This is a genomic window from Mycobacterium asiaticum DSM 44297 (assembly GCF_000613245.1).
Lineage (GTDB): Bacteria > Actinomycetota > Actinomycetes > Mycobacteriales > Mycobacteriaceae > Mycobacterium > Mycobacterium asiaticum.
In genome coordinates this window covers 527,682-585,352 of the sequence record NZ_HG964938.1, presented here as the reverse complement: position 1 = coordinate 585,352, position 57,671 = coordinate 527,682, and the positions used below count along the sequence as shown (strand labels likewise).

50 protein-coding genes, 2 tRNA genes and 2 pseudogenes (1 of these 54 only partly in view) are annotated in these 57,671 nt (G+C 66.7%); 23 read left to right on the top strand and 31 right to left on the bottom strand.

Features of this window, described 5'->3' with window-relative positions; translation table 11 throughout:
• A protein-coding gene (gene eccD / locus BN972_RS21595) for a type VII secretion integral membrane protein EccD (RefSeq protein ID WP_036362396.1) crosses the window boundary here: on the top strand, positions 1–714 show its 3' portion. The gene continues 822 nt to the left of window position 1, outside the view; only the last 714 of its 1,536 coding nucleotides appear in the window; the start codon falls outside the window, past its left edge; its stop codon occupies positions 712–714.
• A 7-nt stretch (positions 715–721) separates the two neighbouring features.
• On the opposite strand, the gene BN972_RS21590 is transcribed toward eccD (BN972_RS21595), so the two are convergent.
• The 6 genes from BN972_RS21590 to mycP (BN972_RS21565) all read right to left on the bottom strand — a co-directional run bounded on the left by BN972_RS21590 (position 722) and on the right by mycP (BN972_RS21565) (position 8,687).
• Complete coding sequence (locus BN972_RS21590; RefSeq protein WP_036362393.1) at positions 722–1,531, bottom strand: hypothetical protein; 810 nt, start codon at positions 1,529–1,531, stop codon at positions 722–724.
• A 164-nt stretch (positions 1,532–1,695) separates the two neighbouring features.
• A complete protein-coding gene (locus BN972_RS21585; RefSeq protein WP_036362390.1) occupies positions 1,696–3,927 on the bottom strand; it encodes a hypothetical protein in 2,232 nt (743 codons plus the stop codon).
• 209 nt (positions 3,928–4,136) lie between these two features.
• Positions 4,137–4,484 carry a YbaB/EbfC family nucleoid-associated protein gene (locus tag BN972_RS21580; protein WP_036362380.1) on the bottom strand — a complete coding sequence of 116 codons (348 nt, stop codon included), beginning with the start codon at positions 4,482–4,484 and terminating at the stop codon, positions 4,137–4,139.
• The gene (gene espB, locus BN972_RS21575; protein ID WP_036362377.1) at positions 4,481–5,881 is read right to left on the bottom strand and encodes an EspB family ESX-1 secretion system-associated protein; all 1,401 of its coding nucleotides are present in this window, start codon (positions 5,879–5,881) and stop codon (positions 4,481–4,483) included. Before espB ends, BN972_RS21580 begins: the two co-directional genes overlap by 4 nt.
• 80 nt (positions 5,882–5,961) lie before the next feature.
• Positions 5,962–7,350, bottom strand: a complete 1,389-nt coding sequence (gene eccE / locus BN972_RS21570; RefSeq protein ID WP_036362374.1) for a type VII secretion protein EccE — start codon at positions 7,348–7,350, stop codon at positions 5,962–5,964.
• Positions 7,347–8,687, bottom strand: coding sequence for a type VII secretion-associated serine protease mycosin (gene mycP / locus BN972_RS21565; protein WP_036362372.1), 1,341 nt, complete (start codon positions 8,685–8,687; stop codon positions 7,347–7,349). The genes eccE (BN972_RS21570) and mycP (BN972_RS21565) overlap by 4 nt, the downstream gene beginning before the upstream one ends.
• Before the next feature lie 359 nt (positions 8,688–9,046).
• On the opposite strand from mycP (BN972_RS21565), the gene BN972_RS28460 reads away from it, so the two are divergent.
• Positions 9,047–9,568, top strand: coding sequence for a hypothetical protein (locus BN972_RS28460; protein WP_080697066.1), 522 nt, complete (start codon positions 9,047–9,049; stop codon positions 9,566–9,568).
• A gap of 115 nt (positions 9,569–9,683) precedes the next feature.
• On the opposite strand, the gene BN972_RS21560 is transcribed toward BN972_RS28460, so the two are convergent.
• The gene (locus BN972_RS21560) at positions 9,684–10,940 is read right to left on the bottom strand and encodes an HNH endonuclease signature motif containing protein (protein ID WP_036362369.1); all 1,257 of its coding nucleotides are present in this window, start codon (positions 10,938–10,940) and stop codon (positions 9,684–9,686) included.
• A gap of 221 nt (positions 10,941–11,161) precedes the next feature.
• Between BN972_RS21560 and BN972_RS21555 the strand changes: the two genes are divergently transcribed.
• Positions 11,162–12,337, top strand: coding sequence for a thiolase family protein (locus BN972_RS21555; RefSeq protein WP_036362366.1), 1,176 nt, complete (start codon positions 11,162–11,164; stop codon positions 12,335–12,337).
• 6 nt (positions 12,338–12,343) lie between these two features.
• Here the strand turns inward: BN972_RS21555 and eccA are convergent, their stop codons facing one another.
• The 11 genes from eccA to BN972_RS21505 form a co-directional block, all read right to left on the bottom strand.
• Entirely contained in the window at positions 12,344–14,131 is a 1,788-nt protein-coding gene (gene eccA / locus BN972_RS21550) for a type VII secretion AAA-ATPase EccA (protein WP_036362362.1), read from the bottom strand.
• Complete coding sequence (gene eccE / locus BN972_RS21545) at positions 14,128–15,666, bottom strand: type VII secretion protein EccE (protein ID WP_036362359.1); 1,539 nt, start codon at positions 15,664–15,666, stop codon at positions 14,128–14,130. The genes eccA and eccE (BN972_RS21545) overlap by 4 nt, the downstream gene beginning before the upstream one ends.
• A complete protein-coding gene (gene mycP / locus BN972_RS21540; protein WP_036362354.1) occupies positions 15,663–17,312 on the bottom strand; it encodes a type VII secretion-associated serine protease mycosin in 1,650 nt (549 codons plus the stop codon). Before mycP (BN972_RS21540) ends, eccE (BN972_RS21545) begins: the two co-directional genes overlap by 4 nt.
• Positions 17,309–17,941, bottom strand: coding sequence for a type VII secretion integral membrane protein EccD (gene eccD / locus BN972_RS30890; protein WP_261785925.1), 633 nt, complete (start codon positions 17,939–17,941; stop codon positions 17,309–17,311). The genes mycP (BN972_RS21540) and eccD (BN972_RS30890) overlap by 4 nt, the downstream gene beginning before the upstream one ends.
• The gene (gene eccD, locus BN972_RS30885) at positions 17,841–18,800 is read right to left on the bottom strand and encodes a type VII secretion integral membrane protein EccD (protein ID WP_261785924.1); all 960 of its coding nucleotides are present in this window, start codon (positions 18,798–18,800) and stop codon (positions 17,841–17,843) included. The genes eccD (BN972_RS30890) and eccD (BN972_RS30885) overlap by 101 nt, the downstream gene beginning before the upstream one ends.
• Complete coding sequence (locus BN972_RS21530) at positions 18,800–19,798, bottom strand: AAA family ATPase (RefSeq protein ID WP_390176234.1); 999 nt, start codon at positions 19,796–19,798, stop codon at positions 18,800–18,802. The genes eccD (BN972_RS30885) and BN972_RS21530 overlap by 1 nt, the downstream gene beginning before the upstream one ends.
• A complete protein-coding gene (locus tag BN972_RS21525; protein WP_036363637.1) occupies positions 19,780–20,610 on the bottom strand; it encodes an ESX secretion-associated protein EspG in 831 nt (276 codons plus the stop codon). Before BN972_RS21525 ends, BN972_RS21530 begins: the two co-directional genes overlap by 19 nt.
• Before the next feature lie 65 nt (positions 20,611–20,675).
• Positions 20,676–20,966: a WXG100 family type VII secretion target gene (locus BN972_RS21520; RefSeq protein WP_036362347.1), complete on the bottom strand. Its 291-nt coding sequence runs from the start codon at positions 20,964–20,966 to the stop codon at positions 20,676–20,678.
• Positions 20,967–21,033: 67 nt separating this feature from the next.
• Positions 21,034–21,360 (bottom strand): WXG100 family type VII secretion target, encoded by a 327-nt coding sequence (locus BN972_RS21515; protein WP_036362344.1) that lies wholly within the window; start codon positions 21,358–21,360, stop codon positions 21,034–21,036.
• Between the two features lie 241 nt (positions 21,361–21,601).
• The gene (locus BN972_RS21510; RefSeq protein ID WP_036362341.1) at positions 21,602–22,111 is read right to left on the bottom strand and encodes a hypothetical protein; all 510 of its coding nucleotides are present in this window, start codon (positions 22,109–22,111) and stop codon (positions 21,602–21,604) included.
• 94 nt (positions 22,112–22,205) lie between these two features.
• Positions 22,206–23,648 (bottom strand): CCA tRNA nucleotidyltransferase, encoded by a 1,443-nt coding sequence (locus tag BN972_RS21505; RefSeq protein WP_036362338.1) that lies wholly within the window; start codon positions 23,646–23,648, stop codon positions 22,206–22,208.
• Between the two features lie 209 nt (positions 23,649–23,857).
• On the opposite strand from BN972_RS21505, the pseudogene BN972_RS21500 reads away from it, so the two are divergent.
• The 8 genes and pseudogenes from BN972_RS21500 to BN972_RS21465 all read left to right on the top strand — a co-directional run bounded on the left by BN972_RS21500 (position 23,858) and on the right by BN972_RS21465 (position 34,751).
• Positions 23,858–24,627: pseudogene (locus BN972_RS21500) on the top strand (NUDIX hydrolase).
• On the top strand, positions 24,624–27,011 hold the full coding sequence (locus BN972_RS21495; RefSeq protein ID WP_036362332.1) for a hypothetical protein: 2,388 nt from the start codon (positions 24,624–24,626) through the stop codon (positions 27,009–27,011). Before BN972_RS21500 ends, BN972_RS21495 begins: the two are co-directional and overlap by 4 nt.
• The gene (gene murJ / locus BN972_RS21490; protein WP_080697061.1) at positions 27,008–30,601 is read left to right on the top strand and encodes a murein biosynthesis integral membrane protein MurJ; all 3,594 of its coding nucleotides are present in this window, start codon (positions 27,008–27,010) and stop codon (positions 30,599–30,601) included. Before BN972_RS21495 ends, murJ begins: the two co-directional genes overlap by 4 nt.
• Positions 30,602–30,653: 52 nt before the next feature.
• A complete protein-coding gene (gene sigM, locus BN972_RS21485) occupies positions 30,654–31,322 on the top strand; it encodes an RNA polymerase sigma factor SigM (protein WP_080697060.1) in 669 nt (222 codons plus the stop codon).
• A complete protein-coding gene (locus BN972_RS21480) occupies positions 31,243–31,926 on the top strand; it encodes a hypothetical protein (RefSeq protein WP_036362329.1) in 684 nt (227 codons plus the stop codon). The genes sigM and BN972_RS21480 overlap by 80 nt, the downstream gene beginning before the upstream one ends.
• Positions 31,927–32,031: 105 nt before the next feature.
• A complete protein-coding gene (trxB, locus tag BN972_RS21475; protein WP_036362326.1) occupies positions 32,032–33,027 on the top strand; it encodes a thioredoxin-disulfide reductase in 996 nt (331 codons plus the stop codon).
• The gene (gene trxA / locus BN972_RS21470; protein ID WP_036362323.1) at positions 33,024–33,374 is read left to right on the top strand and encodes a thioredoxin; all 351 of its coding nucleotides are present in this window, start codon (positions 33,024–33,026) and stop codon (positions 33,372–33,374) included. Before trxB ends, trxA begins: the two co-directional genes overlap by 4 nt.
• A 156-nt stretch (positions 33,375–33,530) precedes the next feature.
• Positions 33,531–34,751 carry an N-acetylmuramoyl-L-alanine amidase gene (locus BN972_RS21465; protein ID WP_036362320.1) on the top strand — a complete coding sequence of 407 codons (1,221 nt, stop codon included), beginning with the start codon at positions 33,531–33,533 and terminating at the stop codon, positions 34,749–34,751.
• Here BN972_RS21465 and BN972_RS21460 read toward each other — a convergent pair.
• The 9 genes from BN972_RS21460 to rpmH form a co-directional block, all read right to left on the bottom strand.
• Positions 34,748–35,503: a hypothetical protein gene (locus tag BN972_RS21460; RefSeq protein ID WP_036362317.1), complete on the bottom strand. Its 756-nt coding sequence runs from the start codon at positions 35,501–35,503 to the stop codon at positions 34,748–34,750. The genes BN972_RS21465 and BN972_RS21460 overlap by 4 nt on opposite strands.
• Before the next feature lie 297 nt (positions 35,504–35,800).
• Positions 35,801–36,784, bottom strand: a complete 984-nt coding sequence (locus BN972_RS21455) for a ParB/RepB/Spo0J family partition protein (protein WP_036362314.1) — start codon at positions 36,782–36,784, stop codon at positions 35,801–35,803.
• Between the two features lie 3 nt (positions 36,785–36,787).
• On the bottom strand, positions 36,788–37,837 hold the full coding sequence (locus BN972_RS21450; RefSeq protein ID WP_080697058.1) for a ParA family protein: 1,050 nt from the start codon (positions 37,835–37,837) through the stop codon (positions 36,788–36,790).
• Positions 37,834–38,538, bottom strand: a complete 705-nt coding sequence (gene rsmG / locus BN972_RS21445; protein WP_036362308.1) for a 16S rRNA (guanine(527)-N(7))-methyltransferase RsmG — start codon at positions 38,536–38,538, stop codon at positions 37,834–37,836. Before rsmG ends, BN972_RS21450 begins: the two co-directional genes overlap by 4 nt.
• A 92-nt stretch (positions 38,539–38,630) precedes the next feature.
• Complete coding sequence (locus BN972_RS21440; RefSeq protein ID WP_036362304.1) at positions 38,631–39,194, bottom strand: Jag family protein; 564 nt, start codon at positions 39,192–39,194, stop codon at positions 38,631–38,633.
• Between the two features lie 123 nt (positions 39,195–39,317).
• Positions 39,318–40,436, bottom strand: a complete 1,119-nt coding sequence (gene yidC / locus BN972_RS21435; protein WP_036362301.1) for a membrane protein insertase YidC — start codon at positions 40,434–40,436, stop codon at positions 39,318–39,320.
• The gene (gene yidD, locus BN972_RS28900; RefSeq protein ID WP_099051167.1) at positions 40,420–40,773 is read right to left on the bottom strand and encodes a membrane protein insertion efficiency factor YidD; all 354 of its coding nucleotides are present in this window, start codon (positions 40,771–40,773) and stop codon (positions 40,420–40,422) included. The genes yidC and yidD overlap by 17 nt, the downstream gene beginning before the upstream one ends.
• Positions 40,770–41,132, bottom strand: a complete 363-nt coding sequence (rnpA, locus tag BN972_RS21430; RefSeq protein ID WP_036362298.1) for a ribonuclease P protein component — start codon at positions 41,130–41,132, stop codon at positions 40,770–40,772. Before rnpA ends, yidD begins: the two co-directional genes overlap by 4 nt.
• Before the next feature lie 22 nt (positions 41,133–41,154).
• Entirely contained in the window at positions 41,155–41,298 is a 144-nt protein-coding gene (gene rpmH, locus BN972_RS28450) for a 50S ribosomal protein L34 (protein ID WP_019735309.1), read from the bottom strand.
• A 567-nt stretch (positions 41,299–41,865) separates the two neighbouring features.
• Here rpmH and dnaA point away from each other — a divergent pair.
• The 9 genes from dnaA to BN972_RS21385 all read left to right on the top strand — a co-directional run bounded on the left by dnaA (position 41,866) and on the right by BN972_RS21385 (position 52,914).
• Complete coding sequence (gene dnaA, locus BN972_RS21425; RefSeq protein WP_036363627.1) at positions 41,866–43,341, top strand: chromosomal replication initiator protein DnaA; 1,476 nt, start codon at positions 41,866–41,868, stop codon at positions 43,339–43,341.
• 506 nt (positions 43,342–43,847) lie between these two features.
• Positions 43,848–45,044, top strand: coding sequence for a DNA polymerase III subunit beta (gene dnaN / locus BN972_RS21420; protein WP_036362295.1), 1,197 nt, complete (start codon positions 43,848–43,850; stop codon positions 45,042–45,044).
• Positions 45,045–45,063: 19 nt separating this feature from the next.
• Positions 45,064–46,230, top strand: a complete 1,167-nt coding sequence (recF, locus tag BN972_RS21415; RefSeq protein WP_036362292.1) for a DNA replication/repair protein RecF — start codon at positions 45,064–45,066, stop codon at positions 46,228–46,230.
• A complete protein-coding gene (locus tag BN972_RS21410; protein ID WP_036362289.1) occupies positions 46,227–46,772 on the top strand; it encodes a DUF721 family protein in 546 nt (181 codons plus the stop codon). The genes recF and BN972_RS21410 overlap by 4 nt, the downstream gene beginning before the upstream one ends.
• A 234-nt stretch (positions 46,773–47,006) precedes the next feature.
• Complete coding sequence (gene gyrB, locus BN972_RS21405) at positions 47,007–49,040, top strand: DNA topoisomerase (ATP-hydrolyzing) subunit B (RefSeq protein WP_036363624.1); 2,034 nt, start codon at positions 47,007–47,009, stop codon at positions 49,038–49,040.
• A 33-nt stretch (positions 49,041–49,073) separates the two neighbouring features.
• Positions 49,074–51,584, top strand: a complete 2,511-nt coding sequence (gene gyrA, locus BN972_RS21400) for a DNA gyrase subunit A (RefSeq protein WP_036362286.1) — start codon at positions 49,074–49,076, stop codon at positions 51,582–51,584.
• Between the two features lie 89 nt (positions 51,585–51,673).
• Positions 51,674–52,540: a DUF3566 domain-containing protein gene (locus BN972_RS21395; RefSeq protein ID WP_036362282.1), complete on the top strand. Its 867-nt coding sequence runs from the start codon at positions 51,674–51,676 to the stop codon at positions 52,538–52,540.
• A gap of 67 nt (positions 52,541–52,607) precedes the next feature.
• Positions 52,608–52,681: transfer RNA gene (locus BN972_RS21390), tRNA-Ile, on the top strand.
• A 160-nt stretch (positions 52,682–52,841) separates the two neighbouring features.
• Positions 52,842–52,914 (top strand) — tRNA-Ala (locus tag BN972_RS21385).
• Between the two features lie 86 nt (positions 52,915–53,000).
• Here BN972_RS21385 and cwsA read toward each other — a convergent pair.
• Complete coding sequence (cwsA, locus tag BN972_RS21380) at positions 53,001–53,429, bottom strand: cell wall synthesis protein CwsA (RefSeq protein ID WP_036362279.1); 429 nt, start codon at positions 53,427–53,429, stop codon at positions 53,001–53,003.
• 108 nt (positions 53,430–53,537) lie between these two features.
• On the opposite strand from cwsA, the gene BN972_RS21375 reads away from it, so the two are divergent.
• Complete coding sequence (locus BN972_RS21375; RefSeq protein WP_036362276.1) at positions 53,538–54,086, top strand: peptidylprolyl isomerase; 549 nt, start codon at positions 53,538–53,540, stop codon at positions 54,084–54,086.
• Between the two features lie 118 nt (positions 54,087–54,204).
• Here the strand turns inward: BN972_RS21375 and BN972_RS21370 are convergent.
• A pseudogene (locus BN972_RS21370) lies at positions 54,205–54,637 on the bottom strand (PH domain-containing protein).
• Positions 54,638–54,805: 168 nt separating this feature from the next.
• Complete coding sequence (gene crgA, locus BN972_RS21365) at positions 54,806–55,087, bottom strand: cell division protein CrgA (RefSeq protein WP_036362273.1); 282 nt, start codon at positions 55,085–55,087, stop codon at positions 54,806–54,808.
• A gap of 103 nt (positions 55,088–55,190) precedes the next feature.
• Between crgA and BN972_RS21360 the strand changes: the two genes are divergently transcribed.
• Both BN972_RS21360 and BN972_RS21355 read left to right on the top strand, forming a co-directional pair.
• Entirely contained in the window at positions 55,191–55,934 is a 744-nt protein-coding gene (locus tag BN972_RS21360; protein WP_036362270.1) for a DUF881 domain-containing protein, read from the top strand.
• 45 nt (positions 55,935–55,979) lie between these two features.
• Positions 55,980–56,678: an aminodeoxychorismate/anthranilate synthase component II gene (locus BN972_RS21355; RefSeq protein WP_036362268.1), complete on the top strand. Its 699-nt coding sequence runs from the start codon at positions 55,980–55,982 to the stop codon at positions 56,676–56,678.
• Here BN972_RS21355 and BN972_RS21350 read toward each other — a convergent pair.
• A partial coding sequence (locus tag BN972_RS21350; RefSeq protein WP_036362265.1) for a Stk1 family PASTA domain-containing Ser/Thr kinase occupies positions 56,656–57,671 on the bottom strand: 1,016 nt, incomplete at its 5' end. The genes BN972_RS21355 and BN972_RS21350 overlap by 23 nt on opposite strands.

Genomic DNA, 57,671 nt, shown 5'->3' with positions numbered 1-57,671 from the left:
GCGACCGGCTACGGCTACCAGGAGTGGGTGCCGGCCGGGGCGATCGCGTTCGGTCTGTTCGTGGTGACCAACGCCGCCAAGCTCACCGTCGCCGTGGCGCGAATCGCGTTGCCGCCAATCCCCGTTCCGGGTGAGACCGTGGACAACGAGGAACTCCTGGACCCGGTGACCGCCGAGGACGCCACCAACGAGGAGACACCGACCTGGCAGGCGATCATCGCGTCGGTGCCGGCGTCCGCGGCCCGCCTGACCGAGCGCAGCAAGCTGGCCAAGCAGCTGCTGGTCGGGTATGTGACGGCGGGCGCCGCGATCTTGGCGGCCGGTGCCGTCGCGGTGGTGGTGCACGGGCACTTCTTCGTCCACAGCCTGGTGGTCGCCGGGTTGCTGACCGTGCTGTGCGGGTTCCGTTCACGGCTCTACGTGGATCGTTGGTGCGCGTGGTCGCTACTGGCCGCAACCGCCGCGATCCCGACGGGATTGGCCATGCGCCTTTGCCTCTGGTACCCGCACTGGGCGTGGGCGATTCTGGCCGGCTACCTGGTGCTGGTGGTGGTCGCGCTGATCATCTTCGGCGCGATGGCCCCGATCAAGCGCCTGTCGCCGGTGATGAAGCGGATCACCGAATTGGTCGACGGCGCCGTGGTCGCTTCGATCATTCCGCTGCTGTTGTGGATCACCGGTGTCTACGACATGGTGCGGAATCTGCGGTTCTAGATCCTGCTCAGATCGGCGCCGCGACGGGCCCACCCGTTGACTTGCCGCCTGCGGCGCCCTCCACCGGGGCGCTGACCAGGGTGGTCTTGCCCGCGGCGGCACCGTCGGCCTCCGCACCGTCGCCCTGCGCGCCGGCGGCGTCATCCGGGTTGTCCGGCTTGTCTTCGTCGTCCTTCTTGTCCTCGTCGGCCGGTTTGGTGTCGCTGGCGAGTTGGGCCCCGCCGCCCTGCCCGGCCTGAGATGCGGCCTGCTGGACGCTCTGGCCGACCTGCTGCCCCATCGGCGCCATTTGTTGAGCCATCGGTGCCAGCTGAACCAGTTGTGGCACGGTCGCGGCTATCCGGGGCGACAACGCCTCGGCCTGTGCCCCGACTGCGGCGCCGACCTGCGACACCGCCCCCGCCGACGCCGTGCCCGCCAGCTGTTGTGCCGCGGCCGCGGGTCCGCCCAGCATCGCCGTCCCGGCGGCGCCGCCGCCCAGGCCCGCCACCGCCCCAAGCGCGTTTGCCCCCATCGACTGGCCGTCCGCACCGAACGCGTACTGCGTCAGTGCCTGGCCCAGCGACTGGTCGGCCTTCGCGTAGATGTCGGCGGCGGCGCCCATGCTGGTCGCGGTCCTCTTCAAGGCGGCGGTGACGCCCGGCATCCCGTCGCTGACCAGTGATTCGATGGCCGGCATCGTCTCGTTGATCGCCCCCGACACCGCGTCCGAGCCGGTCGCGGCGATCGGCGAAGGCGGCGTCGGGAACACCAGCTCGGTAAGTTTGCTCGCAGCGGCAACCAGGCGGGCGGGATCGACTGCTAGCGGTTCAACCATCGCAGCATCCCTTCTCCATCGTTGCCTATCCACAAAATCTTAACCGACGTGCTACAACAGCCCGGACGCCAATTTTGGCCCGCGGCAGCCATGAGTGCGCCGTGCCGCCCGGGAGGACCGCCCCAGCGGCCGGCCGCCGTGTTTGCCATACCAGTTCCCGCCCGTCAGGTGGCCTGCGAGATCGCACTGTCCAGCAGGGCGGCGACGTGACGCCAGTACAAGAACTCCTCGACCGCCGGTCGTTGCGTCTCGGCGTCGGCCGCTTTGTAGGCCTTGTGCAGGGCGAGGTCCTGGCTATGCGCGGCGTATGCGTGAAAGGCGCGCAGGTGCGCAATCTCGCGACCGGTCGCCGTGCTCGTCATCGGCTTCATCAGCTCGAACCACAGGATGTGCCGCTCGTCGTCGGGAGCCTTGGCGTCGGCCGGGGCCGGCGGCAGCAGGTCCACCAGATGCAGGTCATCGGTCTCCGCCAACTGCGCCGCCGCGGCCGGGTCCACCACCTCGAGCCGCGGCCGTCCGACCATCTTGCCGGTGTCCGGGATGTCGTCGTCCTCCAGCAGGATCTTGGCGACGCCGGGATCGGAGTTCGCCAGTTGCTCGGCGGTGCCGATCACGGCCCGCAGCTTCAGGTCGTGGTAGGCGGCCCAAGTCTGCACGGCGACAATCGGATAGGTTGCGCTGCGGGCCTTTTCGTCGACCGGCACGTTTCGGTCGGCGCTGGCCATGAACACCTTGGCGGGCAGTTGGACGCCGTCGGGTATGTAGGCCAGCCCGTAGCTGTTTGCGACGACGATCTCGCCGTCGGTGGTGACGGCGGTGACCCAGAAGAATCCGTAGTCGTCGTTACCGGCGAGGTCTCGGGCGTTCAGCGCGGCCGCAATCCGTCTTGCCAGCCGCAGCGGATCCTTTTTGGCGCCACCGGCGCGGGATGCCGCGGCCGCCGCGTCACGCGCGGCCCGTGCGGCCGAGACCGGGATCGACGGCAGCGCCGTGACATCATCCGCGGAACCCTGCTTGTCCTTCTGGTCGTCGTCGTTCCGGTTCGGCGGAGCGGGCCGGGCCGCCGGTGCTGTGCGCGCCGATGCCGGGCGAGGCGACGCCCCGGCCGGTGCCCGTCCGGCCCCACCCAGCGGCGCCCGGCCGCCCGCGGTGCGAGCACCGGCACCCGAACCGCTGGGGGCCGCGCCCGCACTCGGACTTGCGCCGGCACCCGCCGGTCCCATTCCGGTCGAGGTGCCTCGCCCAGCCGTCGGGATTCCGGTGGCCGCCGCGGGTGCCATGGCCGGAGTTGCGTCGTCCCCGCGATGTGACGGTGCCGAGGAACCGCCCGGTTGACCGGTGTGGACGGGGGCATCCACGGCCGCGGCCGGCTTCACGTGCGCCGGTTCGGTGCCTGGTGTAGCAGGACCCGAGGGCGTGCCCGGGCTCGCAGGCGCGGCAGGCAGGTCTGGCAGCGGACCGCTGGGCGTTGGCGCCGGGCCGGGACCGGGTGTCGGCTGGCCAGGTGTCGGCGCGGGCGACGGGGCGGGCGAGGGCGCCGGGTTCACCGGGGTGACCGGCCGGGATGGCTGCTGCGGTTTCGGGTTGACCGGCGTGATCGGGGTGATGGGCGTGCCAGGCTGGCTTGGGTTGACCGGCGTCACCGGCAGCGACGGGATCGGAGTGATCGGCGTGATCGGGTTCGGGTTCACCGGATCAAACGGGGTCGGTGTGACCGGGCTGATGGGTGTGCCCGGACCCACCGGCTCGTACGGGTTGGCCGGGATCGGCTCAAACGGTGTCGGCGTCGGCCCGACCGGGGTGGGCGTGCCCGGCGTCGGAACGACAACTGTCGGGACCTCCGGAGCGGGCGGCGTCACCTGGTGGAGCAGATCCTCGAGCGCATTGTGCGGCGGCTTCCAATTCTTGGACGCCCGAACCTGTTCCGCCGTCTCGGTGACCAAACTGGTATTCGCCTGATGTGTCTCGCGGACCAGCGCCTCGATCGCCGCCTGACGCGCCTCCGCCTCGAGCTCGGTGTCGTTCTCCAGGATGATGATTTCGCGCTGGGCCCCGTCGACGTTGTTCCCGATCTCGGATTTAGCCTGGACGAGCAGGTTCCCGATGTGCTGGTGCCAGGTGATGACGGTGACGAGATAGTCCTGCAGCGTGCTCATTTCGGTCAGATTCGCGCCGAGCGCACCATTGGCCGCGTTCGCGGCACCGCCCGACCAGACACCTCCGTCGAAGATTTCGACCTGCTGGCGGCGGGTGGAGTCCATGACGTTCGTGACTTCGCGCAGTACGCGATTGTACTGCTGCGCACGGTCGTAGAACGTGTCCTCGTCGGCTTGCGGCCATCCGCCGGGTTCAAGCATCTGACCGGCGTACTCGCCCGTCGGCCTCGGAATGCCCATTGCTACTCTCCTCGTTCGGCCGGTGCGCAGCGGTCACTCCCCGGCCTGCGGTGGCCGACCCGAGCATGCTGCGTCTTGCCGGACGTCATAGTTATCAAGCCTAACTGAGGTTATTACCTGCTAGCTGCGGTAATTTCGCGACTTCGGCAATGCCGCGGGCACGACGAGAAACGGCGCCACTTGCCGAAAGTTCAAACCAGCCAGTGCTTTTAGGCAAAGCCGGGGTTGGCGGCCTTCGTCATCGCCTCAAGCGCCGCGGTCAGTTGTTCGCCGGCCGCCGCGTTGTACTGGCTTGCCGAGGCCTGCGCGTTCTGTAGGGCCTCGTTGACTCGGGCGCCGACCACCTCCGCGCCAACCTCGCGAATCAGGCCGTCGTCGATGCGCACACCCGTCAGCCACTGGTGCCCGTTGATCGTCACTTCGACGGTCTCGGATTCGTCTGTGCCACGGAAGTTTCCGTTGTTCATCTGGTTGAGGGTGCCCTCAAGGGCCGTTTGGAAACGCGCCGCCAATGCGAGCGCCGCCGCGACATGCGGGTCCAATTCCGAGCTGGTCACTTTGACTCCTTCATGTCTTGCCGGCGGCGCTGGCCGATAACGGCTTCGGTCCACGCCCTGTCCTCGGTGTACAGCGCCTCGTCATCTTGTTGAGCACCTTTGGATTTGGAGCCTCCACCGCCCTGGCCATGTCCACCCATCGGCATGCCCATGCCGCCGCCGGCCATACCGCTGCCGCGGGCTGCGGCGGCAGCGCCGAGGCCCGCGATGTCACCGGCACCCGCGGGCCGCATCGACTGGCCGTCCAAGCCGCCACCGGCACCCGTTGCCGGGGCCAACGGCATCGACGGCATGCCGCCTCCGCCACCGCCCCCGCCGCCGAGCGACATCGGTTTGACGCCTAGGTCTTTCGGCAGGTTCGCGGCGGCCTCACGGCCGGCCGCCGTCAGCTCGGAACCGACTCCGGACGGCATGCCACCACCGGCACCGCCGGTGGGTGGCGTCATCATCGGGGGCTGCATGCCGCTGCCTGACCCGCCGCCGGTCATGGCGGCCACCTGCATCACCTGGGAGGGGATCAATCCCGGCGTCTGCGGCGGCGGTGGCGGATCGATTTTAATTGCCTTGGGCGGCTTTTCGAGTTTGAACGCCTTGATCTCGTTGGCGGCCCTGGTGTTGTAGTCGTTCATTATGGTCTCGGACGCCTTCTGGTACTCGGCGTACGTCTTGACGGCTTCTTTGTTGCCTTCCTGAGCCGCCTGGCGGACCAATGCGATCGCCGCCGCCGATGGATGCGCTTTGAAGGCCCTGGCCTGCAATTGCGCTATGTAGTCAGCTTGCTGGGCCAATGCGGTGGCGTTCGCGGCCATGTAGTCAATCCAAATGCGGTGGTCATCAAGCGATTTCTCGCAGGCTTCAGCGGCGTCGCCTTCCCAATCCTTGAAAATGCGGAACCGCTTGACATCCCCTTGCATGGCGAAGCTCAGCTTGTACCACGCCTCGGCCATCCGGCTCAGGGATGCGCCCTGGTCGCCCGCGGCCAATTTTTGGGCGGTGACCTCGATATCCGAATAGCCGTCGTCGCCCGCCACTGCGACCTGCGGGGTATCTTCTAGCCCGGCCGACTCGTCGCCGCCCACTCCGCCGGCCGACTCGCCGGCCACCTCGCCGCCGTCGTTGTCCAAGGCGGCCGCACCCTCTTCGTCGACGTCCCCGTAGGCTTTGGCCGCATTACGCAGCGAGGTCGCTAAGCGGGTCCGCTCGCGGGCACCGACATCCAAGAACATGCGCATGTTCTCGGCGTTCAGCTTGATCTGCTCGGTCGCGTTGACTGCGGTGGTGATCTCGCTGGGCGCAACCGGCACATCGGTCGGCGGTGCCGCCATCGGCGCCTCGACCTCGTTGGCCCGCGAAAGAATCTCTTGCTGATCGACCTTCACGGTTTGCGGCTGAGTCATATCGGAACATCCTCCTTAATGCTCTAACCATTATCGTCGCTGGAGGAGGGGCTTCCTGCACCAAAATTCTGGAAGAACGCTTACTTGGGTAGCACCAGCTGGAACCGGCTTTCCTCGGGCGGGGAAATACGGCGGATCGGCAACTCGCGGTGCCGCGGCGTGCCAATGAGATTGTGGCGCAGGATCACTTTGTCGACACCGGGATGCGGGCCAAGATAGGTCGTCGCATTCGGCCACGCCACCTTGGCCACCGAGCCCACTTGCGCGCCGATCAAGCGGGCGAATTCTTCGAAATGCGGGCCCACCGTTACGACTGCCCCCGCGGCCGCCGCCCGCACCACAAACTGGGCGAACGTCTGGGCATCGCCCAGATTGAGGCTCACGTCGATGTCGTCGAACGGCATGTACACCGGACACCGGTTGACGGTCTCGCCCACGAGCACGCCGGCCGAGCCGATGGGAATCTGGCAGTGCCGGTTGGCGACGAGGTTCTGTCCGGTCAGCGCGGGCCGCTGCCCGCCATACAGCCGGGAGAAGCCGCGCGGCGTCTTGGGCTTGCCCGCGGTGGTGAGTAGCACGGTCGTTTGTGGTGGCTGACCCGGGGCGATCCGCACCCGGGTGATGGTGTGGTCGGCGCGCGCCGACCACCACAGGTCGGGACCGCCCGGCGCGGTGTAGGCCGCGGTATAAGAGTCGCGGCCTTTGATCATCGACCACCTTTCCCGGACGAAGCCGATGTCGGTGGCGTGGTCGTAGTCATCGAAGCTGCGCCCGCACACGGCGTCGACGCCGTGGGCGGCCAGGTTGTCGGCGATTCGCGTCGCCGAGGCAACCAGGTAGCGGGCCAGGCCCGCCACACCTTCGTCGCGGCGCTGCGCCGACTTACGGGTTTGTTCGGGGTCGGCCCGCAGCATGATCCAGGTCCTGCGGCTGGCGGGGGCCGGGTCACCGCCGATCACCTGTTGGTAGAGGTTCACCACTTCGGGGGCGGCGGTCTTGCCCACGCGGAAGCCGGCGGACACGATGTCGGCTTCCAGATCGGGGCAGTGCACCGACAGCAGTTGCTCGAGCAGGCGGGTGTCCACTACGTCGTCGGTGTGCGCCTGCCCGTCGACGATCACGGTGGGGGTGAACGGCCGCGGCTTGAGTTCGATGACCGCGATCAGGTGGTTGCGCCGCCACCGCACCGCGACGTGGTCGCCCGGTTTGACCGTAGCGCCGACTTCGGGTTCGGACGGCACGTCCGGTGGCCTGCGGTGCCGTCGCAGCCAGGCGAATACCGTTGCCACCCAACCGGTTATCCGGCGACCGAAGAAGGTGACGAACGCGACTATGGCGCCCACCGCCACCACCGCGATGCCGGCCCACCAGTAACGGGTGGGCAGGAACCACAGGATGGCCGCCGGGGCCAGTACCGCCCAGATCAGGGTGTGCCCGGTGCTGAACTTCAACCGAATCGGGCTGCTCATCGGCGCCTCAATGCCCGCGCGGTCAACGCGCCCAGTCCAATGGCGATCAAGAGTCCCCCGATGGACAATGCGACGGCCGTGATTGGCCCGCGGTCGGGGGCCGGCGCCATGACCGGCGGCGGCATCCGCCGTACGTTGTACGGAATCGTCGTCCGGCCCGGCGGGATATCCCAGGTGAGGGCTGCGACGGCGTTGATCACGCCCTCGCCGACGAGGTTGTCGGTGCCCCCGCCGGGGTGGCGTGCGGTGGACTGGATGCGGTTCATCACCTGTGCCGCGGTGAGGTCGGGAAACCGTTGTCGAATCAGGGCCGCCAGGCCGGACACGTAGGCCGCGGCGAACGAGGTACCCGCGATCGGGACCGGGCCTTCCTTGCCTTGCAGAGCGTTCACCGGCTCGCCACGATCACCGAGGCTCTCGATGTTCTCGGCCGGCGCCGCGACGTTCACCCATGGACCGTGCATGGAGAACGAACTGGGCACACCAGTTTGGCCGATCCCGCCGACGGTGATCACCAGGTCCCCGTACCAAGCCGGGGTGACGATGGTCTGCACCTTGTTCCAGCCCCGGGGGTCCGACGGCGCGGCCGCGTCGGGCAGCGGATTCTGCGCGCAGTCACCGCCGGTGTTTCCGGCCGCGACGACCACCACCGCGTTCTTGACGTTGACGGCGTAGTCGATGGCCGCCCCCAGGCCCGCCTCGTCGATCGGCCGGCTGACCTTGTAGCAGGCCGCCTCGCTGATGTTGATGACGCCGGCGCCCAGGTTGGCGGCGTGCACCACGGCCCGCGCCAGGCTGCGGATCGATCCGGCGGCCGGGGTGGCGTTGGGGTCGTTCGGGTTGGGTTGGGAGCCGACGGGTTCGAACGCCTCGGATGTCTGGCGGATGGACAGCAGGCGGGCGTCGGGGGCGACGCCGACGTACCCGTCGGTGGGTGCGGGCCGGCCGCCGATGATGGCGGCGGTGAGAGTGCCGTGGGCATCGCAGTCGGACAGCCCGTTGCCGGCCTGGTCGACAAAATCGCCGCCGGGCTCGGCGGGGACGCGAGGTGAGGCGTCCACACCGGTATCGATGACAGCGACTGTCACTCCGGCGCCGGTGGCGAATTTGTGCGCCTCGGTGACGCCGATGTAGGCGTTGCTCCATGGCGGGTCGTGGAAGCTGGAATCCGGCAGGACCGTCGGGCCCGAACACTGCACTCGCTGTTCGGTGGGTTGATCGGGTCCGGTCACGTCCGGCGGCAAGGCGCCCGGATCGATCGGTGGCGGAGTGATTGCGAGTGCCGGCGGCGCGGTCAGCACTGCTAGCGCCACCGTCATCACCAAGATCCGGTGCACCCCGGAATCACTCCGTTCATTGAATTAGTGCGGCGTGTCGATCTGGGAGCAGTTTAGACGTAACGGGTGCGTAAACGGCGCCATTCGGATGGGGTGGTTCGGGTCGGCGGGTCAACGACGGTCGGCAAGCAACTCGCATCGGTGGGCTACTTGAGTTCGGTGCCGGCGACGTTCCCGCGATATAGGCACGCGGTGCGTGAAAGTCGTTGTGGTGCAGCTCTAGACGCTCTTGCCGTGCGGCCGCCCACCGGCGGATGGTCGGGGTGGCTCGGCAAAGATGGACATCCCGGAACTTCGCGCGGAGAATCAGCTACTCAGCAACAGTCACGGGGGCTCGACGGATCGCCGGAGAGAGGCCCATGCTTAACAGGTTGATCGGACCACTGATCGTTATCCTCATCGGCTTGGCCCTAACCGGCTTTGGCTTCATCAACGCCAGCGAGAAAGTCCCGGAATGCGACGGGAAGACAATGCACCGGGCCGACACTTGCCGGCAAGCCAAGGGCAGTAGAAATAGCTACGACGAGCAGCTTCGTGCCGACCACGACATGGGCCGGGTCGCGATCGGGGCCGGCGCCGCGGTGATGATCGGTGGCGTTCTACGCGGGATCCGAAACTACCGGCGCCGTCCCGGAGTGTCGCAACAACAACCTCCGGGCGGTGCTCAGTACTACGCCCAGCCGGGGAATCCATCGCACTATCCGCCGCCCGGTATGCCTGGGCAGTACCCGCCGCCGAGCGGACCACCGCAATACCCGCCCGGCATGCCACCCCGCCAGCCACCGCAATACCCGCCGCCCGGCAGTCCACCGCAATACCCACCGCCGCAATACCCGCCGCCCGGCAGTCCACCGCAATACCCGCCACCGGGCCAGCGTTGAGTCGACACCAGGCCTCCCGACGCCCAATCAAAGATCCGCAAGCATCGCGCTTTTCGCGCAGTCGCAAACCCGAGCAGGGGCGGCCGAAGGGAGCGGCGCCGGCCCGATCACCGGGTTAGTTGTTGGTCGGTGGTTTGGGTTCGTAGGGGTCGTACCACCACCAGTCGGCGCGTTCGCCGAGGGGGCCGGGGCAGGGTGGGACGTCCGGTGGGGGTTGGGTGGGTGGGCGTGCCAGTGATGCCGAGGTCAGGGGTTGGCCGTCGCTGTCGGTGACGAGGAGTTGGTCGGCGGGTCCGGTGATGGTGATCAGGCCGCGGTGGTGGGCGCGGTGGTGATAGGGGCAGACCAGGATCAGGTTGTGTAGTTCGGTGGGGCCGCCGTGTTCCCAGTGTCGGAGGTGGTGGGCGTGCAGGCCGCGGGTGGCCCCGCAGCCGGGCACCGCACAGCTGGGGTGGCGGTGCTCGAGGGCGCGGCGCAGGCGGCGGTTGATCTCGCGGGTGGTGCGCCCGGAGCCGATGGGGACACCGTCGCGTTCGAACCACACCTCGTAGGTGGCATCACAGCTGAGGTACTGGCGTTCGGCCTCGGTGAGCAGCGGGCCCAGGTGCAAGGCGGCGGCGGGCTTGTCCACATCCAGGTGCACGACCACGGTGGTGTGCTGGCCGTGCGGGCGGCGGGCCACATCGGCGTCCCAGCCGGCCTCGAGCAGCGCCAGGAATGCTTCCCCGTTGCCCGGCAACGGCGCCCGCGCCTCGTCGTCACCCGCGGTGTTGCCGTCGGGGTGGTCGCGTTTCCACTGCGCGATCAACCCGTCGCGGTGCGAGGCCAGCGCGGCGTCGAACGTCGCCGCATCATGCGGGTCGAGCTTGATCCGATAGCAGCTGCCCGCCTCATCGGAAGTCTTGGTGATGATCGGCCGCTCGGGGGGTTCGGGGCCGGGTTTGGGGGTGGGTCGGGGTTCGAGTTTGACCGCGGTACGCAGCTGGTTGACCGTGGCCACCGCCGCCAGCTGCGCGTAATGCGCATCCGAACCTTCACCGGCGCGGGCGGCGATCACCCCGACCTGATCCAGCGACAGCCGGCCCTCCCGCAACCCGGCCACACACCGCGGGAACTCCTCGACCCGCCGCGCGATCGCCGCGACCGTTTTCGCGTTCGACGACGACAGGGCCATCTTCCAGCCCATCACCATCTCCAACGACCGCGCCCCGGTCATGCCCCACAACTCGTCACGCTCAAGCTCGGCGGCGATCTCCACCAGCCGCCCATCAATGGCATTACGCTGCCCGGCCAACTCCGCCAACTCCTCGAACAACACCTCCAACCGATCCATAGGCCGCACCCCCACCGGCGCCGACGCGATCGAAGACATAACCCCATCCTCGCAGGACCCACTGACAAGTCCTGCTGCCCGAATTCGGTTTGGTCAGATGTGTGGGGCACCTACATATGCTGAACGGCATCAAAGACGAGCCCCCGCCAGCGCACTCCACTAGCACGCTCTCCCGGGCGTTACATAGCTAGCTACTATTGTAAATACGGTACTTGGTACGATATCGGTCGATCCCCCGACAGGAAGTTCGAGGTTCTGCTATGGCCACACCCGTGATCGTCGGCGCTGTCCGGACTGCGATCGGCCGCTCATTCAAGGGCACGCTCGTCAACACCCCGCCCGAGACGCTGATCACCGCGGTGCTGCCCGAGGTGGTGCGCCGCTCGGGAGTGGATCCGGCCGAGATCGACGACATTATCTTCGCTGAATCCCATTACGGCGGCGGCGATTTGGCCCGTTACGCAGCCAGTGCGACCGGGTTGGAGCACGTGCCGGGCCAGTCGGTCAACCGGCACTGCGCGGGCAGCCTGACCGCGATCGGCAATGCCGCCGCGCAGATCGGCTCCGGCATGGAGCGGGTACTGATCGCCGGGGGCGTGCAGTCGCTGTCGATGACGCCGCTGACCAACTGGCGCATCCCCGGGCCCGAGCTGAAGTTCGAGGAGCGGTGGATGCCGCCCACCCACGTCGAGACGCCGGACGCACCGGCCAAGGACATGTCAATCACCGTCGGGTGGAACACCGCCCAGTCGGTCGGCATCACCCGCGAAGAGATGGACGCCTGGGCGGCCCGCTCGCATCAGCGTGCGGTCGCTGCCCAGGACGCGGGCAAGTTTGCCGACGAGATCCTGCCGCTGAAGATCACGGTGCACGACGGGTCGGTTGTCGACTTCTCGGTCGACGAGCACCCGCGGCGCGACACCACGGTGGAGAAGCTGGCCGGGTTGAAGGTGTTGCACCCCGAGATCGAGGGCTTCTCGATCACCGCCGGGAACAGCAGCGGCACCAACGACGCCGCCGCCGCTGTCGCGCTGGTCGACGCCGACTACGCCGCCGCTAACAACCTGAACGTGATGGGCAAGGTGCGCGCTTGGGCCGCGGCGGGGGTTGCGCCCCGCGATTGCGGGCTGGGTGCGGTCAAGGTGATCGGCAAGGTGCTGCAGCGGGCGGGGCTCTCGGTCGACGACGTGGCGCTGTGGGAGATCAACGAGGCGTTCGCCTCGGTGCCGATCGCGGCCTGCCGCGAGTACGGCATCGATGAGGAGAAGGTCAACTTCTCGGGCAGCGGCTGCAGTCTCGGCCACCCGATCGCGGCATCCGGCGCGCGAATGGTCACCACACTCACCTACGAACTGGCCCGGCGCGGCGGCGGGATCGGGGTGGCGGCGATGTGCGCTGGCGGTGGTCAGGGCGGGGCGGTCGTCATCGAGGTGTAGACGCGGTCACAACGCGATCGGCACGTGCTTTTCGGCGCACGCATCGCGCACCGCGGTGACCACGTCGTCGGTACGCAAGGTCTGTAGGTCCTCGACGGTCACCGAACCCTTGACGCTCCGGTGTTGGGCGGCCACGCGCGAATCTCGCAGCCGTTCAGCGCGTTCGACCACGTTCCGGGCGAACCGCCCGTTGTGCATGACGTCGACACCGTGCGTACCGTCGGGTGCGCGGTAGGCACGCAACGCCGCGCAGGCTGACCTCATCGCGGCCGCGGCCGCCGGCTCGATGACGGTCGCACGCGGCTCACCGTAGCGGACCGCGATCTGCACCAACTCGTCCGGGTTATAGGACTCGAAACGCAATTTGCGATTGAACCGCCCCGCCAAACCTGGATTCACCGTAAGGAATTCGTCGATCTCGCGCTCGTAGCCGGCGCCAATGAAGCAGAAGTCGAAGCGGTGCACCTCGAGTGCCACCAGCAACTGGTTGACCGCCTCCATGCCGATCATGTCCGGCCGGCCGTCCTGATGGCGTTCCACCAGTGAATAGAACTCGTCCATGAACAGGATGCGCCCCAACGAACGGGCAATCAGCTCATTGGTTTTCGGCCCTGACGCGCCGATGTGCTCACCGCAGAAGTCGGCCCTTTTGACTTCGACGATTTCCGGATGGCGCACGATGCCCAGCCCGGCATAGATCTTGCCCAGTGCTTCGGCCGTGGTCGTCTTGCCGGTGCCTGGCGGGCCGACCAGCAGCATATGGTTGGTTTGGTTGGCTACTGGCAATCCCGCAGCAAGGCGCAGCGCCCGGACCTCGATCTGGTCTTCGAGCTCGGCCACCGCCCGCTTCACCTCCGCGAGCCCAACTTGGTTGTCCAGCAGCGCACGTCCTTCCTGCAGAAGTTGTTCGCGCCGCTCTTCGTGTTCGGCCTCGGTGCGCTGCTGAGCGGATCGCTGGGTGCTGACATCCCACTTGTCCGTGCGGGATGCGATGACATCCTCGTCGGTGACCACCAACTGCAGGTTCGGGTCGCTGAGCGCCTGTTTGGCTGACTCCACCAGCGCGCCGTTGATCGTTGCCTTGGATAACCACACCTGGGCTTGATGTTCGTCGCCCAGTTGCCGATACGCCATTCCCTTGATGTAGGCGAGATCGGCGGCAACCAACGGGAATTCGTCACACCGCTGCAGAGCTACCCGGTCGGTCCAGTCCAATGCGACCCGTGCCTGACCGAGATGCGCCGCAGCATGTGCAGCCAGGGAGCATGTCGCCGCCGTTACGGCCGGCATGATGATGGCCTGTGGCGGGAGGATTGCCGCCGCCACCGTGATCACGTCTGGCCACCGTTGCGTGACGAACATCAAGTGGGCTTCGACATACTGCCTCCAGTGGTGGTTTTCCCAGGTGTCCAGCAAAGCCGGATCGGCCAGCAGCGCTTCGGCACGCTGATACTGTCCGGCATCGACCAGTGCGCTGGCGAGCGCCAAACCGGCGTGCGACGACTCGGTCACCGAAATAGACAGGTAGGGGCCAGCTTTGATGGGCGCCGACAAATGCACACCCAGACGATTCGTTTCCCGGTGCAACCGCGCACCGTACTTGTATAGCTGTTGGACCGTGGTCAGCGCCTCGTCGCCCGCGGCGATACGCCCCAGCCAGGCGTCTGCCATCGACGGATCCAGTTCGGTGGCTTCTCGGAATCGGGCGCCGGCGGCCTCGATATCGCTGTCCAGCAGCGCCATCGCCTGATCGAACCGCTTGCGTGCGGCCGACGTCGTGGTGCTGCTCGTCATGAAGATTCCACCGAGGCGAGGTCGGCACTGCGCAGGCTGGTCGGTTCGGACGACACATAGCGGTTCTCGGCACGGAACAGCTCCACCTCGACGGTGTAGGTCTGCCCGTGCACCGTCACATCCACCGTCGCCGGGCCACGCTGGGTGATCAAGACCTCGGCGGCGCCGGAATATGGCGCAAGCGAGTCATGCACTGAGACAACAGTATTGGGACGGGGCGCGGGCGTGACGGTGCCATCGACGACGCTGACCGTCGTGCCCGCGACTGGCTTGGCATGATCGGTGATCGTCACGTCCGGCATCCGGATGCTGTCCCAACGCTTCGGGTTCCGCGTATGTACGGTGATGCGCTCACCGGCGCCCACCATTCGCACCATGATGCGCTTAGACAGGGCGTCGTCGGCCGAAATGTGTACCCGGCTGAACTCACCCGGATCATCAAGAGGGAGCAGCATTCGCCTACCGCCGCGCACCTTCCCGAGCAGAACACCCGACGGCCCCACCGGAACAACCAGTGGTTCCGTCAAGCGCCCGTGACGGATTCGCGGCAACAACGGGCGCGGTCCACACAGGTTCGCCGCGACAGCCTGGGCTTGCTCACCCGGCAGCGTCTGCAGCAGCATGCTCGGTGGCGCGGTCGGTGGCTGGGCACTGCGCACCGTCAACGTGGCCGTCACGCTGCCGTCGCCGAAAAGCGTGATGTTCTGCGTGATCCCGTCGCTTCGGATCGTCCACGCGTGCGCCAGGCTCTGGGTGCTCAGGTCCTGAGGCCGGTACCCATATGTTGTCAGCCACCCATCGGTCCCTCGCACCGCCGTCCACCGCCGGTTCTGCGTATCCAATGCCGGCCGGCCCAGCCTGTGCTCGAGTTCGACGATGTCGGCGGCGGTCGCGACCCTGGCGCGGATTCCCTGCTGCCGCATGGCGGCGCTGATCCGTTGTGCCGCGGCGAGCGTCGCGGTACCGGCCGAACCACGCCACCGCAACGCCTCGATGTTGTCGAGCAGCGAGATCCGCAGTATCAGCCACGTTTCGCGTTGCCCGGCGTAGGGAGGTGTGCCGATCAGGGTGTCGTACACCCGTGGGTAGTCGCCGCTGCTGCGGCGACGCGCTCCCGTGCTGATCACGCTGAGAGAATCCAGCTTCAACCCGAGGCTATGCTCGAGCAGCGGCGTCAATTCGGTGATATTCAGGACGTTTTCGGTATCCACCGAAGCCGAACCGGTTAAAAAGGTTGGGGCGTGGGCTCTGCCGAGCAGCTGCACGGCCGCCGCGGCAACACCGTCCTGAAAACGCACTCCCCCGCCTGCCCGATCATTGGCGACCGTTCGCGGCTGCGTCCACCGGATGGGGCGGTTACGCCGAAACCACAGCATCATCCAGGACCACGCCGTCCGGCGCCGCCACGGAATGACCCCAACCGCCAGGCCAATCACCAGAGCGGCTGTCGCGCCGGCATAACCGAAGCCTGCCAGTCCGGTGATGGTGACAACGAAGATCGCGGCGGTGGTGACCAGGTTGGTCGTGAAGGTCATCGTTGCCGCCGCACCCGAGCCACCAGCCAAGCCGCCGCACAACCGGCCACGACGATACCGGTGAAGATCAGCGCTATGCTGCGGGCTCGGTGATCCGGGGGCGCCGGTGGGGCCGCCGGTGTGATGATCCGGCTGTGTGCGGGCGGCGGAAGCCGTTCTCCCGCAGGCACATCGAAGGTCAGCGCGGCCACCGGATCCACGACGCCGTAACCGACCTGATTGTCGACGCCGCGGGGCGGGTTGTGCGCGGTCTGCAGTATCCGATTGACGATTTGATGGGCGGACAACGTCGGAAACTTCGCACGGACCAGGGCGGCAACGCCACTGACGTAGGCCGCGGAAAAGCTGGTACCCCAGATCGGCATGTTCTTCTCGCCGGGACGGATGGGTGGGTAGGCGTTCACCGGCCCGCCGGTCTGGGGCGACAGTCCCATGATTCCCACGCCCGGTGCGGCTGCGGCCACCCACGGCCCGGCGAGGCTCTTGTTGATCGCGGCACCGGTGTTGTCCACCGCGCCCACCGACAACACGTAATCGGCGAACCACGATGGCGAGGAAACGGTTTTCACTTGATGCCAGTCGCGCGGATCGGATGCATTCAACGGGTCGAAGGTCGGGTTTTGCGCGCAGCCGTCCTCGCTGTCGTTGCCCGCGGCGGCGACGATCACCGCGTCCTTGACCGTGGCGGCGTACCAGACGGCCGCACCGATGGCGGCCTGGTCCAGGGGGTCGGCCGCCGAGACGCATGAGGTGACGCTGATGTTGATGACTTTCGCGCCCATATTGGCGGCGTGGACGATCGCCCGGGCCAGGGTCGCGATCGAACCCGCCTTCTTGCGCACTTCCATGTCGCCGGGTCCGGGGTTCACCGGCTCGTAGGCTCGTGACGACTGTCGGATCGACATGATCACGGCATGGGGTGCGACGCCCGCGACCCCGTCGGGTGCCCCCGGCGGGGGCCCGGGAACTTCGGGAACGTCGGTCGCTCCGGTACCGGGATCGCCTGGCGCATTCGAAGGTTCGCCGGGAGGTGGCGCGGCCGGAACCGGCACCGGTCTCGTCTCGGTAACCGTGACGGGGGTGGGCGGCGGAGGCGGTGCGGCGGGTGGCGGTGGCCCACCGGGTGGTGGCGGTGCCGCATCGAGGGCCGGCGGTCCAGCCGGTGGCGGGAAAGCAGCAGTAGCCGGCATCGGGGCCGGCATTGGACTGCCCTGCGGCGCTGCACCGATCACAGAAGCGACGATGGTGCCATGGGCGTCGCAGTCCATCAGCCCGTCGCCACCCATGATGTAGTCACCGCCGGCAACCACTCGAAGCCGTGGGCTGGGATTAATGCCCGTGTCGATGACGGCGACCGGTACCCCGTTGCCGGTCGAGTATTGCCACGCTTTGCTGATGTTGAGCATGGTGAAACCGGGTGCCGCGACCGATACATTGGGATCGGCCACGGTGACGGTCCGCGCGCACATATTGCTCTGCCGCATCGGCTGTTCGGAAGCGGGTTTGCCGTCCGCGGGTACCCGGTTAGGGTCGATCACTGGTGGCGGAATCGCCCGGGCAACACTGGGATTGCTCGAGAGCGCGCACACAACGATCACGACTGCGAGGGCAACGATGCGCCGCACTACGGCAGCTGTCGGCTTCATCGCATCCGCACCCAAGTGAAGAGTCCGCCGATCCAGGCCGCCAGCGGCAGCGCCACGATAATTGCGACTATCTCTAGCCACTCGGCGCCCATTCGGACCAGCGGGGTGAACCTGGTGACCGGCACCAGCAGGGCGGCCAGCAGACCAGCCACCGCGAAGGCCACCAACAGCACAGTCGCGGCAAGCAGCGTGTGCGGTGCTGAGGAATGCGGTTGGACAACGTATTTGACGACGCCAACGCACGTGGCTGCGGCAGCACCGCATACCAACGCGACGGCTTGACGCTTGTCCGCGAAGGCACGGCCGCGGCTGATGAAGATAGCCACGAACAGGCCCGCGAGTACGGCCGCCGCGGTGCCGCGATCGCGTCCGGGCATGAGCGTGGCCCACACTGCGGCCGGCAATGTCAACGATGCGCCGATGATGATTCCGGTCAGCACGCCGTTGGCTTTGATCGCTGCGCTCGTGATCTGCGACCCCCGCGGGGTGGTGTCCGGGTTGGCGTCGTCCTCGGCACCTTCTGCTCCGTCACTCACCGGGGACACCGCGTCGACCGGCATTCCGTCGCTGCGGCGGAACAGGTCTCGTCCAGTGATGGAACCGAAATAGGGGGGCCGGATCCGGGCCACCCACAGCGCGGCGGTCGGCGCCAATGTCAGTACCAGCGAAGAGAGCGACCAGCATGCTCATTCCCAGCCACTGGGCCGGAACCGGCCACCACATCCGTACCGTCGCTACCGCGCCGCCGAGGGTGCACGCAGTGACGACCGCAGCGGCAATGTCGGCGTGGCGCTGGGTCATTGCCGTGACGGCGCAGGTCAATACTGTGACCGCCAAGGCACCGATGAACAGGTGCGCTGATGCAACCTGGCCCGGGGCTGCCGTGGCCAGGCTCACCGCGAGCGGCGGGACGGCCAGCCCGCTTAGCCCATCCAGCATGTCGTCCCGGCGCGGCCACCAACGCCACACCACTACGGCCCCGCCGGCAGTCAGCAGGCCGGCGACACCGGTGGCAATGCTCGGTATTGGTGAGGAACTTGAAAGGCGTTGCCAGACAGCCAGGCCGAGGATCGTTGCCACCACCATTGCGACGATTGCCAGCGCGGTATGGGCGGCTGTCTGCACCGTCACCGGTTCAAAGAGCTTTTTGCCCACCCGGGCGAGGCCGGTGGACAGCGATTCATATTGCGGCTCAAAAGATTCCCCGTCGCCAGCGGGCACCAGGGTCAAGGTGGCGCCGTCTTCCACGCCGAGCTCGTCGAGGGTCTTGGTGATGTCGAGGCGAACGCCGTTGGCCTTGTGCAACTCGTATCCGACACCGGGTTCCAACCCGCTGACCCCGCGCCGCCTCAGTTCGTCATTGAGTAGTTCGACGACATTGTCGATGAAGACCTCGATCGGTACCGAAGCCGGATAAACCTGTGAGAGAAGGTGTTCACCGCAGACGACGGCCACCGCGCACCGGGCCGGAAACGAGACCTTCGCCATTAGCGCGGCCTGTCGGCGTCCGGAATGTACTTGTCCGCCAGGGCGGCAGTGATCTCGAACAGTCGCAGCCGAGTCTTCTTCTTCAGTTCATGGCGGGTATCGATAATCCCGCCCTTGGCCAGGTACGGGTCGTACGGCATGAATTCGACCGTCGCCCCGGATTGACGGAACCGCTCGGTCAGGTAGTCGCGGGCCTCGGGATCATATTTGTTGCGGCTGTCGTTGAGGATGACCGTGCTGCGTGATACCAGCTCATGGAAACCCATTGACCGCAACAGGTCAATCGCTCGAGTTACCGGTAACGATGTGTCCGCCGTCAAACCGGAGACGAAAACCAACGCGTCACAAGCCTCCAGCACCGCCTTCATCACCGGGTGCTCCAAGTCGTCGGAGGTGTCAACCACGATGACGGTGTGGGTGCGGCGCAGGCGGGACAGCACTCCGGTAAACATCGACGGAACGAGCGGCCGCGGTTGGTCCGAAGCCCGATTGCCGGCCAGCACGTCGAGCCCGATGCTGTTCTGCCCTAGATGTTCCCGGATGTCGGCATAGCCCTGAACATCGGTGTCGTTCAAAACCGCCGAGTAGTCACCCGGCGGAGACTCGTCGATCCGACCGGCCAGCGTGCCGAAGCCGGGTGCTGCGTCAATGGCAACGACATTCTCGGGCCGGCATTCCCGGAATACCCCACCGAGACAAGCGGTCATCGTCGTCTTGCCGACCCCACCCTTTCCGGAGATCACGCCTATCACATACTGCTTCCGAATGTGGCGGCGGATCCGCTCCTGCAATTCTCGGTAATGGCGTTCAGCGGGTGACTCACCCAGGTTGATCGCGCGAAAAGAAATGCCGTACAGCAGTTTCCGCCAGCCCGACCCCGGCGGAATCTTGCGCGGCGCCACCATGTCGGAGATGCGTAAGGTACCCGAAACCGATTGCGTCACGGTGCGATTGCTAACACTCGAGTCATCCCTCTCGACTACACAACTTTCCGATATGAATGCCAGTCCTTGTCGGCAGGCAGGCGCCGAACCATCCGGCGGATCGCCGCATCGATGTTGCCCTGCGTCCCGGGCGCGATGATCGTCCATGTCTTGCCGGCGGATTGGATGTCGTCGGCGACCAGCCGACCCGCCGGTGTGTCGATGATCGTCACGGGGCTGGCCTCGATGTGCATGCGATCGGACCGCCCGGTGGCCACCCCGGACTGGATCGCCACAATCGAGGCCAGAGCGGATTGGTCGGGGTCGGCGGCAAGTTCCAGCATCCGCAACTGATCGGGTTGTAGTCGCTGGGCTACCAACAGATCGTGCAACGCTTGCCGGTCCGGCGTGGTGCGCAGGATGTCAGTGTCGAGCGTGACCGGCCGCAACGGTGCTGGTGTGTTCTGGCCACACAGTCGCTCTATCTCCGCGTACAGCATCGAGCTGGCGGGTGCTTCGGTGCAGGCGGTCCCGACGCCGCTGATGCGGACCAGATCGGCGGAGCGCTCGATGGCAACCCACCATTGCGCGAATCTGGCGATCAGCACGCTGGCGGCCTGGTCATCGCTCGGCGTGCGCATCTGGATGAACAGCGCGATATCGCGGCGCGACAGGACGGTCAGCCACTCGACCACAGTGTTGTCCACGGCGTCGCAATGGTTGATGACCCCTGCGTCCCGCAGTTCGCTCGTGACCGGGTGGGAAAGAGCCAGCTGCCTGGGCTCAACACTGGGCAGATGCGGCCGCAGGCCCAACTCAGGGGCAACCGTCTCGATGCCTGCGAGTACTTGCAGGGCCCATAGCCCGTCGATGGTGGTGGTTAGCACGATGTCCTTCTGCGCGCGGCAAGGGCGCACGCAGCGCATGCGCCCTCTTGGCCCGCTCGCAATAGCTAGGTGAATAGAGCGCCCATCTGCGCGTCGGTCGCCTGCGCCATCTCGTCGACGTTGTGCACGGTATGGCCGTGCCGACTGACGGTCTGAATCATGTCTTCCAGTCCCCGCAGCATCTGCTGCTGCGCGTCGAAGAAGGCGGTGGCGCCGTGCCCCTGAAAGAAGTCGCCGAGTGCCTGGGTGAGGTGCAGGACGTCAGCGTGGATCTCCATCAGCTGCGCAGCCTGCGCCCCGACTTCACCCGCGAAGCCGATTACGGCGCCGTGGTTGTAGACGATGTGATCTGTCATGGCGGTTGATTCCTTACGTGGTCAGGTCGGTCGTTTTTTAGGAAGAGTTGAAGAGTCGGTGTGCGAATCAGACCGCCTGCGTGCCCCCGCCGAAGACGCCGTTGAGGTTGTGGGCTGCGTCAGCTTCGTGGTTCTCCATCAGGATCGCCGCCCGACCCAGACCGTTGGCCAGACGGTGGCCGCCCGCCATGATCTGCTGCAGATCGTGGTGAATCTGGCCCGCCGTGCTCAGCGAAGTCGAGCCGGCGTCGCCCGCCCATCCGGTGGCCCCGATGATGTTCTCGTGACCGCTCAAATACTGGTTGGCGATCACGGCCGCCTCTTGCAGTCGGGTCTCAATCCGCTGTTGAGTACTGCGTAACAGTTCCGGAGTAACAACTGTCGTATTTGCCATATTTACGTCTCCCTCAATTCAATGCACTCCCCGAGCCAGGGTCTGGGTAAAACTAGACCAGGTGCGACAGCCTGTCACTTCAGTCGCCGTATAACCGCCCTAAGACGAGGAACAGGCTGCTTAGTGCACACGAGAACCCGCGCACTGTCAAACGCAGTGCGCGATAACGGTCAGTCCCACAAACGGTTTGGGGTTATCCAGTGAACGATTGTTTCAATTAGCTGTGCGAAATTGATTGAATTCAAAGGGTGGTAGCGCCGTCGGCGGTTCCGTCGCCATCACTGTCGGTCAGCCGAACATTCCAGCGGCCGTCGCCGTCGGTATCGACATATCCACTGAGGCCGTCCGGACCGTTGCAGAGCACCCTATCGGCCAGCCCGTCGCCGTTCGCATCGATCAGTCGGTCGTCAGCGGGGCCGCTGCCGTCGAAGTCCACCAGCGAGCCGCCGGTGTGCTCGACACCGTCCAGGCCGAACCATCGCACGTGCCCGGCCCGGTCGACGGCAACCGCCCAAGTGCCCGATCCATCGTCGACGAAGAAGCTTTCCGGCGAGCCGTCGTTGTCGACGTCCAAGACGGCGTGATCGGCCAAGCCGTCCCCGTCCAGGTCGGCGAGCGCATCGTCGCGCATGCCGTCGCCATCGAGGTCCAGACCGATCGCGTCGAAGTTGCCGTCCCCGTCGAGGTCCAGATCGGACGGACGAGTCCAGATCGAAGCCGTGCCGTCATCTGCTGCCAGGCAGTAGTCCATGCCTGATTGGATGTGCCGGCAAGGCGCGGGGTTCCCCCGTCAGGCTCGGATTGTCGGCGTCAACGCCAAGGCGCCAACTTGTCGGGGCATCGCGCTAGCCGTCCTGCCGCGCCTTCCACCACGCCAACAACTCGGCGGTCGCCTCGTCGGCGGATAGCGGGCCCCGGTCCAGGCGCAGCTCCTTGAGGAACCGCCACGCCTGGCCAACCTGCGGGCCGGCCGGGATGTCAAGCAGCCGCATGATCTCGTTGCCGTCCAGATCGGGGCGCACCCGATCCAGGTCCTCCTGGGCGGCCAGCTCGGCGATGCGTTGCTCGAGCCGGTCGTAGCTGGCCTGCAGCCGCGCGGCCCGGCGCTTGTTGCGGGTCGTGCAGTCCGCGCGCACCAGCTTGTGTAGCTGTGGCAGCAGCGGCCCCGCGTCGGTCACGTAGCGGCGCACCGCCGAGTCGGTCCACTTGCCCTCGCCGTAGCCGTGGAACCGCAGGTGCAGATACACCAACTGCGACACGTCGTCGATCATCTGCTTGGAGTACTTCAGCGCCCGCATCCGCTTGCGCACCATCTTGGCGCCGACCACTTCGTGGTGGTGGAAGCTCACTCCCCCGTTGGGTTCGTGCCGGCGGGTGGCGGGCTTACCGATGTCGTGTAGCAGTGCGGCCCACCGCAATACGAGATCGGGGCCGTCGTCCTCCAAATCAATCGCCTGGCGCAGCACGGTCAGCGAATGCTGGTAGACGTCCTTGTGCTGGTGGTGTTCGTCGATGGCCATCTGCATGCCACCGATCTCGGGCAGCACTACATCGCCCATCCCGGTCTGCACCAGCAGGTCGATGCCGGCCACCGGGTCCTTGCCCAACAGCAGCTTGTCCAACTCCGCGGCCACCCGCTCGGCGCTGATCCGCTCCAGCTGCGGGGCCATCTCCTCGATCGCGGTGCGAACCCGGGGCGCCACGGTGAAGCCGAGTTGGGAAACGAACCGCGCGGCGCGCAGCATCCGCAGCGGGTCGTCGCCGAAGGACACCTCCGGGGACGTCGGGGTATCCAGCGTCCGGGCGCGCAATGCCGCCAGGCCGCCGAGCGGATCGAGAAACTCTCCGAGGCCGTCGGCGGTGATGCGGACCGCCATCGCGTTGACGGTGAAGTCGCGCCGTACCAGGTCGTCCTCGAGCCGGTCGCCGAACCGCACCTCGGGGTTGCGCGAGACCTGGTCGTAGGTGTCGGCGCGGAACGTGGTGATCTCCAGGCGGTGGTCGTCTTTGCCCACCCCAACGGTGCCGAACTGGATGCCGGTATCCCACAGCGCATCGGCCAACGGCCGCACAATCTTCTGCACCTGCTCGGGCCGGGCGTCGGTGGTGAAATCCAGATCCGGGCTCAGCCGGCCCAGCACCGCGTCCCGGACAGAACCGCCGACCAGGTAGAGCTCGTGTCCGGCACCCGCGAACGCCGCCCCCAGCTCCCCCAGCAGGGCGGCGTGCTGGTGCAATGCGACCGCGGCCGCGGTCAGCAGTTCAGCATCTTGGGCGAGTTCAGCCACGTTCGGTCAGCGTAGTCGGGACAGCCGGGTGACTCAGCGCACGCCGGGGTCACGGCACCGACACTGTCGCTCCAAGCCGGGCAACAAGGGTGCCGCCCTCCGGAGAGACTGATGTGGCACATGCGGCCGCGGCGACAGAAGTGATCAAAGGTATCGGTCGACGGCGAGTGCATCCGGAAGACCGGCCCGTGCCAGCTAATATCGCTTGGGTGTCGGACGGCGAACAGGCCAAACCACGCCGACGTCGCGGACGGCGTCGCGGTCGTGGTGGCGGTGTGCGCTCGGCCGACCGCTCGGCCGGCCGCTCGGCCGACAAGAATACGAACGGCCAGCCGGCCGCCGACACCACACCCACCCCGCCACCGCCGCCCAGAGCCGGGCCCGGCAACGCCGCGGCACCGACCGCATGCGCACCGTGCACGAGACCTCTGCCGGCGGTCTGGTGATCGACGGCATCGACGGCCCGCGCGAGTCACAGGTGGCCGCTCTGATCGGTCGCATCGACAGGCGTGGCAGGATGCTCTGGTCGCTGCCCAAGGGCCACATCGAAATGGGCGAAACCGCCGAGCAGACCGCCATTCGCGAAGTCGCCGAAGAGACCGGGATCCGGGGCAGCGTGTTGGCCGCCCTGGGACGCATCGACTACTGGTTCGTCACCGACGGCCGACGGGTGCACAAGACCGTGCACCACTATCTGATGCGGTTTCTGGGTGGGGAGTTGTGCGACGAGGACCTCGAGGTCGCCGAGGTGGCGTGGGTGCCGATCCGGGAGTTGCCGTCCCGGCTGGCCTACGCCGACGAACGCCGCCTGGCCGAAGTCGCCGACGAGCTGATCGACAAGCTGCAAAACGACGGCGAAGCGGCGCTGCCCCCGCTGCCGCCGAGTTCCCCGCGGCGCCGGCCGCAGACCCATTCCCGTACCCGTCACGCCAACGATCCCGAGCCGGGCAAGAAGAACGGTCACGGGCGAGGGCCGTGACCGCCTCCTGGAGAAAATTGGTGCGGTTCGCGGCAGTGATCGGCATCGTCGCCGGTTTCGCCGTGTTGCTCACCGCACCCGCCACCACGCCGCGCGCCGGCGCCGGTGAGCCGACCGCCACCCCCTTCGTCCAGGTCCGGATAGACCAGGTGACCCCCGACGTCGTCACCACGACCAGTGATCCCATCGTCACCGTCAGCGGCATAGTCATCAACATCGGCGATCGCCCGGTCCGCGACGTCATGGTCCGGCTCGAGCACGCATCGGCGGTCACTGCTTCGGCCGGCCTGCGCACCTCGCTCGACGGCAACACCGACCAGTACGAGCCCGCCGCGGACTTTCTCACGGTGGCCCCGGAACTACAGCGCGGACAGCAGGCCGGGTTCACCCTGTCCGCGCCACTGCGCTCGCTGACCAAGCCCTCGCTGGCCATCGCCGCGCCCGGGATCTACCCGCTGCTGGTCAACGCCAACGGCACCCCCGACTACGGCGCACCCGCGCGCCTCGACAACGCGCGCTTCCTGCTTCCCGTGGTGGGCGTGCCGCCGGACAAGGGCGGCAACATCGAGTCCGCGGTTGCTCCCGAGACCACCAAGCCGGTGTGGATCACCATGCTGTGGCCGCTGGCCGACCGCCCCCGGCTGGCCCCCGGCGTGCCCGGCGGCACCATTCCAGTTCGCCTCGTCGACGACGACCTCGCCAACTCGCTGGCCAATGGCGGCCGACTGGATACGCTGCTGTCCGCCGCCGAGCTGGCTACCAGCCGTGACGTCGATCCCGACGGCGCCGTCGGCCGCGCGCTTTGCCTGGCGATCGATCCGGACCTCATCGTCACTGTCAACGCGATGACCGCAGGCTACGTCGTGTCGAACTCACCCGAGGCCGCCGCCCAGTTGCCGGGCACGCCCACCCATCCGGGCACCGGTCAGGCCGCCGCGACGCTGTGGCTCAACCGGTTGCGGGCACTGGCGCACCGCACCTGCGTGGCGCCGCTGCCCTACGCGCAGGCCGACCTGGACGCCCTGCAACGGGTCAACGATCCCGGCTTGAGCTCCACCGCCACCGTCAGCACCAGCGACATCGTCGACCGAATCCTGGACGTCGCGTCCGTGCGCGGTACCGCCCTGCTGCCAGACGGTCCCCTGACCAGCCGCGCCGTCACCCTGCTCAACGCGAACGACAGCACGGTCGCCGTCGCCGCCGCCGACTTCACCGCCCAAGACGGGACCCACGACAGCGCCGACACCGCGCCGCGCCGCCTGTCCCCGCGGGTGGTCGCCGCGCCGTTCGATCCTGCCGTCGGCGCCGCCCTGGCCGGCGCCGGGACCAACCCGACCGTGCCGACGTATCTGGACCCCGCGCTGTCGATCCGGCTCACCCACGATTCAGGCACCGCGCGCCGCCAGGACGCCCTCGGCGCCATGCTGTGGCGCAGCCTGACACCGGAGGCCGCGCCGCGTACCCAGATTCTGGTGCCGCCGGCGTCGTGGACCCCGCAGGGCGATGACGCGCAGTCCATCCTCACCGCGCTGGCCACCACCATCCGCTCCGGTCTGGCGGTACCACGGCCGCTGCCCGCGCTGGTCGCCGACGCGGCGGCGCGCACGGAACCGCCGGAGCCGCCCGGTGCCTATCCATCGGCCCGGGGCCGGTTCGGCGACGACATCACCAACCAGGTCTCCGGACAGGTGGGCCGGCTGTGGAAGCTGACCTCGGCGCTGATGACCGACGAGCGCACCGGCCTGACCGGACCGCAGTACACCGCGCCACTGCGCGAGGACATGCTGCGGGCGCTCAGCCAGTCGGTGCCGCCGGACACCCGCAACGGCCTGGCGCAGCAGCGGCTGACGGTGGTCGGCACCACGATCGACGACTTCTTCGGCTCGGTCACGATCGTCAACCCCGGCGGCTCCTACACGCTGGCCACCGAGCACAGCCCGCTACCGCTCGCACTACATAACGGTCTGGCCGTTCCGATCCGAGTCCGGCTCCAGGTCAACGCGCCGCCCGGCATGACGGTCACCGACATGGGCGAGATCGAGCTGCCGCCCGGATACCTGCCGCTGCGGGTGCCGATCGAAGTCAACTTCACCCAGCGGGTCGCCATCGACGTCCGGCTGCGAACTCCCGACGGAACGACGCTCGGTGAACCGGTCCGGCTCTCGGTGCACTCCAACGCCTACGGGAAGGTCCTGTTCGCGATCACGCTCACCGCCGCGGCGGTCCTGGTCACGCTGGCCGGCCGACGACTCTGGCACCGATTCCGCGGCCAGCCAGACCGCGCCGACCTGGACCGCCCCGACCCGCCGCCCGGCAACCGCCTCCGGCCCGTCGAGCAGCGCCAGGTAATCGACCATCGGGTTCACGAAGAGCATCGCGTATGACCGCCGCACCCCGGCGGGTGCAACCACCGCCGCAGGGTCGGCCGCAGCACCTGCCGCGCAGGCAGCCCGCACCCCCGCAGCGGCCCCGCCAAGAGGAACTGTCTGACGCCGCCCTGGTCTCCCGGTCCTGGGGCATGGCGTTCGCCACCCTGATCAGCCGGCTCACCGGATTCGCCCGGATCGTCCTGCTGGCCGCCATCCTGGGCGCGGCCCTGTCCAGCTCGTTCTCGGTGGCCAACCAGCTGCCCAACCTGGTGGCGGCCCTGGTGCTGGAAGCCACATTCACCGCCATCTTCGTGCCGGTGCTCGCCCGCGCCGAGCAGGACGACCCGGACGGCGGCGCGAACTTTGTGCGCCGGCTGGTCACGCTGGCCACCACCCTGCTGATCATCGCCACCGCGTTGTCGGTGTTGGCCGCACCGCTGCTGGTGCGGTTGATGCTGGGCCGCGACCCGGAGGTCAACGAACCGCTCACCACCGCCTTCGCCTACCTGCTGCTCCCGCAGGTGCTGGTGTACGGGCTGTCCTCGGTCTTCATGGCGATCCTGAACACCCGTAACGTGTTCGGGCCGCCCGCCTGGGCGCCCGTCGTCAACAACATCGTCGCGATCGCCACGCTGGGTGTGTATCTGGCCGTGCCCGGCGAACTCTCGGTGGATCCCGTCGAGATGGGCAACCCCAAACTGCTGGTGCTGGGCATCGGCACCACGCTGGGAGTGTTTGCGCAGACCGCCGTGCTGCTGGTGGCCATCGCGCGCCAGCACATCAGCCTGCGCCCGCTGTGGGGACTCGACGACCGGCTCAAGCGCTTCGGCACGATGGCCGCCGCGATGGTGCTTTACGTGCTGATCAGTCAGCTCGGTTTGGTGGTCGGCAACCAGATCGCCAGCACAGCGGCCGCCTCCGGGCCGGCGATCTACAACTACACATGGCTGGTGCTGATGCTGCCGTTCGGCATCATCGGCGTGACCGTCCTGACCGTGGTGATGCCGCGGTTGAGCCGCAACGCCGCCGCCGATGACATTCCTGCGGTGCTCGCCGACCTGTCGCTGGCGACCCGGCTCACGATGATCAGCCTGATACCGGCAGTGGCGTTCATGACCGTCGGGGGTCCTGCCATGGGCAGCGCACTGTTCGCGTACGGGCATTTCGGGCAGGTCGACGCCGGGTACCTCGGCGCGGCCATCGCCTTGTCCGCCTTCACGCTGATCCCCTACGCGTTGGTGCTGCTGCAACTGCGGGTGTTCTACGCCCGCGAGCAGCCGTGGACGCCGATCGTGATCATCATCGTGATCACCCTGGTGAAGATCGCCGGCTCGCTGGCCGCGCCGCACGTCACCAGCAACAAACAACTCGTGGCCGGCTATCTCGGGACGGCCAACGGCCTCGGCTTCCTGGCCGGCGCGATCGTGGGGCACATCCTGCTGCGACGCAGTCTGCGGCCCAAGGGCGGCGGGCTGATCGGCCTCGGCGAAATCCGCACCATCCTGGTGACGATCTCGGCGTCGCTGCTCGCCGGCCTGGTCGCCCACGTCGCCGACCGGTTGCTCGGACTGGACCGCTGGACCGCCCACGGCGGCATGGGTTCACTGCTACGGCTGTTCGCGCTGGCGATCATCATGGTGCCGATCCTGATTGCCGTGCTGCTCGCCGCACAGGTCCCCGACGCGCAGGCGGCGGTGGCCGCTGTCCGGCGTCGGCTGGGAGCGACCACCGCAAACCGGCGCGTCCAACCGGGACCAGCCACAGCCACTGTCTCGTCCGGGCGCCATTCGGTCACGTACCCTGAGCAAAGAAATCCGTCCCTGCCGGGGGAAGCCGTCAGCCAGGAACCGATCCGGCGCACACCTCCGGTGACCAGGGCCGGGATAGCGAAAGGACTGGGGGTGACCGACCGCTCATCGGATAGCGCCTTGCCCCGCGCCTTTCCCGACTCGCCGAAGGGCGAGGAACCGCCGCGGCCACGCGCCGACGACTTCCAGCCCGACATCCCGGTCGAGCGGGGACCCGGACGCATCCGCGACCAGCGCAACGGCGGCGCGGCGGACCAGCGCGGACCGCTACCGTTCGACGCGCCGCGCGAACGCGCACCGGAACCGCCGCCCGACGATCACAACCTGGTGCCCGGTGCCCGCATCGCCAACGGCCGCTATCGACTGCTCATCTCGCACGGCGGCACGCCACCCCTGCACTTCTGGCAAGCGATGGACACCGCGCTGGACCGGCAGGTGGCGCTCGTCTTCGTCGACCCCGAGGGTTCGCTGCCCGACGACGTCCTGCAAGAAATCCTGTCTCGCACCCTGCGCCTGAGCCGGATCGACAAGCCCGGCATTGCCCGGGTCCTGGATGTGGTGCACACCGGATCCGGGGGCCTGGTGGTCGCCGAGTGGATCCGCGGCGGTTCGCTCCAGGAAGTCGCCGACACCTCGCCGTCGCCGGTGGGAGCAGTCCGGGCGATGCAGTCGCTGGCCGCGGCCGCCGATGCCGCGCACCGCGCCGGGGTGGCGTTGTCGATCGACCATCCCAGCCGGGTGCGGGTGAGCATCGACGGTGACGTGGTGCTGGCCTACCCGGCGACCATGCCGGACGCGAACCCCGAGGACGACATCCGCGGGATCGGCGCCTCGCTGTATGCCCTATTGGTCAACCGGTGGCCGCTGCCCGAGTCGGGGGTGCGCAGCGGGTTGGCACCCGCCGAGCGCGATGCAAACGGTCAGCCCGTCGAACCCACCGCCGTCGACCGTGACATCCCCTTCCAGATCTCTGCGGTCGCGGTCCGATCCGTTCAGGAGGACGGCGGAATACGCAGTGCCTCAACGCTTTTGAACCTGCTGCAGCAGGCCACCGCGGTCGCCGACCGCACCGAGGTGCTGGGCCCGATCGCCGAACCACCCGCCCCCGCGGCGCCGCGACGGGCTGCCGCGCGCGACGACGAGGTGTACTCCCGCCGCCGCCGCAACATCCTGATCGGCGTCGGCGCGGGTGCCGCGGTGCTGCTGGTCGCGCTGCTCGTGCTGGCCTCGGTGGTCAGCAAGATTTTCGGCGACGTCGGCAGCGGCATCAAAGGAGAGCAGTTGGGTCTGAACAACCCGACGTCATCCGCGGCCTCGGAGTCGCCGGGCAGCCCCGCCCCGTCGGGCAGCATCGTCAAGCCCACCAAGGCCACCGTCTTCTCCCCTGGCGGCGACGCGGACAACCCCGGTGAGGCGGGCAACGCCATCGACGGCAATCCCGGCACCGTATGGCATACCGACACCTATTCCGACTCCGTCCCGTTCCCGGGCTTCAAGAGCGGGGTCGGCTTGTTGCTGCAACTGCCTCGCCCGACCACGGTCGGCGCGGTCACGCTCAACATTTCGAGCACCGGGACCAAGGTCGAGATCCGGTCATCCAGCACGGCGAACCCGTCGAAGCTGGAAGACACCACGGTGTTGACCCCGGCCACCGCGCTCAAACCCGGCCCGAACACCATCCAAGTCAATGCGTCGTCGCCGACCTCGAACCTGCTGGTGTGGATCTCCACTCTGGGCACCACCGACGGCAAGAGCGAAGCCGACATCTCCGAGCTCACCGTCCAGGCCGCCTCCTGAGCCCTGGCCCAGGTGAAGTGCCGGGCGGGCAGCGATTGGTTACGGTCCGGCGGTGAGGTTCTGGGGAACCACCAACCCGCGCCCAGATAGCGACGCCGAACTACTAGCCGCCCATGTGGCCGGCGACCCGCACGCATTCGCCGCGCTGTTCCGGCGTCATCGTCACCAGCTCTACCGGCTCACCCGGCTCGTCAGCATGTCGGCTGAAGATGCCGACGATGCGCTGCAGGAAGCGATGCTGTCGGCGCACCGTAGCGCCGGCTCCTTCCGGTACGACGCCGCGGTCAGCAGCTGGCTGCACCGCATCGCGCTCAATGCCTGCCTGGATCGGCTGCGCCGCGCCAAGGCCCGGCCGACGGTGGCCCTGCAGGACACCTATCCGGTCGCCGACCGCACCGCCGAGGTAGAGACGGCAATTGTGGTGCACCGAGCACTGATGCGACTTCCCGTCGAGCAGCGGGCCGCGGTGGTCGCCGTCGACATGCACGGCTATTCGATCGCCGAGACCGCGCAGCTGCTGGGCGTGCCCGAGGGGACGGTCAAGAGCCGCTGCGCGCGGGCCCGAGTCCGCCTAGCGCGGCTGCTGGGCTACCTGGATGCCGCCGCCACCGCACTCACCAACATGACGGACACTGGGGCCGATGACTTCAGTCGAGTCCGACGACAACGATCCGCCCCTGACGGTCGAGGTCCTAGCCGACCTGCAGGCGGGCCTGCTTGACGACGACACCGCCGCTCGGGTGCGCAGGCAGATCCGCAGCGACCCGCAGGCCGCCGAGCAGCTACAGGCGCTGCAGCTGGTACGCGCCGATCTCGCAGCCACCGGCGCCGCATCGGTCTCTGCATCTGCGCCCGAGGCGGCGGGGGCCGCGCACGCCGCCCGGCCCCCGGTACGCCCGGCCCGTCTGATCGCCGGTATCGCCGGCCTATGCGCGGTGGTGGCCGCGATCGCCGTCGGCACCACCGCCTTGCTCGACGAGCCGCCGCCGACGGCCAGCACCCCGGCGACCGCCGACCACATCACCGTCTCGACCCCGGTTCCGGTGATACCGCTGTCGGACGAGGAGATCCGCGCGCTGCTGCACCGCGCCCCCGATTTCGGAGCACTCGCCAATGTGGCCCAGCGGGCGTCCTGCCTGGCCGGACTGGGTTATCCAACGTCCGCGCAGGTGCTCGGCGCGCAACCGGTTGACGTCAATGCCCGCCCGGGGGTGGTGCTGGTGATGCCGGGTGACACGCCCGACACGGTGATCGCTTACGCGGTGGCGCTGAACTGCAGCGCCGCAGACACCGGGATGCTGGCGAGCACCGCGATTCCCCGCTGAGGCGCGGCTCAGTGTGGTGCATCGCTGTCGGGAACAGCAGTGCCTACGCTGGCGTTCGTACGATTTGAGATCAGGTTCAGTTTCCGAAGGTTCCGAAAGGTCCGCATGAGCGCTTTCTCCGCCCCAGACACCATCCATGATGTGATCATCATCGGGTCCGGCCCGGCCGGGTACACCGCCGCGCTCTACACCGCCCGCGCCCAGCTCAAGCCGCTGGTCTTCGAGGGCACCGCGTTCGGCGGCGCGCTGATGACCACGACGGAGGTGGAGAACTACCCGGGATTCCGGGATGGGATCACCGGCCCGGAGTTGATGGATCAGATGCGCGAGCAGGCCCTGCGCTTCGGCGCCGACCTGCGAATGGAAGACGTCGAGTCGGTGTCTCTCGAGGGGCCGGTCAAGACCGTGGTGACCGCCGAAGGCGAGACCTTCCGGGCCCGTGCGGTCATCCTGGCGATGGGCGCCGCCGCCCGGTACCTGAACGTGCCCGGGGAGCAGGAACTACTCGGCCGCGGCGTCAGCTCATGCGCCACCTGCGACGGGTTCTTCTTCCGTGATCAGGACATCGCGGTCATCGGCGGCGGGGACTCCGCGATGGAGGAAGCGACCTTCCTCACCCGCTTCGCCCGCAGTGTCACACTGGTGCACCGCCGGGAGGAGTTCCGCGCCTCCAAGATCATGCTCAAGCGCGCGCAGGACAACGACAAGATCCGAATCCTGACCAACAAGTCCGTGCTGGGAGTCGACGGTGACACCACCGTCACCGGCCTGCGCCTCCGGGACAACGTCACCGGTGAGGAAACCACCCTGCCGGTGACTGGAGTGTTCGTCGCGATCGGCCACGAGCCACGCTCGGCCCTGGTCCGCGACGCCGTCGACCTGGATCCGGATGGGTACGTACTGGTACAGGGGCGCACCACCAGCACCTCGCTGGAAGGGGTGTTCGCCGCCGGTGACCTGGTGGACCGCACCTACCGACAGGCCGTCACCGCAGCGGGCAGTGGCTGTGCCGCCGCCATCGACGCCGAACGGTGGCTCGCCGAACACGAGGCAGCCGGAGAGGCCGGCAGCACCGACAATTTGATAGGAGCACAGCGATGAGCGAATCGGACAAGCCCGCCACGGTCGAGGTGTCCGACGCCTCCTTCAGCAGCGACGTGCTGTCCAGCAATAAGCCTGTGCTGGTTGACTTTTGGGCGACCTGGTGTGGACCGTGCAAGATGGTGGCCCCGGTGTTGGAGGAGATCGCCGCCGAACGCTCCGCCGACCTCACCGTCGCCAAATTGGACGTCGACGCCAACCCCGAGACGGCGCGCGACTTTCAGGTGGTTTCGATACCCACGCTGATCCTGTTCAAGGACGGTCAGCCGGTGAAGCGCATAGTCGGAGCCAAAGGAAAGGCGGCCTTGCTGCGCGAGCTCTCCGAAGCGGTGCCTAATCTCGCTTGATTCCCTCCATCGGGCCCGTGCCGCGAGGCCATCTCGTTGCCGAAACGAGTCCCCGATTGGCCTGGGGTTTTCCGGATATTGGCGAGGATCTGCGACAATACCGATTAACTGCGCTGCATTTGCATGCGATGTCAATAGTCCCGGAGGGCCCTTGGTATGCCGAGTCCGCGCCGCGAAGACGGCGACGCGCTGCGCTGTGGCGACCGCGGTGCCGCTGTCACCGAGATCCGAGCGGCGCTGGCCGCGCTGGGAATGCTGGAGAACCCCGACGAGGACTTGACCACGGGTCGCCACGTCGCACTCGAAGTGTTCGATGAGGAACTCGATTACGCGGTGCGGGCCTTTCAACAGCACCGCGGTCTGCTGGTTGACGGCATCGTCGGCGAGGCTACCTACCGTGCGCTGAAGGAAGCCTCCTACCGGCTCGGTGCCCGCACGTTGTATCACCAGTTCGGTGCCCCGCTCTACGGCGACGATGTCGCGACTTTGCAAGCACGCCTGCAGGATCTGGGCTTCTACACCGGTTTGGTCGATGGTCATTTCGGGCTGCAGACCCACAACGCGCTGATGTCCTACCAGCGCGAGTACGGACTGTCTGCGGATGGTATCTGCGGGCCGGAAACGTTGCGGTCCTTGTACTTTCTCAGTTCTCGGGTCAGCGGCGGTTCACCGCACGCGATCCGCGAGGAAGAGCTGGTGCGCAGCTCCGGGCCGAAGCTGTCGGGCAAGCGGATCATCATCGATCCGGGTCGCGGCGGCAGCGACCACGGCCTGATCACCCAAGGTCCGGCCGGCCCGATCAGCGAGTCGGATATCTTGTGGGATTTGGCCAGTCGGCTCGAAGGCCGGATGAAGGCAATCGGGATGGAGACCTTCATCTCGCGGCCCACCAACCGCAGCCCCTCGGACGCCGAGCGTGCGGCCACCGCGAATTCCGTTGGTGCAGACTTGATGATCAGCCTGCGCTGCGAAACCCAAACCAGCCCTTCGGCCAATGGTGTGGCGTCATTCCACTTCGGCAACTCACACGGCTCGGTGTCCACCATCGGGCGCAACCTGGCCGACTTCATCCAGCGAGAAGTGGTGGCGCGTACCGGTTTACGGGACTGCCGAGTGCACGGCCGGACGTGGGATCTGTTGCGGCTCACCAGGATGCCGACCGTTCAGGTCGACGTCGGCTACATCACCAATCCGCGGGACCGCGAGATGCTGGTGGCGCCGCAGACGCGCGACACCATCGCCGAGGGCATTCTGGCTGCGGTGAAGCGGCTCTACCTGCTGGGCAAGAACGACCGGCCCACTGGCACTTTCACTTTCGCCGAATTGCTCGCGCACGAGTTGTCCGTGGAGCGGGCCACCAGAATCAGCGGCACCTAAGGGCCGTTGCGCTGCAACGCATTACCGGTCGGAACCACTCCCGCGGACCCCGCCCCCACCGGCTGTTGCAGCTGAGCATTTTCCAGCAGGCGTTCCAGCGCGGCCTCCACTTCGGCCTTCCAGCCCAGGCCCTTGTCCAACTCGAGGCGCAACCGCGGGAAGTAGGGGTGCGGTGCCACCACCACAAAACCCACATCGAGCAAGAAGTCGGCGTCGATGATGCAGTGCTCCACCGAGCAGTCCCCCAGCGCTTCGACCACCGGCCGGATGTCGTCGTCCAGCGGTGGCTGCAGCTCGGTGGCGGCCTGGGTCCGGCCGAAGGCTTCCAATGCCCGCACACCGCGTCGCATCAACTCGTCGATGACTCGGGCGATCAAGCTGTGCGGCAGGTCGTCGTCGGCCTGCCCGCGCTCGATGCCCATCGACGTCAACAGCACCGCATCAGCGGAAACCGGCGCGGTGGGAAATCGATGCGCCCGGGGTACCGCGCGCGGCGGGGCGTAAAGCACGTAGCCCAGGCAAGGTGGTTCGGCCTGGCTGCGCTCGTCCGGAATCGCCGTCGCGACCTGTCCGCAGGAGCCCCACTCCAGCATGACCATCGACAGCCACGCTTCCTTCTCGAACTCCGGGTCGGCGAGGTGGTCATCCTTACCCAGCGTCGCCGGGTCGACCTCCCAGAAAACGCATCGGCGCGCATGCTTGGGGAGCTGCTCGAAGGCTTCGAGCCGCAGCGCTGTAATCCGAGCTGACACTAGTCTCCTGGCCTCCGTGCGGTACTCACGCGCATGGGATCTGCCCGGCCCTTCCGAGGCTGATACGCACCGGCAACCCTTCCAGGATAGGAGAGTCGGTCGCTTTTGGGCCAGTGTTCACCCGACCACTGCCAACTGACCGGCCACCCCGCGTCGTCGCCGCCGTCCGGAATTCGAATTTGGTTGCGGCACAGCATGTCTCCGTCATTCTTGGTGGACCGGACTGGTCGGCGGCCACGTCGTCACCGGGTGGGTGTCACAGTGACGTAATTACAGGGTATGACCGGATGCGGGGCTTCAGGCCTTTTTTGCGGTCATCAGGTCGATGATCCGCTGCAGATCGTCCACCGAACCGAACTCGACCACGATCTTGCCTTTGCGCTTGCCCAGCGCGACTGTCACCCGGGTATCGAAGGCGTTGGACAGCCGCTCCGCGACATCTTGCAGACCGGGCATCTGGATCGGCTTGCGCCGGGGAGGTGCCGGCGTCGCGCCGTCCCCGCGGTTGGCCAGGGTGACGGCTTCCTCGGTGGCTCGTACCGACAGACCCTCGGCGACGATCCGGCTCGCGAGCTCCTCTTGCGCCTCCGGGCCTGCCTCCAGCGAGAGCAGCGCGCGGGCGTGGCCGGCGGACAACACCCCGGCGGCCACTCGTCGCTGCACCGGGATCGGCAATTTCAACAGCCTGATCATGTTGGTGATCAACGGACGAGAGCGACCGATGCGCGCGGCCAGTTCGTCGTGGGTGACCCCGAACTCGTCGAGGAGTTGCTGATATGCCGCCGCTTCTTCCAACGGGTTCAGCTGCACGCGGTGGATGTTTTCCAGCAACGCGTCGCGCAACAGATTGTCGTCGTTGGTCTCGCGCACGATCGCCGGGATGGTGGCCAGGCCGGCTTCCTGGGCCGCGCGCCAGCGCCGCTCCCCCATCACGATCTGGTATCGGGCGCCACCCGGCGACGGCGGCACGGCGCGCACCACGATCGGTTGCAGCAGTCCGAACTCGCGGATCGAGTGGACCAATTCCGAGAGCGCCTCGTCGTCGAACACCTGCCGCGGCTGCCGCGGGTTCGGCTCGATGTCCGATGGTGCGATCTCCCGGTACACCGCTCCCATCGCGGCGGCGTCGGGCAGCGGCCCGCCGATCACAACGTCGGCCGCAGCCGAACCCATGCGCGGTCCGAAGGCCGACGGTCCGCCCTCCCCTTCGGCCGGTCCGGTCGGGATCAACGACGCCAGCCCCCGGCCGAGGCCGCCCTTCCTACGCGACGGATTCGTCATTCGTCATCCCTTCCCGGCTGGTGGTCGATCCCGCTGCGCGAGTTCACGACTGGCATCCAGATAGCTCATGGCTCCGCGCGACCCGGGATCGTAATCGATGATCGTCATGCTGTAGCCCGGCGCCTCGGACACCTTGACGCTGCGCGGGATCACAGTGCGCAACACCTTGTCCCCGAAGTACCGGCGCACCTCCTCGGCCACCTGATCGGCGAGCTTGGTGCGGCCGTCGTACATGGTGAGGATGACCGTGGTCACGTCCAGTTGCGGGTTCAGATGCGACTTCACCATCTCGATGTTGCGCATCAGCTGGGACACCCCCTCCAGCGCGTAGTACTCGCACTGGATCGGGATCAACACCTCGGGTGCCGCCACGAGCGCATTGATGGTGAGCAGCCCGAGCGACGGGGGGCAGTCGATGAAGACGTAATCGAAGTCGAAGTTGTCCAGTTCCGCCAACGCGTTCCGCAGGCGGTTCTCGCGGGCCACCATGCTGACCAACTCGATCTCGGCCCCCGCCAGGTCGATCGTCGCCGGCACGCAGAACAGGCGCTCACTGTGCGGGCTGCGCCGCATCGCCTCCTGCAGCGTCACTTCGCCGATGAGCACTTCGTACGACGAGGGAGTACCTGACTGACGGTCGGCGATGCCCAGCGCGGTGCTCGCGTTGCCCTGCGGATCGAGATCGATGACGAGCGTCTTGAGGCCCTGCACCGCGAGCGCGGCCGCGAGATTGACGGCGGTGGTGGTCTTGCCGACGCCGCCCTTCTGATTCGCGATCGTGAAAAGCCGGCGCTGGCGCGGTCGCTGCAGTGGCTCGTGCGTCGTGTGCAAAACCCGCATCGCGCGCTCGGCCGCGGCGCCTATGGGTGTATCGATCTCAATCGATGTTTCACGTGAAACATTCACTGTGGGATTGTGCGCCCCCGGCGCCGTGGTTGCCACCCCATCTGTCGATCTCGCAGCTGGGTGCTGGCGGATCGGTGGATTCGCCGACACGGCGGGTGCGGCGGTTGGCGCGGGTAGGGGCGCAGCGGCCTTGGCGGTGGATCTCATCGCGCTCCCCTGCCCGCCCGCTCCCGGTGCCGCGGAGCCCTTGACCGCCGGGCCACTACTCCGGTTGCGGGCTGCTCCAAATAGTTCGCGCCACATGTCACCACCCTTACATCGGTGGCACCCGACGCCTCCATCACACGCCGGTGCTCCCGAACTTCATCCGGGGCGCGCTCCCCCTTGATCGCGATCATCTGCCCGTCGTACTTCAGCAACGGCATACTCCACTTCGTCAGTTTGTCCAAGGCCGCCACCGCTCGGGAGACAACGGCATCGCTGCCACCGAGTCGGTCTCGAACCGCGCGTTCCTCCGCGCGCCCGCGGACCACTTCCACCGGCACGCCCAGCTTGGCCACAACCTCCGAGAGGAACTCACTGCGGCGCAGTAGCGGCTCCAGCAGCACGACCCGCAGATCCGGGCGTGCGAGGAATAACGGAATGCCGGGCAAGCCCGCGCCGCTGCCGATGTCCACCACGCACGCGCCATGTTCCAACAGCTCGGCGAAGGCCGCGGAGTTCAACAGGTGCCGGTCCCAGAGGCGATCGGCTTCGCGTGGACCTAATAGTCCCCGCTCGACGCCGTCGGTTGCCAACAACTCGGCATAGCGCTGCGCGAGCTCTAGATTCGGCCCGAAGACGGCCCCAGCCGCAGCCGGCGGCCCGGGGTCGGTGGCGCGGGAATCGCTATGTTTCACGTGAAACATCCCTTCGCTCTCCCGCAGTGCCCGCAAGAACTACAACCCTGTAACTCCGGTTATCACGGTCGGGTGACAATCCGGCCGCGCGGGGTCACGAGTCAGTCACGCAGGACGACAACCCGTCGTGCGGGCTCAGCGCCCTCGCTCTCGCTGTGCACTCCGGGCACCGCCGCCACGGCGTCGTGCACGATCTTGCGCTCGAAGGGAGTCATCGGCGAAAGCGCTTCGCGCTCGCCCGTCTCCGCTACTCGCCGGGCCACCTTGTCACCCAGCGCGGCCAACTCCTCCCGGCGACGGCGCCGCCAGCTGGCGATGTCAAGCATGAGGCGGCTCCGCACACCGGTCTTCTGGTGCACGGCTAGCCGGGTGAGTTCCTGCAACGCGTCGAGCACCTCGCCGCCGCGGCCCACCAGCTTGTTGAGATCGTCGCTGCCGTCGATGCTGACCACTGCCCGGTTGCCTTCGACGTCCAGGTCGATGTCGCCATCGAAGTCCAATAGGTCCAGCAGCTCTTCCAGATAGTCGCCGGCGATCTCGCCCTCGGCGACCAACCGCTCCTCGAGGTCGTCGGCGTCACCGGTCGAGTCGGCCTGCTCCTCGGCCGCGAGATCCTCGTCGACCGTGGTGTCCGAGTTCAGTTCGGTGGTGTCCGCGTCGGTCATGGTGTTTCTCCCCTCTTCCACGGGTTGCTATTGGCGGCGCTGCGCCGCGTTTTCTTGCCTGCTCTCGTTGAGTCGGGGCGGTGCGGCCTGGTTGGCAAGCCCCGGCAAGTTCGGGTGCGCTGACTAACGTTTGCGCTTTTTCGGTCGTGCTCCCGGCCGCGGCGTACGCCCCGGGCCGCTGTTCCGGCTGCCCGGGCTCGGCTTGGGCGCCTGGCTGCCTTTCGCCGGTTTCCCGTCTGTCGCGCCGTTCTCCGTGTCCTCGACGCCACCCGTTTCGGTGCCGCTCGTATCTCCCTCGGCAACGCTCGGGGTTCCAGTCTTCGGTGTGCGTTTCGGCTTGGCGCCCGGGGCGGGTGCGTTTGCCGCACGGCGCTGCAACACTTCCTGCTTCTTGGCCTCGTCTTCTTTCTCGATCATTCCGAAGACATAGTGCTGCTGGCCGAACGTCCAGATGTTGTTCGCGAACCAATAGAGGATGATCGCCAGCGGAAGGAAGGGCCCGCCGACCACCACGCCGAGCGGGAAGACATACAGCGCGAGCTTGTTCATCATCGCCGTCTGCGGATTCGCCGCCGCCTCCGGACTCTGGCGCGCGACCGACGCGCGGCTGTTGAAGTACGTTGCAACGCCGGCCAAGATCATCACCGGTACGCCGACCGCGATCACCGCGGGGCGGCTGAAATGTTCGAAAGCATCCAACCCGCCGCCCTGCGTCATCGAGGCGCCGATCGGAGCGCCGAACAGGTTGGCCTTCAGGAAGTTCTGCACATCGGTCGGGGTGAAGACGTAATTCCCGATGAGCTTGTTCTGCGCCACCGACATCTGCTGCAAGCCGATGCCGCCGGTTGTCCGGTTAAACGAACGCAGCACGTGATACAGACCCAGGAAGACCGGGATCTGCGCCAGCATCGGCAGGCAGCCCAGAATCGGATTGAACCCGTGCTCGCGTTGCAGTTTCTGCATCTCGAGCGCCATGCGCTGACGGTCTTTGCCGTACTTCTTCTGCAGTGCCTTGATCTGAGGTTGCAATTCCTGCATCTGGCGGGTGGTGCGGATCTGCCGCACGAACGGCTTGTACAGCAGCGCGCGCAAGCTGAACACCAGGAACATCACCGACAGTGCCCAGGCGAAGAAGTTGTCCGGTCCGAGCACAAAGGCGAACGCTTTGTACCAGACCCACATGATCCACGACACCGGGTAGTAGATGAAGTCCAGGCTGAAGAAATCAAACAAAAGATCCACTCTCCCCTTGCTGTGCCGGAGCGTCTCCGGCCGCAGTATCGAAGTTGGCCCGGCACTGGTGGCGCTCCGGGATGGGATCCCATCCTCCCCGATGCCACGGTCCGCACTTTGCGAGCCTGGCCGCCGCCAGCCAACTCCCCCGAAGAACGCCATACTCGGCCAAGGCCTCGACCGCGTACTGACTGCAGGTTGGAACGAACCGGCACGACGCCGGCCGCAGCGGCGACACCATGTGCCGGTAAAGCTGAATGAGATAGATCAGCGCGCGGGCCACGGGGGTGCCTACCCTGCCGGCGGAGCGAACCGCGCGCGCAGGGTTCCACTGGGCAACACTCACCGCTCGGTACCCGCCAACTCGAAGGCTCGACGCAGTCCGCTGCGCAGCTGTTGCTCCAACCACGCCGACGAGACGTGCTTGCTACTCGGCAAGGCTCGAATCACGACCTGGTCGTGCGGGTGCAAGCTGTCCAACATCGGCCGGGCGACGTGCCGCAGCCGCCGGGCCACCCGGTGACGTTCGACCGCAGACCCGACCCGCTTGGCGACGATCAACCCGACCCGCGGCCCAGGGACATCGTTGTGGTCACTGCCCCGCCGCACGTGCACGACGACGTCCGGCTGTACCGTGCGCATCCCGTATCGCACGGTCGCGTCGAACTCAGACGACCGCCGCATGCGGTTACGTGCGGAAAGCACGGCTGGAAGACCCGACTTGCGATCAGGCAGTTAAAGAACGACGACCCTTACGCCGCCGGCCGGACACGATGGCCCGCCCCGCACGGGTACGCATCCGCAACCGGAAACCGTGAACGCGGGCTCGGCGCCGGTTGTTCGGCTGGAAGGTCCGCTTGCCCTTGGCCACGGCGATTCTCCTCGTGTGTTGGCATAACCGTCCGCCGACTGATGCTGCGCAATTCGTCGAGCGGAGGTGTTCCCGCTTGCTGGCCGGCGCGGTCCCCGAACACGTGATCCGGGTCGCAGCCGTATCGCCGACTTTCGGGCGACTGTTTGAGGGTACTGACGCGACTTGTCCTGGTCAAACCTCGCCCGTCCCAGCAGACTCACGATGACCGCCAGGCCGGTCCGATCCCTGACGCTCGGCGCGTGGCCGAATCTGGTCAGATCATGAAGAACGCCAGCGGAATACAAGAGAACTGTTGGCAGCCGCAACGAAAACTGTTAGCTTCTTGCGGGGTAGCATTCAAGCCGCTGCGGAGTTGGGACTCTGACGACAATGAAGCGAGGATGGCGGATCGACTAGCTGACCGGACAATCGCATGGTTGTCTACAGCATGAAGATCACGAGCCGTTGCCAATGGGCGGCGGCACGCTATTGACCTTCCTTTCCACATCTGTGGATAACCATGTGGACAGGTGCATCGTCGCCATCAGCAGTTGCACCTCGACCGTCGGACCAGGAGATGCGTCGTTGACCGATGACCCCGGTTCTGGATTCGCCACGGTGTGGAATGCGGTGGTCTCCGAACTCAACGGTGAATCACCCAACGGCCAGGTCCTCGCCACGCCGCTGACACCTCAGCAACGCGCCTGGCTGAACCTGGTTCAGCCGCTCACCATCGTCGAGGGTTTCGCCCTGCTCTCGGTGCCGAGTGTGTTCGTGCAGAACGAGATCGAACGACATCTGCGTACCGCCATCACCGATGCGCTCAGCCGTCGGCTCGGCCAACAGATCCAGCTCGGGGTGCGCATCGCGCCGCCTCCCGCCGATGACGAGGGCGTCGCCGCGGCCGAGAACGTCACGGCAGCGGATGAACCCGACGCGGACGACGGTGACACGGTGATCGGGCCGGGACAGAACTGGCCGAACTACTTCACCGAGCGTCCCACCGCCTCCGACGGCGCGGGCGCCACCGGCACCAGCCTCAACCGGCGCTACACGTTTGACACCTTCGTCATCGGCGCTTCCAACCGCTTCGCTCACGCCGCCACCCTGGCCATCGCCGAGGCGCCCGCCCGTGCCTACAACCCGCTGTTCATCTGGGGGGAATCGGGTCTGGGCAAGACCCACCTGCTGCACGCGGCCGGCAACTACGCGCAACGGCTGTTCCCCGGGATGCGGGTCAAGTACGTCTCCACCGAAGAATTCACCAACGACTTCATCAACTCGCTGCGTGACGATCGCAAAGTCGCATTCAAGCGCAGCTACCGCGACGTCGATGTGTTGCTCGTCGACGACATTCAGTTCATCGAGGGCAAGGAAGGCATCCAGGAGGAGTTCTTCCACACCTTCAACACGTTGCACAACGCGAACAAGCAAATCGTCATCTCCTCCGACCGGCCGCCCAAGCAGCTGGCCACCCTCGAAGACCGGCTCCGTACCCGGTTCGAGTGGGGCCTGATCACCGATGTGCAGCCGCCGGAACTTGAAACACGCATCGCCATCCTGCGCAAGAAGGCACAGGTCGAACGTCTCGCGGTGCCCGACGACGTCCTGGAACTCATCGCCAGCAGCATCGAGCGCAACATCCGAGAACTCGAGGGCGCGCTGATCCGGGTCACTGCGTTCGCCTCGTTGAACAAAACGCCGATCGACAAGTCCCTGGCCGAGATCGTGTTGCGCGACTTGATCGCCGATGCCAGCGGCATGCAGATCAGCGCGGCCACCATCATGGCCGCCACCGCCGAATACTTCGACACCACCGTCGAAGAGTTACGCGGTCCCGGCAAAGCCCGACCGCTGGCGCAGTCTCGACAGATCGCGATGTACCTGTGCCGGGAACTCACGGATCTCTCGCTGCCCAAGATCGGCCAGGCTTTCGGCCGCGATCACACCACCGTGATGTACGCCGAGCGCAAAATCCGCAACGAGATGGCCGAGCGGCGCGAGATCTTCGACAACGTCAAAGAGCTCACCACCCGAATCCGGCAGCGCTCCAAGCGCTGAATCACCTCCTTTGCGCGCCCCAACGCCGGTTTTGCGCATTGATTTTCAAAAAACTTCTCTACCTCGAGTCACAACGGCACCAGCCGTGCGATGTGTGTAGTCCTGTGCACAAAGCCGCCAAACTCCAGTGCAGCACCGGCGCCGCAGTGCACCGCAGTGCTCCATCCCCAACCGGCCAACATCACCCCCACAACCGTGCACGTGGTGTTCCACAGCCCGCTCGGCCTCCGAGCAGCAACAAGTGACGGCTGTCCCCAGCTTGCACACCCCTTATTACTGATATTGAGATCTCTCCGTAGTTTCTTCTTTGAAGTACACCCCTGGGGACGTTCGGTACGAACCGTCCGCGGGCAGCCCGCGCACCGGCTTTGTCACCGTTTACGTTTAGCTTTCAAGTTGGCCCGAGAAGCTCTACGGTTGTTGTTCGACTGCCGTTACGGTCGTCGTTGCGAATGACACACCGGCAGGGGGCCGGGTACGGATTCGAACTCTGGTGAAGGGACGCAATGGACGCGGCTACTACACGGGCTGTCACCGACTTGAAGTTTCGTTTGGTGCGGGAGTCCTTCGCCGAAGCGGTGTCGTGGGTGGCCAAGAATCTGCCGTCCCGGCCCACCGTGCCGGTGCTTTCCGGGGTGCTGCTCACCGGCTCCGACGACGGCCTGACGATTTCCGGATTCGACTACGAAGTCTCCGCCGAGGTCCAGGTCGCTGCCGAAATCGCTTCCCCGGGAAGCGTTTTAGTGTCCGGGCGGTTGTTGTCAGACATCACCCGGGCGTTGCCGAACAAGCCTGTCGATTTCTACGTCGACGGCAACCGCGTCGCCTTGACCTGCGGCAGCGCCCGGTTCTCGCTGCCCACGATGGCCGTCGAGGACTACCCAACCCTGCCCACCCTGCCCGACGAGACCGGCACGTTGCCGGCGGAGTTGTTCGCCGAGGCGATCGGTCAGGTCGCCATCGCGGCCGGCCGTGACGACACCTTGCCGATGCTGACCGGAATCAGGGTCGAGATCTCCGGTGAGTCGGTGGTGTTGGCTGCCACCGACCGGTTCCGGTTGGCGGTCCGCGAGTTGACCTGGTCGGCGTTGTCACCCGACATCGAAGCGTCGGTGCTGGTGCCCGCGAAGACCTTGGCCGAGGCGGCCAAGGCCGGCGCCGACGGGTCCGAAGTACGGCTGTCCCTGGGTTCTGGGTCCGGAGTGGGCAAAGACGGACTGCTGGGCATCAGCGGCAACGGCAAACGCAGCACAACCCGGTTGTTGGACGCCGAATTCCCGAAGTTCCGTCAGCTGCTGCCGGCCGAGCACACCGCGGTGGCCACCATCGACGTGGCCGAATTGACCGAGGCGATCAAGCTGGTCGCGCTGGTAGCCGACCGGGGGGCGCAGGTCAGGATGGAATTCGCCGACGGAATGCTACGGCTGTCGGCCGGGGCGGACGACGTGGGTCGCGCGGAGGAGGACCTGGCCGTCGACTACGCCGGTGAGCCATTGACGATCGCGTTCAACCCCACCTACCTCACCGACGGTCTCGGCTCGCTGCACTCCGAACGGGTGTCGTTCGGCTTCACCACCCCAGGTAAGCCGGCGTTGCTGCGGCCGGCCTCGTCCGACGACTCGGTGCCGAGCGGTAGCGGCCCGTTCCCGGCGGTGCCGACGGATTACGTGTACCTGCTGATGCCGGTACGGCTGCCGGGCTGATCATCGAGGCGTCAGATAGGTGTACGTCCGGCATTTGGCGTTACGGGATTTCCGGTCCTGGGCGCGTGCGGAAATCGACCTGACGCCGGGTCGCACCGTCTTCGTCGGTCCGAACGGTTTCGGTAAAACGAATCTTGTTGAGGCGCTGTGGTATTCGACCACCCTGGGATCACATCGAGTCGGTACCGACGCGCCGCTGATCCGGGCCGGCGCCGAACGTGCGGTGGTGTCGACGATCGTGGTCAACGACGGCAGGGAATGCGCGGTCGACCTCGAGATCGCCGCAGGCCGGGCGAACAAGGCGCGACTGAACCGGTCACCGGTGCGCAGCACCCGCGAAATCGTCGGGGTGCTGCGCGCGGTGTTGTTCGCGCCGGAGGATCTCGCCCTGGTCCGGGGCGATCCCGTCGAACGTCGCCGCTACCTCGACGAGCTGGCAACCTTAAGGCGTCCGGTCATTGCCGGCGTGCGCGCCGACTACGACAAGGTGGTGCGGCAGCGCACCGCATTGTTGAAATCCCTGTCGGGTGCCCGGTTCCGCGGTGACCTCAGCGCGCTGGACACACTTGACGTCTGGGACAGTCGGCTGGCCGAGTACGGGGCTGAACTGATGGCGGCCCGGATTGATCTGGTGAATCAGTTGGCACCCGAGGTGGCCAAGGCCTACCAACTATTGGCGCCCGAATCACGTTCTGCTGCAATTGGATACCGTGCCAGCACGGACTCCGTGGTCCCCGGCGCAGAGCACGCGGCCGACCGGGAGATGCTGGAGGCCACGTTGCTGACGGCCTTGGCGGCGCGCCGCGACGCTGAACTGGAGCGCGGGGTGTGCCTGGTCGGCCCGCACCGGGACGACCTGGAACTGCGGCTCGGTGATCAACCCGCGAAAGGTTTTGCCAGCCACGGCGAATCGTGGTCGTTCGCGGTGGCGTTGCGACTTGCGGCCTATGAATTGCTGCGCGCCGATGGCGGCGAACCGGTGCTGTTGCTGGACGACGTCTTCGCCGAGCTGGATACCAAACGCCGCCGGGCGCTGGCAAACGTCGCGGAGTCAGCCGAGCAGGTATTGGTGACCGCGGCGGTGCCCGAAGACATCCCGGAGGGCTGGGACGCGACTCGGGTGCATATCGAATTGCGGGACAGCGATGCCGGCGCGGTGTCGGCGGTTGCGGCGGTGCAGGCATGACCGACGCCGAGGACGCCGCGGGCCGCGACGAATTGCGCGGCATCGATCTGGTCCGGCGCACCCTGGAAGACGCGCGCGCCGCCGCCCGTGCCCGGGGACAGGACGCCGGGCGGGGACGCGCGGCCCCGGTGCCGCGTCGACGCGCAGCCGGCGGGCGGCGCAGTTGGTCGGGGCCTGGTCCCGACGGGCGGGATCCGCAACCGCTGGGACGGCTCGCGCGCGACTTGGCCAAGCAGCAGGGGTGGACGACGCACGTGGCCGAAGGCACGGTATTCGGGCATTGGAATTCGGTGGTCGGCGAGCAGATCGCGGAGCATGCGACGCCGGCCGCACTCAACGACGGGGTGCTGAGTGTGACGGCTGAGTCGACAGCGTGGGCGACCCAGCTGAGGCTGATGCAAGCGCAACTGCTGGCTAAGATCGCCGCCGCCGTCGGCAATGGTGTGGTGACGTCGCTGAAGATCACCGGCCCGGCGACGCCGTCGTGGCGGAAGGGGCCGCGCCATATTGCTGGCCGAGGGCCGCGTGACACCTATGGTTAAGGGCTTTTGACGGCCGGGACGGTCGCGCTCTGAGAGCCGCCAGAAATTAACGGACCCGCATTCGGCAGGTCGGGACGCGGCGACAACGAAGATAACGAGCGCACGGCGCAATGAGATGGGTGGAAACGCGCCCGCAAAATCGGTCCTGACGGTAGTTCACGGTAGAGTGGCAGGAGTGCGACCGCTGCGGTGAATGAACCGCTCGCATGCAACCCCAAGGAGAGCATTCCGACCGTGGCTGCCCAGAAGAAGAAGGCACAAAACGAATACGGCGCTTCCGCCATCACCGTTCTCGAAGGATTGGAGGCCGTCCGCAAACGCCCGGGCATGTACATCGGCTCCACGGGTGAGCGTGGTTTGCACCACCTGATTTGGGAGGTGGTCGACAACTCGGTGGACGAGGCGATGGCCGGTTATGCCACTCGGGTGGATGTGCGGCTCCTCGATGACGGCAGCGTGGAGGTCGCCGACGACGGGCGTGGCATTCCGGTCGCGATGCATGCCACCGGCGCCCCGACAGTCGACGTCGTCATGACCCAGTTGCACGCCGGCGGCAAGTTCGGCGGTGAGAACAGCGGCTACACCGTCAGCGGTGGGCTGCACGGTGTCGGTGTGTCAGTGGTCAACGCGTTGTCGACCCGACTCGAGGTCGACATCAAACGCGACGGGCACGAGTGGTCCCAGTATTACGAGCGCGCCGTTCCTGGCACGCTCAAGCAGGGCGAGGCGACCAAGAAGACCGGCACCACCATCCGGTTCTGGGCGGACCCGGACATCTTCGAGACCACCCAGTACGACTTCGAGACGGTGGCGCGCCGGCTCCAAGAGATGGCGTTCCTGAACAAGGGCTTGACCATCAACTTGACCGACGAGCGGGTGGACCAGGACGAGGTCGTCGATGAAGTCGTCAGCGACACCGCCGATGCGCCCAAGTCCGCCGAAGAGAAGGCGGCCGAATCCAAAGCGCCGCACAAGGTTAAGCACCGCACCTTCCACTACCCCGGCGGCTTGGTCGACTTCGTCAAGCACATCAACCGGACCAAGAGCCCGATCCAACAGAGCGTCATCGACTTCGAGGGCAAAGGCACCGGCCACGAGGTCGAGATCGCGATGCAGTGGAACGGTGGCTACTCGGAGTCGGTGCACACCTTCGCCAACACGATCAACACCCACGAGGGCGGTACGCACGAAGAAGGGTTCCGCAGTGCGCTGACGTCGGTGGTGAACAAATACGCCAAAGACAAGAAGCTGCTGAAAGACAAGGACCCGAACCTCACCGGTGACGACATCCGCGAGGGACTGGCCGCGGTGATCTCGGTCAAGGTCGCCGAACCCCAGTTCGAGGGCCAGACAAAGACCAAGCTGGGCAACACCGAGGTCAAGTCGTTCGTGCAGAAGGTGTGCAACGAACAGCTCACCCACTGGTTCGAGGCCAATCCGTCGGAAGCCAAAACCGTTGTCAACAAGGCGGTGTCGTCCGCGCAGGCCCGGATCGCGGCGCGGAAGGCCCGAGAGTTGGTGCGGCGCAAGAGCGCGACCGATTTGGGCGGGCTGCCCGGCAAGCTGGCCGACTGCCGTTCCACCGACCCGCGCAAGTCCGAACTGTATGTGGTGGAGGGTGACTCGGCAGGTGGCTCGGCCAAGAGCGGCCGTGACTCGATGTTCCAGGCCATCCTCCCGCTGCGCGGCAAGATCATCAACGTCGAGAAAGCCCGTATCGACCGGGTCCTGAAGAACACCGAAGTCCAGGCGATCATCACCGCGCTGGGCACCGGTATTCACGACGAGTTCGACATTTCTAAACTGCGTTACCACAAGATCGTGTTGATGGCCGACGCCGACGTCGACGGGCAACACATTTCGACGCTGTTGTTGACCTTGTTGTTCCGGTTCATGCGCCCGCTGCTCGAGCACGGCCACGTGTTCCTGGCGCAGCCGCCGCTGTACAAGTTGAAGTGGCAGCGCAGTGACCCCGAGTTCGCCTACTCCGACCGGGAGCGCGATGGCCTGCTGGAAGCCGGGCTGAAATCCGGCAAGAAGATCAATAAGGAAGACGGCATTCAGCGCTACAAGGGTCTTGGTGAGATGGACGCCAAGGAGCTGTGGGAAACAACGATGGACCCGTCGGTGCGGGTGCTGCGCCAGGTGACTTTGGACGACGCCGCCGCCGCTGACGAGCTGTTCTCCATCCTGATGGGCGAGGACGTCGAGGCGCGCCGCAGCTTCATCACCCGTAACGCGAAAGACGTTCGGTTCCTGGACGTTTAACCAGTCCGCCTTCGACGATCAGACGAGGAATAGATGACTGACACGACGTTGCCGCCCGGTGACGACTCGGTAGACCGGATCGAACCGGTCGACATTCAGCAAGAGATGCAGCGCAGCTACATCGATTACGCGATGAGCGTGATCGTGGGCCGCGCCCTGCCGGAGGTCCGTGACGGCCTCAAGCCGGTGCACCGCCGCGTGCTGTATGCGATGTACGACTCCGGATTTCGGCCGGACCGCAGCCACGCGAAGTCCGCCCGATCGGTCGCCGAGACGATGGGTAACTACCACCCGCACGGTGATGCCTCCATCTACGACACCTTGGTGCGGATGGCCCAGCCATGGTCGCTGCGGTATCCGTTGGTCGACGGGCAGGGGAACTTCGGCTCGCCGGGTAACGACCCGCCAGCCGCGATGCGCTACACCGAGGCACGGCTGACCCCGCTCGCCATGGAGATGCTGCGTGAAATCGACGAGGAGACAGTCGATTTCATCCCCAACTACGACGGCCGGGTGCAAGAGCCCACCGTGCTGCCCAGCCGGTTCCCCAACCTGCTGGCCAACGGCTCGGGCGGCATCGCGGTGGGTATGGCCACCAATATCCCGCCGCACAACCTGCGCGAGCTGGCCGAGGCGGTCTTCTGGTGCCTGGAAAATTACGACGCCGACGAAGAGGCCACGCTGACCGCCGTCATGGAACGGGTCAAGGGCCCCGACTTCCCGACCTCGGGCCTGATCGTCGGGTCGGCCGGCATCGCCGACGCCTACAAGACCGGCCGCGGCTCCATCCGGATGCGCGGAGTCGTTGAGGTAGAAGAGGATTCGCGCGGCCGGACCTCGCTGGTCATCACCGAGTTGCCCTACCAGGTCAACCACGACAACTTCATCACCTCAATCGCCGAGCAGGTGCGCGACGGCCGGCTGGCCGGCATCTCCAACATCGAGGACCAATCCAGCGACCGCGTCGGTCTGCGCATTGTCGTCGAGATCAAACGCGACGCGGTGGCCAAGGTGGTGCTCAACAACCTCTACAAGCACACCCAACTGCAGACCAGCTTCGGCGCGAACATGCTGTCGATCGTCGACGGCGTGCCCCGCACGCTGCGGCTGGACCAGATGATCCGCTACTACGTCGAGCACCAACTCGACGTCATCATCCGGCGCACCACCTACCGGTTGCGAAAAGCTAACGAACGGGCCCACATTCTGCGCGGTCTGGTCAAGGCGCTCGACGCGCTGGACGAAGTGATCGCGTTGATCCGGGCGTCGGAAACCGTCGACATCGCGCGCGCCGGCCTGATCGAGCTGCTCGACATCGACGAGATCCAGGCGCAGGCCATCCTGGACATGCAGTTGCGTCGGTTGGCGGCCCTGGAGCGGCAACGCATCATCGACGACCTGGCCAAGATCGAAGCCGAAATCGCCGACCTGGAAGACATTCTCGCCAAACCGGAACGGCAGCGCGGCATCGTGCGCGACGAACTGCGCGAGATCGTCGACAAGCACGGTGATGACCGTCGTACCCGGATCATCGCGGCCGACGGCGACGTCAGCGACGAAGACCTGATCGCCCGCGAGGACGTCGTCGTGACCATCACCGAGACCGGTTACGCCAAGCGCACCAAGACCGACCTGTACCGCAGCCAGAAGCGCGGCGGCAAGGGCGTGCAGGGCGCTGGGCTCAAGCAGGACGATATCGTGCGGCACTTCTTCGTCTGCTCGACCCACGACTGGATCCTGTTCTTCACCACGCAGGGCCGGGTGTACCGGGCCAAGGCGTACGAACTGCCGGAGGCCTCGCGCACCGCGCGCGGCCAGCACGTCGCAAACCTGCTGGCCTTCCAGCCCGAGGAACGCATCGCACAGGTCATCCAGATCAAGGGCTACGAGGACGCGCCGTACCTGGTGCTGGCCACCCGCAACGGGTTGGTGAAGAAGTCGAAACTGACCGACTTCGATTCCAATCGCTCGGGCGGAATCGTGGCGGTGAACCTCCGCGACGGCGACGAACTCGTCGGTGCGGTGTTGTGTTCGGCCGAGGACGACCTGCTGTTGGTGTCGGCGAACGGACAATCCATCCGGTTCTCGGCGACCGACGAGGCGCTGCGGCCAATGGGACGTGCCACCTCCGGCGTCCAGGGGATGCGCTTCAACGCCGACGACCGGTTGCTGTCACTCAACGTGGTCCGCGAAGGTACCTACCTACTGGTCGCCACCGCGGGCGGCTACGCCAAGCGCACCGCGATCGAGGAGTACCCGGTGCAGGGCCGCGGCGGCAAGGGCGTGCTGACGATCATGTACGACCGTCGGCGCGGCCGGCTGGTCGGTGCGTTGATCGTCGACGACGAGAGTGAGTTGTACGCGATCACCTCGGTAGGTGGTGTCATCCGCACGACCGCGCGCCAGGTTCGCAAGGCTGGCCGGCAGACCAAGGGTGTGCGGTTGATGAACCTTGGAGAAGGCGACACCCTGCTCGCGATCGCCCGCAACGCCGAGGAGAACGCCGAGGCCGAGGTCGAGGGCGAGGAAGGGTCGGCCACCTAGGCCGCCGACGGCGGCGGGCGGGCGGTGGCTCGGTGCGCGGTGAACCCGGCATAGACTCAGCTACTTGAGTACACACGTTAGGAGTCGGGGTGAGTTCACCGAACGAGCCGGGCGCCCCTAGTCAAGGTGGCAACCCGAATGGCGAGGGGGCGGTCGAACGCGCCGGCGCGCACCGGGCGACGACCGGACCCGGCCGCTTACCGGACGCCGCGGATTCGCCGCCCTGGCAGCGCGGAGCTGCCCGGGCCGCGTCGCAGTCAGGAACCCAGCAGCGGTCGGCGAACGACCCGCCGACCGATGTCCGGCCACCCACATCCTCAGAGGCTCGGCTGAACCGCTTTATTACCGGTACATCCGCACCGTCCACTTCACAGGCGGAGGTCCCACCAGTGCGCAGCGAAAACCCACCAGCCGAGGCCTATGCCAGCGAGTTGCCCGACCTCTCCGGTCCCCTCCCGCGGGCTTCGCAACGAAACGACCGCAAACCGGCCGCCGATCGCACCGAGACTCCGAGCGCCTCGGGGACCAGCGGTCGCGCGACGACCAGCGAATCGCGTGAATCGCGGGTGCAGGTGGGGTCCCGGCGCGCCCGAGGGCCGGTCCGCGCCAGCATGCAGATCCGGCGGATCGACCCGTGGAGCACCCTGAAGGTGTCCCTGCTGCTGTCCGTGGCGCTCTTCTTCGTCTGGATGATCGCCGTGGCGTTCCTGTACCTGGTGCTCGGCGGCATGGGCGTGTGGGCCAAGCTCAACAGCAACGTCGGCGACCTGCTGAACAACACGAGCGGCAGCAGCGGGGAGCTGGTTTCCAGCGGAACGATCTTCGGCGGCGCCGTGCTGATCGGGTTGGTCAACATCGTCTTGATGACCGCGATGGCCACCATCGCCGCGTTCGTCTACAACCTGACGACCGATCTGATCGGCGGTATCGAAGTGACACTGGCCGACCGAGACTAGCTTGCACGCGTTTTGGGGGTAGGGCGGCCGGTGCGGTAATCTCGTCGCTCGTCCGTATGCGCAGTACGGGCCTATAGCTCAGGCGGTTAGAGCGCTTCGCTGATAACGAAGAGGTCGGAGGTTCGAGTCCTCCTAGGCCCACGATCATGTGCCCGTCAAGACGTCGTGTGAAGTTCACCTTGCCGCTGGCCGCGGCCGCCGCTGTGGGTGCGGTTGCGGCGGTGGTGCGATCGCGGCGCGATGTCGAGGTGTGGCACGTGGCGCCCGATCCAACCTCTGGTCAAGCACCCGACCACCCCGAGGGGCCTTAGCTCAGTTGGTAGAGCACCGCCTTTGCAAGGCGGGTGTCAGGGGTTCGATTCCCCTAGGCTCCACAAATTTTCGCTCCACGCCGAGCGTGTGGCCTACGTAGGCAGTTGACCCCCAGATCGTCCATAGGCCCCACGCTCGGCGAGGGTAGTTACGGACGCGGCTGTACGTCCACGCTGGGGGGCAACGGTGACGGGTCCTTCCGGGTCGACCGTCGCACCACACTGAACGCGACCGCCCCACCGGCCAGCACCACGACCCCGGCAGCGCCGGCAATCACCCACGGCTTCTTGGACCGCCGCTGGTTGCGCCGCGCCTCCTGCAGCAACTGCGGCAGGTTGGCGACCACTTCCTGCGCGGCCGCCAGCTCCTGGCCGATGCTTTCCTGCGCCGCGGCGAGTTCCCGGGCCAGCCGGCCCTCGCGGTAGCGCCGGCGAAGCTCGGTCGCGGTGGAGTGCGCCGACTGCACGCCCAGCCCCACCACGCCGCGAGTCACGTCCACCGGTCCCACCGCCGAATACGTCAGGCCCCGGGTGAGTCGCTCGCGGGGGGTCAACGAGGCTTCCGCCTTCTGGCTCATCTGCCGCCTTTCTACGCACTGCTCAAGTCCTACGCAGTCCTATCAGTTACCGAGCCGCCGAGCTAGTACCTGCGCGATCGACACCGGCTGCGGCACTAGTCGTGGTTAGTGGCAGACTGTGATCCCGTGACTAACAGCCCCATTCAGACCGCCACCGCAACCCTGCACACCAACCGTGGAGACATCAAGGTTGCCTTGTTCGGGAACCACGCGCCCAAGACCGTCGCAAACTTCGTCGGCCTGGCGCAGGGCACCAAGGAGTACTCGACCCAGAACGCGTCGGGTGGCCCCTCGGGCCCGTTCTACGACGGTGCGGTTTTTCACCGGGTCATTCGGGGCTTCATGATCCAGGGCGGTGACCCGACCGGTACCGGTCGCGGCGGCCCGGGCTACAAGTTCGCCGACGAGTTCCACCCCGAGTTGCAGTTCGACCGGCCCTACCTGCTGGCGATGGCCAACGCCGGTCCGGGCACCAACGGCTCCCAGTTCTTCATCACCGTGGGCCCGACGCCGCATCTGAATCGCCGCCACACCATCTTCGGTGAGGTCATCGACGCGGATTCGCAGCGCGTCGTCGAAACCATCTCCTCGACGGCCACCGACGGCAACGACCGCCCGACCGACCCGGTCGTCATCGAGTCGATCACCATCTCCTGACGCGAGGCTCGTCAGACGCCCCGAGGCCGGCGAAGGTGCGTTGAATGCCGGCCGCCGCGGCGTGTCGGTGGCACGCTGCGCACGCTCGCGGCTTACCAACGGACGAAGGGGCGCCTAGTCAGCGCGCGCCCTTCTTCCGCGGGCCGGCGTAACCGGCGTCCGTGAGGGCGTCCAGCACGTCCAACGGGTCGGTGCCCAGATCCCAGCGGGACAGGATCAGCAGTCCCCGCCGACGGTCTCGATCTCCAGCAGGCGGACCCTGCGCGCGTGCCGACGGAATTCAGAGATGCGAATGATTTCGATGGATTCTCGACGCAATGTCTGCGTTCGGAACCACCCGCGCACGGCCAGACCACCCGGTGTGATTGCCAGCTTGGGGCGCGCACGCCACGACGCGCCCGCAAACAAGATCAGACCCGCCGCCGCCACGCCGGCGATGACACGCCCGGGCGGGTCTGTGACCAGGGTCACAGTGGCGATAGCCAACAAAACTCGGCAAGCCCGCAACCAGCGATTCCGGCTGGATGGGGCGCCCATTCAGTTTGCTGCATGCCTTACCTGTACCCTCCTACCACGGTGGATACGGTTATCCACAGACGCTATCAACAGTGGGGATGAATCACACGCGTGTGATTGGGTGACCGGAAGGTTGCTGGCGCGCAAACAAAACCGCTGCGAGATGAATACATTCCAGCCGTAGCCCTACCCGAACGGGCCGGTCAGTGCCAGCGCATCGTGAGCAAAAGACCCGTGATCATGAAAGCGAACGCGATCGCGTAGTTCCACGGACCCAGTTCGGCCATCCAATGCAGCCAAGTCGGGGCCTGCGGACCGTAGGCGGCCAACTGGAACACCATCAGCCAGACCAGCCCGATCAGCATCAGTCCGATGAACAACGCGACGAACCACACACTCGACGGCCCGACCTTCACCTTCACCGGCGTGCGGCTTACCGCGCTGACGGTGAAGTCGTTCTTCTTGCGGACCTTGGACTTCGGCATTTGTTACCTCTGATATCGGGTGCAACGATTACGGTTGCAAGCAGGCAGAGCTCGAACATGAGACTAGCCCACTTGGCCCGAACGCCAGGAAACCGGAGACACGATGATCGATCGGCGCCGTTCGCCGTGGCGCTTCGGTGTCCCGCTGGTGTGTCTGCTGGCCGGCCTGTTACTTGCTGCCACGCACGGGGTCTCCGGTGGGTCGGAAATCCGTCGCAGCGACGCTCCCCGACTGGTCGACCTGGTGCGCGAGACGCGCGACTCGGTCAGTCGCCTGGATTCCGAGCGGCAAGCGCTAACCGGGAAGATAGACGCTTTCCATGGCCGCTCGTCGGACACGGCGCTGCAGGCAATGCTGCGGCGGGCGGCCGAGCTGGCCGGTGAGGCCGACATGAATCCCGTCCACGGCCCGGGCCTGGTGGTGGTCCTCAACGACGCCCAGCGCGACGCGAACGGGCGCTTCCCCCGGGATGCCACGCCGGACGACCTCGTCGTGCACCAGCAGGACATCGACGGCGTCCTCAACGCGATGTGGAGCGCCGGCGCGGAGGCCATCCAGATGCAGGATCAGCGCATCATCGCGACCTCGGTCGTGCGCTGCGTCGGCAACACGCTGCTGCTCAACGGGCGCACCTACAGCCCGCCCTACTCCATCACCGCGATCGGCAATGCCGCGGCCATGCAGGCCGCCCTGGCCGCCGCTCCCCAGGTGACGCTGTACAAGCAGTACGTGGTGCGGTTCGGGCTGGGCTACCGCGAGGAGGTCAAGGCCGACGTCGCGGTCGCGGGCCATGCCGATCCGGTGCGGTTGCACTTCGCGCAGCCGATGGGTCCGATCGGCTACTGACAATGTATTGACAAGGTGTTCGGGAACGGACGGTAACCTGTCACGGTGCGGATCCTGGTCGTCGACAACTACGACAGCTTCGTGTTCAACCTGGTGCAGTACCTGGGCCAGCTTGGCGTCGAGGCGACTGTGTGGCGCAACGACGACGCCCGACTCGCTGACCCGGACGCGATCGCCGCGGAGTTCGACGGCGTACTGCTCAGCCCCGGACCGGGGACCCCCGAACGTGCCGGCGCGTCCATCAGCCTGGTCCGCGCGTGCGCCGCAGCGCGCACGCCGCTACTGGGGGTCTGTCTGGGACATCAGGCGATCGGCGTCGCGTTCGGCGCTACGGTCGACCGGGCACCGGAGTTGCTGCACGGCAAGACCAGCAGCGTGCATCACGCGAATGATGGTGTGTTGCAAGGACTTCCGGACCCGTTCACGGCGACCCGCTACCACTCGCTGACCATCCTGCCCGAATCGCTGCCCGCCGAGTTGCAAGCCATCGCCCACACTCCGAGCGGAGTGATCATGGCCGTCCGGCACGCCGAGCTGCCGATCCACGGTGTGCAGTTCCATCCCGAGTCGATCCTCACCGAAGGCGGGCACCGGATGCTGGCGAACTGGCTGCTCTACTGCGGCTGGGCGCGCGACGACACGCTGGTACGCAGACTCGAGAACGAGGTCCTCACGGCGGTCCGGCCGCACATTCCGGGCGGCCAATCCGCTCCGGAAGAGGCTACTGACCGAACCTCAGCGTGATCACACCGTCGCGGTTGACGCCGGTCCCCGCCGCCGGGCTCTGAGAGACCACCTTGTTGTGCAGGTTGCCGCCGGCATCCACGTCGGCTCCCTTGTCCAGCACGCCGGTCCAGCCCAGCGCCCGTAACCGCGGCTCGGCATCCGTCCAGAACATGCCCGACAGGTCAGGCATCAGGAACTGATTGCCCTTGGACACCTGTATATCGATCACGGAATCGACCGGGACCGTCTGACCCTTCGGTGGGGTGGTGCCAATCACCTCGCCCGCCGGCTTGGTGCTATCCACCTGCGACTGACTGAATTTGGTGAATCCGTAGACCGTGAGATTCTTCTGCGCCAGCTCGACGGTCTGTCCGGAGACGTCCGGAATCTCCTTGGTCTCGGGTCCGGAGCCCACGATGATCGTGATGACGTTTGTGATCGCCGAGGTCTGATTGGCTGGCGGGTTCGTGCCGATCACCTTGCCCGCCAGGTCCGGCGTGGACGGCGAATTGGCCTGCTTGAACTTGCTGAATCCCGCCGCAGTGAGTTTCTTGACCGCTTCGGAGTAGGTCAGCGCCGAGACGTCGGGAACCTCGCGCTGCTCCGGGCCGGTCGACACGTTGATGGTGATCTCGTCGCCGGCACCCACCGAGGAATTGGCGGCCGGGTCCGTGCTGATCACGTGGTCGGGCGGAATCGCGGAGTCGGGCTTCTGCTGGGTGCGCGTCTTGAAGCCCTTGTTCTGCAGCGAGGCGATCGCATCGGCCGACGCCTGACCCCGCACGTCGGGCACCTGGACATTGCGGGTACTGCCACCGAAGGTGTTGATCGCGATGGTGACCACGATGGTCAGCACCGCCAGCACGGCGACGACCGCTATCCACCGGCCTATCGATCCGACGTTGCGATGGTCGTCGGTGTCGTCGAAATTCTGGCGCGGCAACGGGTCGGTGCGCGGCCCGCCATGGCCCGATGACAGCAGCGATCGGCGTTCGGCGCCGGTGAGCACCT

Bases quoted from the DNA above. Each gene is read 5' to 3' on its own strand.
- BN972_RS21590 (WP_036362393.1), bottom strand. From the start codon at position 1,531: ATGGTTGAACCGCTAGCAGTCGATCCCGCCCGCCTGGTTGCCGCTGCG.
- BN972_RS21585 (WP_036362390.1), bottom strand. From the start codon at position 3,927: ATGGGCATTCCGAGGCCGACGGGCGAGTACGCCGGTCAGATGCTTGAA.
- espB (WP_036362377.1), bottom strand. From the start codon at position 5,881: ATGACTCAGCCGCAAACCGTGAAGGTCGATCAGCAAGAGATTCTTTCG.
- eccE (WP_036362374.1), bottom strand. From the start codon at position 7,350: ATGAGCAGCCCGATTCGGTTGAAGTTCAGCACCGGGCACACCCTGATC.
- BN972_RS28460 (WP_080697066.1), top strand. From the start codon at position 9,047: ATGCTTAACAGGTTGATCGGACCACTGATCGTTATCCTCATCGGCTTG.
- BN972_RS21560 (WP_036362369.1), bottom strand. From the start codon at position 10,940: ATGTCTTCGATCGCGTCGGCGCCGGTGGGGGTGCGGCCTATGGATCGG.
- BN972_RS21555 (WP_036362366.1), top strand. From the start codon at position 11,162: ATGGCCACACCCGTGATCGTCGGCGCTGTCCGGACTGCGATCGGCCGC.
- eccA (WP_036362362.1), bottom strand. From the start codon at position 14,131: ATGACGAGCAGCACCACGACGTCGGCCGCACGCAAGCGGTTCGATCAG.
- eccE (WP_036362359.1), bottom strand. From the start codon at position 15,666: ATGACCTTCACGACCAACCTGGTCACCACCGCCGCGATCTTCGTTGTC.
- mycP (WP_036362354.1), bottom strand. From the start codon at position 17,312: ATGAAGCCGACAGCTGCCGTAGTGCGGCGCATCGTTGCCCTCGCAGTC.
- eccD (WP_261785924.1), bottom strand. From the start codon at position 18,800: ATGGCGAAGGTCTCGTTTCCGGCCCGGTGCGCGGTGGCCGTCGTCTGC.
- BN972_RS21520 (WP_036362347.1), bottom strand. From the start codon at position 20,966: ATGACAGATCACATCGTCTACAACCACGGCGCCGTAATCGGCTTCGCG.
- BN972_RS21515 (WP_036362344.1), bottom strand. From the start codon at position 21,360: ATGGCAAATACGACAGTTGTTACTCCGGAACTGTTACGCAGTACTCAA.
- BN972_RS21510 (WP_036362341.1), bottom strand. From the start codon at position 22,111: ATGGACTACTGCCTGGCAGCAGATGACGGCACGGCTTCGATCTGGACT.
- murJ (WP_080697061.1), top strand. From the start codon at position 27,008: ATGACCGCCGCACCCCGGCGGGTGCAACCACCGCCGCAGGGTCGGCCG.
- BN972_RS21480 (WP_036362329.1), top strand. From the start codon at position 31,243: ATGACTTCAGTCGAGTCCGACGACAACGATCCGCCCCTGACGGTCGAG.
- trxB (WP_036362326.1), top strand. From the start codon at position 32,032: ATGAGCGCTTTCTCCGCCCCAGACACCATCCATGATGTGATCATCATC.
- trxA (WP_036362323.1), top strand. From the start codon at position 33,024: ATGAGCGAATCGGACAAGCCCGCCACGGTCGAGGTGTCCGACGCCTCC.
- BN972_RS21465 (WP_036362320.1), top strand. From the start codon at position 33,531: ATGCCGAGTCCGCGCCGCGAAGACGGCGACGCGCTGCGCTGTGGCGAC.
- BN972_RS21455 (WP_036362314.1), bottom strand. From the start codon at position 36,784: ATGACGAATCCGTCGCGTAGGAAGGGCGGCCTCGGCCGGGGGCTGGCG.
- BN972_RS21450 (WP_080697058.1), bottom strand. From the start codon at position 37,837: ATGAGATCCACCGCCAAGGCCGCTGCGCCCCTACCCGCGCCAACCGCC.
- rsmG (WP_036362308.1), bottom strand. From the start codon at position 38,538: ATGTTTCACGTGAAACATAGCGATTCCCGCGCCACCGACCCCGGGCCG.
- BN972_RS21440 (WP_036362304.1), bottom strand. From the start codon at position 39,194: ATGACCGACGCGGACACCACCGAACTGAACTCGGACACCACGGTCGAC.
- dnaN (WP_036362295.1), top strand. From the start codon at position 43,848: ATGGACGCGGCTACTACACGGGCTGTCACCGACTTGAAGTTTCGTTTG.
- BN972_RS21410 (WP_036362289.1), top strand. From the start codon at position 46,227: ATGACCGACGCCGAGGACGCCGCGGGCCGCGACGAATTGCGCGGCATC.
- gyrA (WP_036362286.1), top strand. From the start codon at position 49,074: ATGACTGACACGACGTTGCCGCCCGGTGACGACTCGGTAGACCGGATC.
- cwsA (WP_036362279.1), bottom strand. From the start codon at position 53,429: ATGAGCCAGAAGGCGGAAGCCTCGTTGACCCCCCGCGAGCGACTCACC.
- crgA (WP_036362273.1), bottom strand. From the start codon at position 55,087: ATGCCGAAGTCCAAGGTCCGCAAGAAGAACGACTTCACCGTCAGCGCG.
- BN972_RS21360 (WP_036362270.1), top strand. From the start codon at position 55,191: ATGATCGATCGGCGCCGTTCGCCGTGGCGCTTCGGTGTCCCGCTGGTG.